Source organism: Veillonellales bacterium, assembly GCA_039680175.1.
Lineage (GTDB): Bacteria > Bacillota > Negativicutes > JAAYSF01 > JAAYSF01 > JBDKTO01.
In genome coordinates, this window is the sequence record JBDKTO010000086.1 from 1 (window position 1) to 51,255 (window position 51,255).

Annotated in this window: 43 protein-coding genes; 32 read left to right on the forward strand and 11 right to left on the reverse strand. The window is 48.7% G+C overall.

The window, feature by feature from the left end:
- The 6 genes from ABFC84_14385 to citG all read left to right on the forward strand — a co-directional run.
- The coding region (locus ABFC84_14385; protein MEN6413927.1) for a sodium ion-translocating decarboxylase subunit beta at positions 1–200 on the forward strand (200 nt) is incomplete at its 5' end.
- 87 nt (positions 201–287) lie between these two features.
- A complete protein-coding gene (locus ABFC84_14390) occupies positions 288–785 on the forward strand; it encodes a hypothetical protein (GenBank protein ID MEN6413928.1) in 498 nt (165 codons plus the stop codon).
- Between the two features lie 12 nt (positions 786–797).
- Positions 798–1,064 (forward strand): hypothetical protein, encoded by a 267-nt coding sequence (locus tag ABFC84_14395; protein ID MEN6413929.1) that lies wholly within the window; start codon positions 798–800, stop codon positions 1,062–1,064.
- A gap of 173 nt (positions 1,065–1,237) precedes the next feature.
- A complete protein-coding gene (locus ABFC84_14400) occupies positions 1,238–2,515 on the forward strand; it encodes an ArsB/NhaD family transporter (protein ID MEN6413930.1) in 1,278 nt (425 codons plus the stop codon).
- A gap of 154 nt (positions 2,516–2,669) precedes the next feature.
- A complete protein-coding gene (locus tag ABFC84_14405; protein MEN6413931.1) occupies positions 2,670–3,959 on the forward strand; it encodes an ArsB/NhaD family transporter in 1,290 nt (429 codons plus the stop codon).
- A 24-nt stretch (positions 3,960–3,983) separates the two neighbouring features.
- Positions 3,984–5,366, forward strand: a complete 1,383-nt coding sequence (gene citG, locus ABFC84_14410) for a triphosphoribosyl-dephospho-CoA synthase CitG (GenBank protein MEN6413932.1) — start codon at positions 3,984–3,986, stop codon at positions 5,364–5,366.
- 99 nt (positions 5,367–5,465) lie between these two features.
- Here citG and ABFC84_14415 read toward each other — a convergent pair whose 3' ends face one another.
- The gene (locus ABFC84_14415) at positions 5,466–5,957 is read right to left on the reverse strand and encodes a hypothetical protein (protein MEN6413933.1); all 492 of its coding nucleotides are present in this window, start codon (positions 5,955–5,957) and stop codon (positions 5,466–5,468) included.
- Between the two features lie 247 nt (positions 5,958–6,204).
- On the opposite strand from ABFC84_14415, the gene ABFC84_14420 reads away from it, so the two are divergent.
- A complete protein-coding gene (locus ABFC84_14420) occupies positions 6,205–7,599 on the forward strand; it encodes a tetratricopeptide repeat protein (GenBank protein ID MEN6413934.1) in 1,395 nt (464 codons plus the stop codon).
- Between the two features lie 114 nt (positions 7,600–7,713).
- Here ABFC84_14420 and ABFC84_14425 read toward each other — a convergent pair whose 3' ends face one another.
- Entirely contained in the window at positions 7,714–8,073 is a 360-nt protein-coding gene (locus ABFC84_14425; protein ID MEN6413935.1) for a hypothetical protein, read from the reverse strand.
- A 353-nt stretch (positions 8,074–8,426) separates the two neighbouring features.
- Between ABFC84_14425 and ABFC84_14430 the strand changes: the two genes are divergently transcribed.
- From ABFC84_14430 to ABFC84_14455, 6 genes are all read left to right on the forward strand, one after another.
- Positions 8,427–9,614, forward strand: a complete 1,188-nt coding sequence (locus ABFC84_14430; protein ID MEN6413936.1) for a multidrug efflux MFS transporter — start codon at positions 8,427–8,429, stop codon at positions 9,612–9,614.
- Positions 9,615–9,756: 142 nt separating this feature from the next.
- Positions 9,757–10,824, forward strand: coding sequence for an HD domain-containing protein (locus ABFC84_14435; protein ID MEN6413937.1), 1,068 nt, complete (start codon positions 9,757–9,759; stop codon positions 10,822–10,824).
- A gap of 135 nt (positions 10,825–10,959) precedes the next feature.
- Positions 10,960–12,024, forward strand: a complete 1,065-nt coding sequence (locus ABFC84_14440) for a hypothetical protein (protein MEN6413938.1) — start codon at positions 10,960–10,962, stop codon at positions 12,022–12,024.
- Between the two features lie 123 nt (positions 12,025–12,147).
- The gene (locus ABFC84_14445) at positions 12,148–13,479 is read left to right on the forward strand and encodes a response regulator (protein ID MEN6413939.1); all 1,332 of its coding nucleotides are present in this window, start codon (positions 12,148–12,150) and stop codon (positions 13,477–13,479) included.
- A 25-nt stretch (positions 13,480–13,504) separates the two neighbouring features.
- Positions 13,505–14,569 carry a response regulator gene (locus ABFC84_14450; protein ID MEN6413940.1) on the forward strand — a complete coding sequence of 355 codons (1,065 nt, stop codon included), beginning with the start codon at positions 13,505–13,507 and terminating at the stop codon, positions 14,567–14,569.
- 165 nt (positions 14,570–14,734) lie between these two features.
- Positions 14,735–15,550 (forward strand): nitroreductase family protein, encoded by an 816-nt coding sequence (locus ABFC84_14455; protein ID MEN6413941.1) that lies wholly within the window; start codon positions 14,735–14,737, stop codon positions 15,548–15,550.
- Positions 15,551–15,620: 70 nt separating this feature from the next.
- On the opposite strand, the gene pdxK is transcribed toward ABFC84_14455, so the two are convergent.
- The gene (gene pdxK, locus ABFC84_14460; protein ID MEN6413942.1) at positions 15,621–16,421 is read right to left on the reverse strand and encodes a pyridoxine/pyridoxal/pyridoxamine kinase; all 801 of its coding nucleotides are present in this window, start codon (positions 16,419–16,421) and stop codon (positions 15,621–15,623) included.
- A 165-nt stretch (positions 16,422–16,586) separates the two neighbouring features.
- Between pdxK and ABFC84_14465 the strand changes: the two genes are divergently transcribed.
- From ABFC84_14465 to ABFC84_14485, 5 genes are all read left to right on the forward strand, one after another.
- Positions 16,587–17,978 (forward strand): PLP-dependent aminotransferase family protein, encoded by a 1,392-nt coding sequence (locus tag ABFC84_14465; protein ID MEN6413943.1) that lies wholly within the window; start codon positions 16,587–16,589, stop codon positions 17,976–17,978.
- Between the two features lie 293 nt (positions 17,979–18,271).
- Positions 18,272–20,023 (forward strand): ABC transporter ATP-binding protein, encoded by a 1,752-nt coding sequence (locus tag ABFC84_14470; protein MEN6413944.1) that lies wholly within the window; start codon positions 18,272–18,274, stop codon positions 20,021–20,023.
- A gap of 100 nt (positions 20,024–20,123) precedes the next feature.
- Positions 20,124–21,527: a tetratricopeptide repeat-containing glycosyltransferase family protein gene (locus ABFC84_14475; protein MEN6413945.1), complete on the forward strand. Its 1,404-nt coding sequence runs from the start codon at positions 20,124–20,126 to the stop codon at positions 21,525–21,527.
- Complete coding sequence (locus tag ABFC84_14480; GenBank protein ID MEN6413946.1) at positions 21,524–23,581, forward strand: tetratricopeptide repeat protein; 2,058 nt, start codon at positions 21,524–21,526, stop codon at positions 23,579–23,581. The genes ABFC84_14475 and ABFC84_14480 overlap by 4 nt, the downstream gene beginning before the upstream one ends.
- A gap of 358 nt (positions 23,582–23,939) precedes the next feature.
- Positions 23,940–25,910 (forward strand): flagellin, encoded by a 1,971-nt coding sequence (locus ABFC84_14485; protein MEN6413947.1) that lies wholly within the window; start codon positions 23,940–23,942, stop codon positions 25,908–25,910.
- 187 nt (positions 25,911–26,097) lie between these two features.
- On the opposite strand, the gene ABFC84_14490 is transcribed toward ABFC84_14485, so the two are convergent.
- Together ABFC84_14490 and ABFC84_14495 are read right to left on the reverse strand one after the other, a co-directional pair.
- Complete coding sequence (locus ABFC84_14490) at positions 26,098–26,625, reverse strand: hypothetical protein (protein MEN6413948.1); 528 nt, start codon at positions 26,623–26,625, stop codon at positions 26,098–26,100.
- Positions 26,626–26,809: 184 nt separating this feature from the next.
- Positions 26,810–28,105, reverse strand: a complete 1,296-nt coding sequence (locus ABFC84_14495; protein ID MEN6413949.1) for an ATP-binding protein — start codon at positions 28,103–28,105, stop codon at positions 26,810–26,812.
- 352 nt (positions 28,106–28,457) lie between these two features.
- Between ABFC84_14495 and ABFC84_14500 the strand changes: the two genes are divergently transcribed.
- The 8 genes from ABFC84_14500 (at position 28,458) to ABFC84_14535 (ending at position 38,003) form a co-directional block, all read left to right on the forward strand.
- Complete coding sequence (locus ABFC84_14500) at positions 28,458–28,631, forward strand: carbon storage regulator (protein MEN6413950.1); 174 nt, start codon at positions 28,458–28,460, stop codon at positions 28,629–28,631.
- A gap of 194 nt (positions 28,632–28,825) precedes the next feature.
- Complete coding sequence (locus ABFC84_14505) at positions 28,826–29,281, forward strand: flagellar hook capping FlgD N-terminal domain-containing protein (protein ID MEN6413951.1); 456 nt, start codon at positions 28,826–28,828, stop codon at positions 29,279–29,281.
- A 101-nt stretch (positions 29,282–29,382) separates the two neighbouring features.
- Entirely contained in the window at positions 29,383–31,095 is a 1,713-nt protein-coding gene (locus tag ABFC84_14510) for a flagellar hook-basal body complex protein (GenBank protein MEN6413952.1), read from the forward strand.
- Between the two features lie 23 nt (positions 31,096–31,118).
- A complete protein-coding gene (gene flgK, locus ABFC84_14515; protein ID MEN6413953.1) occupies positions 31,119–32,594 on the forward strand; it encodes a flagellar hook-associated protein FlgK in 1,476 nt (491 codons plus the stop codon).
- Positions 32,595–32,621: 27 nt separating this feature from the next.
- A complete protein-coding gene (flgK, locus tag ABFC84_14520) occupies positions 32,622–34,127 on the forward strand; it encodes a flagellar hook-associated protein FlgK (protein MEN6413954.1) in 1,506 nt (501 codons plus the stop codon).
- 27 nt (positions 34,128–34,154) lie between these two features.
- Positions 34,155–35,549 (forward strand): flagellar hook-associated protein FlgL, encoded by a 1,395-nt coding sequence (flgL, locus tag ABFC84_14525; protein ID MEN6413955.1) that lies wholly within the window; start codon positions 34,155–34,157, stop codon positions 35,547–35,549.
- A gap of 41 nt (positions 35,550–35,590) precedes the next feature.
- Positions 35,591–37,564: a flagellar filament capping protein FliD gene (gene fliD / locus ABFC84_14530; protein ID MEN6413956.1), complete on the forward strand. Its 1,974-nt coding sequence runs from the start codon at positions 35,591–35,593 to the stop codon at positions 37,562–37,564.
- 16 nt (positions 37,565–37,580) lie between these two features.
- Positions 37,581–38,003 carry a hypothetical protein gene (locus ABFC84_14535; GenBank protein ID MEN6413957.1) on the forward strand — a complete coding sequence of 141 codons (423 nt, stop codon included), beginning with the start codon at positions 37,581–37,583 and terminating at the stop codon, positions 38,001–38,003.
- A 7-nt stretch (positions 38,004–38,010) separates the two neighbouring features.
- Here the strand turns inward: ABFC84_14535 and ABFC84_14540 are convergent, their stop codons facing one another.
- From ABFC84_14540 to ABFC84_14555, 4 genes are all read right to left on the reverse strand, one after another.
- Positions 38,011–38,682, reverse strand: a complete 672-nt coding sequence (locus ABFC84_14540) for a response regulator transcription factor (protein ID MEN6413958.1) — start codon at positions 38,680–38,682, stop codon at positions 38,011–38,013.
- 124 nt (positions 38,683–38,806) lie between these two features.
- Entirely contained in the window at positions 38,807–40,024 is a 1,218-nt protein-coding gene (locus ABFC84_14545; GenBank protein ID MEN6413959.1) for an ABC transporter permease, read from the reverse strand.
- A complete protein-coding gene (locus ABFC84_14550; GenBank protein MEN6413960.1) occupies positions 40,003–40,716 on the reverse strand; it encodes an ABC transporter ATP-binding protein in 714 nt (237 codons plus the stop codon). Before ABFC84_14550 ends, ABFC84_14545 begins: the two co-directional genes overlap by 22 nt.
- A gap of 18 nt (positions 40,717–40,734) precedes the next feature.
- Positions 40,735–41,823, reverse strand: a complete 1,089-nt coding sequence (locus tag ABFC84_14555) for an efflux RND transporter periplasmic adaptor subunit (protein ID MEN6413961.1) — start codon at positions 41,821–41,823, stop codon at positions 40,735–40,737.
- A gap of 173 nt (positions 41,824–41,996) precedes the next feature.
- Here ABFC84_14555 and ABFC84_14560 point away from each other — a divergent pair, with 173 nt between their 5' ends.
- From ABFC84_14560 to ABFC84_14570, 3 genes are read left to right on the forward strand one after another with little or no spacing between them, the layout of a single operon-like run.
- The gene (locus ABFC84_14560) at positions 41,997–42,662 is read left to right on the forward strand and encodes a response regulator transcription factor (protein MEN6413962.1); all 666 of its coding nucleotides are present in this window, start codon (positions 41,997–41,999) and stop codon (positions 42,660–42,662) included.
- Positions 42,659–44,185, forward strand: coding sequence for a HAMP domain-containing sensor histidine kinase (locus ABFC84_14565; protein MEN6413963.1), 1,527 nt, complete (start codon positions 42,659–42,661; stop codon positions 44,183–44,185). Before ABFC84_14560 ends, ABFC84_14565 begins: the two co-directional genes overlap by 4 nt.
- On the forward strand, positions 44,178–45,458 hold the full coding sequence (locus tag ABFC84_14570) for a metallophosphoesterase family protein (GenBank protein MEN6413964.1): 1,281 nt from the start codon (positions 44,178–44,180) through the stop codon (positions 45,456–45,458). The genes ABFC84_14565 and ABFC84_14570 overlap by 8 nt, the downstream gene beginning before the upstream one ends.
- Positions 45,459–45,533: 75 nt before the next feature.
- On the opposite strand, the gene ABFC84_14575 is transcribed toward ABFC84_14570, so the two are convergent.
- Positions 45,534–46,394, reverse strand: a complete 861-nt coding sequence (locus ABFC84_14575) for a LysR family transcriptional regulator (GenBank protein MEN6413965.1) — start codon at positions 46,392–46,394, stop codon at positions 45,534–45,536.
- Between the two features lie 176 nt (positions 46,395–46,570).
- A complete protein-coding gene (locus tag ABFC84_14580; GenBank protein MEN6413966.1) occupies positions 46,571–47,989 on the reverse strand; it encodes an anion permease in 1,419 nt (472 codons plus the stop codon).
- A gap of 587 nt (positions 47,990–48,576) precedes the next feature.
- Here ABFC84_14580 and ABFC84_14585 point away from each other — a divergent pair.
- From ABFC84_14585 to ABFC84_14595, 3 genes are all read left to right on the forward strand, one after another.
- Entirely contained in the window at positions 48,577–49,764 is a 1,188-nt protein-coding gene (locus ABFC84_14585) for a methyl-accepting chemotaxis protein (GenBank protein ID MEN6413967.1), read from the forward strand.
- A gap of 200 nt (positions 49,765–49,964) precedes the next feature.
- Positions 49,965–50,237 carry a citrate lyase acyl carrier protein gene (gene citD, locus ABFC84_14590; protein ID MEN6413968.1) on the forward strand — a complete coding sequence of 91 codons (273 nt, stop codon included), beginning with the start codon at positions 49,965–49,967 and terminating at the stop codon, positions 50,235–50,237.
- A 12-nt stretch (positions 50,238–50,249) separates the two neighbouring features.
- A complete protein-coding gene (locus ABFC84_14595; GenBank protein MEN6413969.1) occupies positions 50,250–51,164 on the forward strand; it encodes an aldolase/citrate lyase family protein in 915 nt (304 codons plus the stop codon).
- The last annotated feature ends 91 nt before the right edge of the window (positions 51,165–51,255 follow it).

Here is a 51,255-nt window from a genome sequence, read left to right on the forward strand (position 1 = left end):
ATTTCAGCGGCGGGAAGGTGAATCCGCTGATCGGCTCGGCAGGCGTGTCGGCAGTGCCGATGGCCGCCAGGGTCAGTCAGATCGTCGGGCAGAAAGCCAATCCCGGCAATTTCCTGCTGATGCATGCCATGGGACCGAACGTGGCCGGTGTTATCGGTACTGCTGTAGCCGCCGGCACGATGCTGGCAATGCTGAAATAACTGAGCATTATATTTTTAATAACGAGGCTATTCCGGGGGGCAGGTATGTTGCCCCTTTGGTTTAGTTACAGGCCGAACGGAGGAGAAATGGAAATATATCGCGAATGCTCACGCTATACTAACAGCAAATTACTGTGGTTATGGCTGGCGGTTGCTGTGCTCGCGGTGTGGCTGGGCGAAGAGGTCCATTCCGCGCTGGCCGGCCGGCCGAGCTTTATCGGGCTGGGGTATATTGTTTGCTTTATTGGCCTGTTAGTCTGGCGTTATGGGGTTCGTTACACCTACAGCGTGACAAAACGGCAATTGGTGATTATCAGTCATTTTCTCTGGATTTCCCGTACGTTTACGGTAGACTTGGATTCGGTGGAAAGTTACTCCGGTAAATATGTAAAAAAACTGTTTAAACGCAACGGGATAAAACGCTATGTGTATCGTTATTCCTCCGGCGACGGCAATCCCACCCGGATTATTGTTTTTCATTACCAGGGAGAGCGGCGAGCTGTCTTGGTTAAGGTGCAGGAGCGCTTCATGGATGAACTGAGCAGACTGCTGCCGGGGAAATACAGGGAAATAACAAATCAGTGAGGTGACGTGCTGATGAGCGAAGCGGAACAGGTAACGCGAATTGTTTTGTCCTTTTTCATTGCTTTAGCTATTGTCTTTTTCACTTCTAAACTCATTGGGAAAGAGCGGAAAGCCCGGTGGTTTAAAAAACGGCGGCACAATTCGTTTTTTACCAGACGGGGATTTTTAGGCGATTCCTGTTATTTTGGTGTTCCCTGCAAATGGCAGGGTATAGTCATAGCTTTGCTTATGGTTGGCGGTATCGGTATAATAAGTTATTTGTTATTGTTTGTACTGTGAATTAACTTTATTTGATTTAAATTGCATATCATCGCGCAATAGCGCCTTTCTATGTTGACCCGCGTAGGGAAGAGAGTCTATAATTTAAGAGAAGCAGTGTATTCTATTAAATTAAGGTGGCGGGGAGTCTGGCGGGCAGGCTTCCTTTTAGCTGGTTAAGGGGAGACGTAGCTTTGAATGATTTTGCGTTTTGGGGGTCTGTTATTGTTTTTCTTATCACCTATGCCATAATCATTTCGGAAAAAATTCCCCGAATGGTCATCGCTATGGCCGGCGGATTGGTTATGGTGCTGTTAGGCTTTTTAAGCCAGGAAACGGCGATTAAAGATAATATCGATTTTAATACCCTTGGCCTTTTAATCGGGATGATGATCCTGGTTGCTATCACCCGCCGGACAGGAATTTTTGAGGCCGTTGCCCTATGGTCCGCATCGCTCACCAGAGGCGATCCGCGGCGCCTGCTGGCATTACTGTCGCTGATAACGGCTGCTGCGTCGGCGTTTCTTGATAATGTGACGACCGTTTTGCTGATTGTGCCGGTAACGCTTACGCTGACGGATAAGCTGCAAGTCACGCCGGTTCCTTATTTGATTTCTGAAATTATCGCTTCCAATATTGGCGGTACGGCGACTTTGATTGGCGATCCGCCGAATATTATGATTGGCAGTGCGGCCAGACTTACTTTTAACGATTTTTTCATTCAGCTGGCGCCTGTCTGCTTACTTATCTTGTTTGTAACTATCGGGCTGCTGCTCCTGGTATACCGCAAAGATATGGGAGTTGATGAAAATCATCGCCAAGCTGTTCTGGAGCTGGATTTTAAAGATGAAATAAGGGACTGGTCCTTGCTGCGTAAATCGCTGTTGGTTCTTGGGTTGACAATTATGGGATTTGCACTGCATGGTGTTTTGCAGCTTGAATCCGCCACCATTGCTTTAGCGGGGGCTGTTTTGCTGCTGCTTCTCAGCGGTGAGGAACCGGAGGATATCCTGCTCCATATTGAATGGCCTACCATTTTTTTCTTTGTGGGATTATTTGTTCTTGTCGGCGGCTTGAAGGCAACGGGCGTGATTGGAATGCTGGCAGGCTGGATTTTAACGATAACCCAGGGAAATATAATGGCGACTTCATTGCTTATTTTATGGGTATCGGCCATTGCCTCTGCCTTTATTGATAATATTCCTTTTGTCGCCACGATGATTCCCATGCTGCAGGAAATGGGGCGAATATCCGGGTTGAATTTAGCGCCGGTTTGGTGGTCGCTGTCGCTGGGCGCGTGTCTCGGCGGCAACGGGACGCTAATAGGAGCTTCCGCTAACGTTGTTGTTGCCGGAATTGCCGATAAGCACGGGATCCCACTGACTTTTCGGCAATACACGAAGATTGCCTTTCCTTTAATGATCGTCTCCATCGTTATTTCCCATATTTATATTTATTGGCGTTATTTCTGATAGTAAACGATAAAAGTAAGGCTGTTGCAAAGAAAATGAATTTGACTAAACCATGGCAGAAAGGGTACAATATTAGACAATCAAACAAGTTTTGTTTTTAGGAGGAGCCTGTCACCAAGGGTTCCTTTTGCTTATTTTCCAACATTGGAAGGAGATGATTTTTTTGTACGATGCTGCTTTTTACGGTTCGATTATCATTTTTACTGCCACTTATATCATGATCATTTGGGAGAAAATCCACCGCATGGTCGCCGCCATGACCGGGGGAATCATTATGCTGCTGCTGGGATTCTTGAGTCAGGCAACAGCGATTAGGGATGATATTGATTTTAATACCCTGGGATTATTAATCGGTATGATGATTCTTGTGACGATTACCCGGCGTACCGGTGTTTTTGAGGCGGCGGCCATTTGGGCGGCTGCTGTGGCAAAAGGGTATCCTCTCCGGTTATTGGCGCTGCTGTCGGTGATTACGGCTTTTGCGTCAGCCTTATTGGATAATGTGACGACGGTTTTATTGATTGTACCGGTCACAATTACGTTGACAGACAAACTGCAGATCAATCCGGTGCCATTTTTGCTGGCTGAAATTATTGCCTCTAATATCGGCGGCACGGCCACGCTGATTGGCGATCCTCCCAATATTATGATTGGCAGTGCCGCCGGTCTGAGCTTCAATGCTTTTGCCGATAACCTGGCGCCGGTGAGTATTTTAATCTTATTGGTAACGATTGGTATTCTAGTTTTGCTCTACAGAAAGGACTTGCAGGTTGAGGAAATAAACCGCCAGAACATATTAAAACTGCGCTATCAGGACGAAATCAGCGACCGGCAGCTGCTGAAGAAGTCGTTGACCGTACTGGGGCTTACGGTCGCCGGGTTTGGACTGCACGGCGTATTCCATATTGAATCGGCGACAGTTGCGCTGGCCGGCGCCATGCTGCTGATGCTGATCAGCAGGGTAGAGCCGGAAGAAATATTGCTGCATATTGAATGGCCGACTATTTTCTTTTTTGCCGGTCTGTTTGTTCTGGTTGGCGGATTGAAAGCTACCGGAGTCATCAAGGCTCTGGCGCAATGGAGCCTGGCTATAACACAGGGGCAGGTAATGGAAACATCGCTGCTGGTTCTTTGGCTGTCCGCCATTGCCTCGGCTTTTATTGACAACATTCCCTTTGTAGCCACGATGATTCCCCTGCTGCAGGAAATGGGACAAATGTCCGGACTTAATCTGGAACCGGTATGGTGGTCTTTAGCATTAGGCGCTTGTCTTGGCGGGAATGGCACACTAATCGGCGCGTCAGCCAATGTTATTGTGGCCGGACTTGCAGAAAAAAATGGGATTTCCCTTACCTTTCGTCAGTTTTTTAAAGTGGCGTTTCCACTTATGCTGTTGTCAATTTTAATTTGCCACGGCTACGTGTATTTACGATATTTCCAATAGTTTAAGCCAGAAGGAGGAATATAATTGTCTGAACAAGGAATTACCCTGCAGGATATATTGGCGGCTAACGATCGGCGACAGCTGCGGCAGCAGACTATGCGGGAAAAATACGGCACTGCATTGGCCAGCATTACCCTTAATATACCGGGTCCGGTAAAAGACGGGCCCCGGCTTCGCCAACTGCTGAATTATGCAATCGGTCGGCTGCGGGCCGGTTTAAAAATACTGGCAGAAGACCGGATTTACCCGGCTACCGGGCCGGAAGCGCTGTTAGCAGTGGAAGACGACGCCGAAGCTGTTAAGCAAATAGCGCTGGCAACAGAGGAAAACCATTCTTTTGGCCGGCTATTGGATATTGATGTGTTTACGGCAGCAGGAGAATTATTGTCCCGCCGGCGGACGGGACAGGGACGAACCTGTCTGCTATGCGGTGAACCGGCAGTAAACTGTATGCGTGGCAGGCGTCATAGTTCCGTTGAACTGCAGCAGGCGGTTGGAAAGCTTTTGGCTGAATTTCAGGCGTATCAGTCACGGGAAGTTAGCCTGACTGCGGAAAAAATCGGCGGACTGGCGGTGGAAGCCATGTTGTATGAGGCAGCTTCCACACCGGCTCCGGGATTAGTCGACCGGGTGAACAGCGGTGCTCACCGGGATATGGATTTTTACAGCTTTATGGCCAGTTCGGCGGCTCTCAGTTTCACTATGGCCCGTACGGCTCAGGCCGGGTTCAGTCATAACGGGCTGCCGCTGCCGGCGCTGCTGCCGGTATTGCGGCTCATCGGCCGGGAGGGTGAAGCTGCCATGCTGGCTGCTACCGGTGGGGTAAATACCCAAAAAGGATTGCTGTTTTCTTTAGGAATTATCACGGCTGCAGCCGGCTGGCTGCGTGGCGGCGGTTTGCAGTGTACCGCAGCCTCAGTATTGGCTGCTGCGGCGGAAATTGTGAGCGGAATTGTTGAGCGGGAACTGGGTTCCGTTGCGGCAAAGGAAGAATCCCAGCTTACGGCGGGAGAGCGGCTGTACCGGGACTATGGCGTTACCGGTATCCGGGGGGAGCTGGCCGCCGGGCTGCCGGCTGTGGGCGATCAGGCACTGCCGGCACTGCGGAAAGCGTTAACGGCCGGATTTACGATTAATGACGCCTTAATTCATACATTGTTGGTTTTAATGACTTGTGTGGAAGATACGACGGTAATGAACCGGCATGATCCCGCTACAATGCGTCAGTGGGTTAGGGAAAAAGCGCAGGCGGTGCTTGACGCCGGAGGAATGGGAACAGTTAAAGGCAGGGAAAAGGCTGCCGCGCTGGATGATGAATTTATCGCCCGGAATGTGAGTCCGGGAGGAACGGCGGATCTGCTGGCGGTGACCTGGTTTCTGCACCGTCTGGAAGAGGTAAAAGAATAAATGATGCTGCGGGATGGAGCAATAGAGGGGCGATAAAACAGAAAGGCCGGCCTAAGTTGGGTTAGGCTGGCCTTTCCGCTGATTCGGCTGCCGGAAATTTTAGAATTTGAAGCTTGCACCGACGCCGACTCCGGTATTGTTGCGGCCCTGGTCAGGCATGAAGGAGTGATAGCCGAGGTTGAGGTCGACATTCCGGGCAAGATTGATATTGGTGCCCACTTCCACTTCTTTGAATTCGCTGCCGGTGATCAGGGAAGCATAGCCTGTGGCAGAGGACGACAGAGGAGTGTTTACGGCGATTCCTAAGTAAGTTTTTGCCGTGGAATCAAAATTTCTGCTGCCGATGATGCCTCGGAGATTATCGGTAAATTGGTATTGACCATAGATATCGTCCATTTTACCGTATTCATCTCGGTCGACATTCTGGTAGCCGAGCGTAAAATTGTCGGCAAGTTTATGTTCCACATAGAAGGTGCTGTTTCCGGCACCAATGGCAGTTTGGCCTGTTGCCAGGTCGTTGACAGGGGCCGCCAGGAGGGTGGCCGTATTGAGGGTGAGCAAGGCGGTGAGTGCAACTATAATTTTTTTCAATGGTAAAATCTCCTTTTCGAATGAATGTTGTCAGTAGCTGGAATCTATTGCGAAGCCGGCTGTGTACCGGGTTATTGTCAGGCAGTTTATAAATTATCGATAATTGCCAAAGCACCGGTACTGTGCCGACTTTATTTAAAGTAAAGATAACATAAGAATGTGACAAAAATATGACAATTTTTTTACTGTCAATAGTAGGATAGAAGTGCTGCCGGCGAGAATAACAGATACAGCGGCAGGAACAGCTATGAACCGGAAAGACGCGCTGCGGCTTTTCGGGAAAAGTGGGGGGACCATGGAGCAAATGACGGCGGCAAAGTATATCGGTGCCGGAGTGGCGCTGGCGGAAAAAGGCGAACTGCGGGAAGCCGCCTTATCCTTCTGCCAGGCGGTTAAGGTCGAGCCGGATCTGCCGGAGGCTTATCAGCGGCTGGGCGAGGCATTGATTTCCCTGGAGTATTGGGATAACGCCCAAAAGTGCTTCTGCCGGGTGATTGAATTAGATCCTAGCTATGCGGCAGCTTATAATTATTTAGGAGTGGTTTTAAAGCAAAAAAATCGTCTGGATGAAGCGGAAGAATGCTATCGCCAGGCGATCCGGCAGAAGCCCGATTATGCGGAGGCTTTTCATAATCTGGGGAATTGTCTGAAAGCGGAAGACCGCTTTGCCGAAGCGGAAACCGCTTATCGCCGGGCACTGGAACTGAAGCCGGATCTTTTTGACTCCCGCTTTTCGCTGGGAACGTTATATTTGCTGTTGGGGCAGTATGAGAAAGGTTGGAAATTATACGATTCGCGAATGGTCTGGCAAGACAAATTTCGCTTGGACATTCCGATTTGGCAGGGAGAAACGTTGACGGGGCGTAAGATACTGCTGTTTTATGAACAGGGGTTTGGCGATATGATTCAATTTGTCCGGTATGCCTATCCGGTCGCGGCGCTGGCGGAAACAACCGTATGGATTCAGCGGCCCTTGGAACGGCTGCTTTCCGGTACGCAAAATGTTTTTGCCGTTTGTCAGAGCCGCGGCGAAATCAAGCCGGAACAATTCGATTTTGCCTGCTCGCTGATGAGTCTGCCGGCTAAGCTGAATTCAGCGGCTGCAACGGTGCCGAATCATGTTCCGTATCTACGTGGGGCAAATGACATTGCGGCGAAATGGCGGGAAAGGATTGGCCGGGAGGCTGGCAATTGCAGGAAAGTGGGAGTGGTCTGGGCGGGAAATCCCGGTCATTCCGACGACAAGAACCGTTCGATCCCATTTGAATTATTTCGCCGGTTGTTTACTGTTGACGGCGTATTTTGGGTCAGTCTTCAGGTGGGGAAAAAGCAAGCGGCACTAACCGGTTCAGCCGGGAACCTGTTTGATTGCTCGGCAGAATTGGTGGATTTCGCGGAAACGGCAGGAGTCATCGCGAATCTGGATCTGGTCATTGCTGTTGATACCGCCGTGGCTCATTTGGCGGGAGCCATGGGAAAAGAAACCTGGGTGCTGCTGCCTTTCCGGCCGGATTGGCGCTGGGGGCTGGGAAGAGAAGACAGTACCTGGTATCCAACGATGCGCCTTTTTCGACAGTATGCGCCCGGTGATTGGCAAACGGTACTGGAAAGGGTAAAAGCCGCTTTGCGGAAGATTGTATGATAATAAATCGGCCTTTACTTGCCTGAATGCGGGGCTATTCCTAAAAATCCGATTCCCCGGTAAAAGCAGCGATACTTACGCTGTTTTTACCGGGGAATCGGATTCTAGGCACTGCTAGATTTTTTCATAGGCGGCTATGGCGTTCAGTGTCTGGTAGTTCGTATTGACCTGGCTGCTAGTGCCGGTTTGTGCTGCCGTATTGCCGACGGCAGTTGTCTTGCCGCATTGACCGCAATTCGTACAGGCGGTCTTACCCTGCGGACAGGAACTGGCGCCTGACGCACCCCCGCTTTGAGAAGCTGAATCGGCTGATGAGGCGCTGTCAGCAGAGGCAGTACTACCAGTGGTGGCACTGCTCAAATCTAAAGTGGCAGCTGCACCTATACTTGAAGTTGAAGTACTGCTTTGGAGTTGCTGAGCTTGCTGATTTTGAGAAAAAATACTAGAATTGTTGCTGATGGCTGTAATATTCATATGAAGCTCCTTTCATTGCTTTTGGGGAATAAACTATTTTATGTATTTATCGAAATTCAATCTTTGAATTTTCTTTTGATTTTTTTACTTTGTTATGAGAATGCGGGGATTTTTTAGCCGCAGAGGGGGTTGGTACGGGGTTTTTGAACCGCGAAGGCGCGAAGAGGGCAGAGAGAGGTTACGGATTTTTTATAATGCTCTGCGCTCCCTGCGGTTAGTGCCTTTTACGTTATGTAGCGCAATAGCGGCATGTGGGGTTATGGAATAAACTATGGCATTTTAAGGTTAACAGCGGTATGCTTAGTAGAGAAGTGAATTTGAATTTTAAAGTTGACAGAATAAGCAGGTGCATTATGGAATTTTGGCAAAAAAATTTAGTTGTTTGCTGGTTTGCTGTATTTATTGTATCATCGGGAATGAGCCAGATGGCTCCTATACTACCCTTGTATATCGAACATCTCGGTATTCATGATCCGGCGTCGATTGCAAAGTGGTCGGGTATTGTATTCGGCAGTAATTTTATCAGTCTGGCCATTTTTTCGCCGATCTGGGGTAAATTTGCCGACAAATATGGCCGAAAACCGATGGTGCTGCGGGCGAGCCTTTGGCTGTCGCTTATTGTGATCAGCATGGGGTTTGTTCACAATGTGTATCAATTAACCGGACTGCGGATTATGCAGGGGGCGCTCTCCGGTTTTCAAGCCGCGGTGGTTACGTTAATTGCGACCCAAACCCCCAAAGAGCGATCCGGCTGGGCATTGGGGGTTATCTTCAGCGGACAAGTGGGAGGCACATTGCTGGGGCCTTTGTTTGGCGGATACTTGGTAGAAATCATCGGATTTCGGGAAAATTTTATCGCTATGGGATCATTGTGCTTCGTAGCGTTTATTGCCTGCTGTTTATTTATTAAGGAACAGCCGGTGACCACCAGCCGGGAGAACCTCAATTTTCATGACGTGTGGCAGCGCCTCTCCCGGCCTGAGGTGACGGTATGCTTGTTTATTACCACCCTTGTCATGCAGCTGGCGCTTATGTCGATACAGCCGATTGTTACTGTCTATATTGCTCAGCTGTCGGCGGAAACGACTCATATTGCGCTTATTTCCGGCGCGGTTTTTGCTGCTTCCGGCCTTGCCAGCATACTTGCCGCCCCGCAGCTGGGAAGAATTTCGGATCGAATCGGACCGCAGAAGGTACTGCTGGCATCGCTGATAACAGCGGGATTTCTTTTTATTCCCCAGGCTTTTGTCCGGTATTCCTGGCAGCTGGGGGTGCTGCGGTTTTTGCTGGGAGGGGCGATAGCAGGATTGCTGCCTTCCATTAACAGCTTGATCAGGCAGAATACATCGGAGGAAATTACCGGCCGGATTTTTGGCTATAATCAGTCGGCTCAGTTTCTCGGCATGTTTTTAGGCTCGGTGCTTGGCGGACAAATGGCGGCTGCGTATAGTATTCAATCTGTATTTTTCTTTACCGGGGCATTATTAATGCTGAATGCATTTTGGGCTTACCATACGATATACAAAAAGACGGCTGAATGATGGATTTAGAAAAAATGAGTCGTAAGCCAATAGGACTTCTTTCCTATAAAGTTAGCCGCTTAGCTCCAAGGAAACTATTTCAAGTTTGTGATATAGTATAAATAGGTAGGGAAAAGGGTTTCAGGGTAAGGGGGATAGTAGTATGGCGGCAAAAATGATGGCAGTCAAAGATGTAACCCCGGGAAGCGTTCTTGCCGATTCGGTGCTTTCGATTAAAGGAAAAGTGCTGCTGGGGAAAAATATTATATTGACACCCAGACATATTTCTTTGTTGGAGGCCTGGGATGTTCAAAGCGTATTTATCCAGGGCGATGAAGAAGAATCACCGGCTGAACCGGCAGAAACAGCCGTTCCTGCCGAAGAATCCGGCGAATATGTTCAGTTCAGTCAGAAATATGATTCTATTGTCGCCAATACGGATCAGACCTTTACTATTATCCGCAAACGGAGGATTATTCCGGTCGTTCATCTGAAAAAAACGGCCGGAGACATTCGTTCTTCTATTGTCGCCAATAGTTTTAAAATCATGAATTATTTATTGGCTAATGATTGCCGATTAGCCGATTTTATTTCCCGTCATTCGGTAAGTGTGGCTTATTTTGCCGGAATCATTGCCCGTCAAATGAAATGGAAGGAAGAGGATGTGGAGGGAGTGGCTCTTGCCGGATTGCTCCACGATGTAGGAAATTTGACGGCGGCCGACGTTCATGATTTTCGGGCACAGGCCAATATTGCCGAAGCGGCCCGGCTGCTTCGCACGACGACGGGACTTTCCAGCGAAGTGATTTTAGGGATTATCCAACACCGTGAAAGTGTGAACAGCACCGGACGGGTTGCGGGAGAACATGGTTCTAAGATCCATCCCTATGCCAAAGTGATTGCAGTGGCCGATTATTTCCATAACATGGCGTACAAAGATACATGCGCCAATCCTTTTCCGGTTCTGGATTTGCTTGCCGCGAAAATGTTCAGCTCCCTGGATCCGGATGTTTGTCAGCTGTTTATCAGCCGGGTGCGGGACAGCTTGTTAAATAATAAAGTACTGCTTTCCGACGGACAGGAAGCGGAACTTATCTTTTTTAATCCCAATAAATATAGCCTGCCGGTAGTAAAAACTGCCGATAATCGGATTGTTGATTTGTCCCGGTGCAATGATTTGAAAATTCAGCAGCTTGCTTCCCCAAAAATAGAACGGGGAGCCGATAAATAAAAAACTCCGGCAATTTCTTTGCGAATTGAGTAGGAGTTTTTTGCTTTTATGGCAAATATATAAAAGAACCTATCTTTCGCCCTGCGGCGTAAGTCACGCTGTCAGGGCTTTTTGTTGCGTGGGAGGAGTTATACAATGAAATATCTAAAGAAGCTGGTATTGGCCGCGGTCATGATTTTGGCTCTGGCAGGTCAAGAATCGCCTGCCGGAGCTGCCGGCCTGCAAGGACTGGATGTAGAGAATCTTCCCGAGTGGGAGATGAATAATGTTTCTCAAGGGGGCACTCTTTTATTTTCCGACAGTCCTGAAATGGTGTCTGAGAATGGTATTTTATATCAGGATCAGGTGACGGGAAGTGCCCGTCTCTTTTTTTACCATGTTAATGCAGCAGCAAGAGCGAAGAAAGTGGATGTTATGCTGGAAAACAAAAATAAGGAAGCCGTCCGCGTATCTGTCAGTCAATATGGTCTGGGGGGGCCGGGGTATGACTGGATGGCGGTAGGTAAAAAGGCGATGACGTCCTATCTTGCCGGAAGCAAGGAATATTCGGTGAATGTTCCTCCCGGGGGAATGGTGCCGTTGGCGGCAGAGATCAGTGAAACGGCGGTGCTGCCTAATATGCTGATCAATGGTATTTTCGATTTTTCGGCCGATCATCCGATCAACGTTAAGGTGATGATGCTGCCGATACTGGAAAATAGTGATGCGTTTGCCAAGACAGCGAAGACTCTGCCGGCGGATCAGCCCCATCTGCGGGGTACTTTTAGCGGCGCGAACCGGCGGCTTTCACCGATTTTTGCTTACGATCCGGCCCAGGATGGAGCCGTAGCATTGACTTTGGCCGATAACGGAGTGGACCATTATTTAGAAGGAATTGACGCCACAGATGGCAGCAGAGTTGTTGATTACGGGAATTACGGGGTTGTCTATCATATTCTGTTTTCTTCGAAGAAAGGCGGTAAAGTTGCTTACTATTTTGTTCCTCTGGGAGGAGATTATGCAGGGGCCATTGGGATTCAGCATCCTGATGTATATTGGAGCCCTCAGGCTACGCCTATGGGCAGGACCAGCTTCGGCACAGATAAAGCAAAAGAGTTTACTTTTATGGGAACTTACGACAGCGGCGATCCAATTACTTTTATCTTTAGTCCGCCGGGAGCATCCAATTTGCCGGTGGAAATTGTGGTTTTGCCTCAGTGAGCAGGAATCAAATGCTCCTAACTTGTTTTATGGCAGGTTAGGAGCATTTGATTTGGTGCGCCCGGCAAGGAGAAAGCAGGAGCTTGTCGAAAAAATAGAATAAGAATAATCAGACAGCAACAAATGGTAAAATCTTCGATTGGTGGTGGTTCGGTGAAGATACTGATTGTCGATGATGAAAAGTTCAATCTTGTGATGGCCAGGGACATTATCGAAGCCCATGTGGAAAATCAGGAAATTTTATTATGCCAGTCACCGGAACAGGTGATGGAACTATTGGCGCAGCAGGATATCGGCATTGTGCTTTTGGACATTATGATGCCGAAAGTGAACGGAATTGAGATTCTTAAAGATATCAGGCGTAAGGATGAGTATAATGACATCCAGATTATTATGTTTACCGGAGTTGCAGACAAGGAAAGTTTCCGGCTCTGTTTTGAAAATGGGGCCAATGACTTTATCAGTAAACCAATTAATGTCATAGAATTTACGGCCAGGATGCGGGCAGCCGTAAAAGCAAGAAAGAATGTGCTGATGCTTAGGAACATGTTTAACAAGACGGCGGAACAATATAATGAACTGCAGCAGGCAAACCGGAGCATGAAAAGTATGCAGGAACAGCTGATTCAGCAGGAAAAACTGGCTTCGCTGGGGGAAATGGCAGCCGGAGTCGCCCATGAAATCAATAACCCGATTGGGTTTGTCAGCAGTAATCTGGAAACAATGGGGAAATACTTGGCTAAAATCAAAGAAATATTGGCTCTTTACAGAAATTTTTCCCTTATGGCCGGAGCGGAAACGGTCGGCCGCCAGGAACTGCTTCAGGCAAAACAACGGTTGGAGGAAACAGAGGAAAAGCAAAAAATGGATATGATTCTTGCGGACATCGGCCCAATCATTGAGGAATCGAAGGACGGAGTCAACCGGGTTACCAAGATTGTGCGCAGCTTGCGGAATTTCGCCCGGACCGGGCTGGAAGATGAGATGGCGATGAGTGATTTGAACCAGATCATTGAAGAAGCGCTGCTGATTGTGCGCAATGAAGTAAAGTATGCTGCCAATGTCGAAAAGAAGCTAGGCACAATACCAAATATCTTATGCGATAAAGGCCAGATCGGGCAGGTGCTGGTGAATATTTTCGTTAATGCGGCTCAGGCCATAAAAAGCCAGAAACGCAATGAATTAGGAACGATTTTCGTTGAAACCTGCACCGATGATATTTATGTCGTAGGCAAAATAACGGATGACGGACCCGGGATTCCGCCGGAATACTTAGGCCGGATTTTTGATCCCTTTTTTACGACAAAAGAGGTAGGCGGCGGAACGGGATTGGGTCTCAGTATTGCTTACGGCATTATAAAAAAACATGGCGGCGAACTTCTGGCGGAAAGTGAAGCCGGCAAAGGCGCCTCTTTTACGATAAAAATTCCATACAGGGATAAGGCATTGCAGTGAAAAAATGCAAACGGGGGTGGTAAAAGTGACGGAAAAGAAAAATGCGGTCTTATTTGTCGATGATGAACCACATATTCTCAGTTCGATTCGCCGGGCAGCGATGGATGAATCTTTTGAAGCTATGTTTGCCGGCAGCGGCCAGGAAGCACTGGAAATTTTTGAAAAGCGGGAGATCAGCGTTATTGTAACCGATATGCGGATGCCGGGAATGGACGGACTGACTCTTCTCAAAATAATAAAGGAAAAATATCCGCAAACGGTACGGATTGTCTTGTCCGGGTATACCCAGCTGTCTCAGGTATTGGCCACGGTGAACCAGGCGGATATATTTCAATTTATCCCGAAGCCCTGGAGTATGGAAGAAGAACTTTTGGCCGGGGTGCGCCGGGGGATTAAGCAGTTTAATCTTGCGGCAGAGCGGGACAGCCTGCGGGACCGGCTGGTGCAAAAAAATCAGGCTTACCGGAATATTTTTCGCGAGCTGGAACAGAGGTTTGCCGAGGAAAAGCAAGACCTGGCGAATTTAAAAAAAATTTATCACTGGATATTTGCGTTTTGGAAGAAAAATTTAGAACTGGGTTCAAAGTATCTTGAGGAAAATAAAACTGCTGTTTCCGGGTATACCGATGTTATTGAAGCAATTATGGACAACTATCTGGAGGTTCTGCCCACAGCCGTTGAAGCGAAAACGGTGGCAAAGGTTATTGAAGAGATTGTAACTGCTTCTGCGGGACAGATTAGTGTTCAACCGGGTTACAACGGCGACGAAAAAATTTCCGGCTACGCATCACTTCTGGTGATGGTATGTAAGAGCATCCTGACACTAATTGCTCCCAGTCCGGAAGGAAAAGTGGTCTGCGATGTAAAAATTGCCGCGGCGTCCGGTGAGTCCGGTTCACCGGTTATTATTGTCAGAACGCCGTTGCCGCCGGAATTGTCCCCTTTGCAGCAAAACAGACTTAAAATTGGCTGTTCGCTGTTAAACGAAATGGGAAAAGCTTATCGTATGGGGGTGAAGCTGGAGATTGCAGAGGAAGTCAAATCGATTCAAATTATTTGGCAGACAGAAGCCAGCAGGAGAGAAGCATAACCTCAGTGATTTTTCAACAGAAAAATTTATAATATCATTGAATCTTGAAGCAGTTTTCAGGAGCACGCCCTGAAGCGGGGCATGACATTATTGCTATTTTTTTACAAGGGTAGTAAAATAAAGCAATCAATATCAGTAAAGAATAGAGAATGAGGAGGGGAGCCCATGAGTTTACTGACAGTCAGCCAGGAGCTTTGTGTCAAATGCGGGATTTGTGTTGAGGTTTGCCCTAACGGTATCATCGGTATGACGGCAGAAGGTCCGCAGATTAAGTACGCACCGGCTTGCATTGCCTGCGGACATTGTACCGCGGTCTGTCCCCAAGGGGCATTGGATCATGTAAAAGCGCCTTTGGACAAACAGACAAAGCTGGTCCGCTACCCGGTGATTGATCCGGAAACGGCTGCCGCTTTTTTGCGGTCACGCCGTTCCATACGCGTTTATAAAAAGGAAAAAATTGCGAAAGAAAAAATCCTGCAGCTTCTTGATATTGCAAGATTTGCTCCTTCCGGCTGTAATTCACAGGGATTATCGTATATAGTAATTGAAAATTCCAACCGGCTTAAGGACATAACTGAAGCAACGATAAAATGGCTGGAAAAACAGTTGCAGGACGGTGCCGAATGGGCAAAAGCTTTTGCCGGTGTAGCCGATGTCTACCGAAAACAGAACGTTGATGTAATACTGCGGGGAGCACCTTCTTTAATCGTAGCCACCGCACCCCGGAATTTTCCCCTTGGTCATGACAATGCACGGTTTTCTCTTGAATATGTGGAACTGTATGCCACTGCCCTGGGGCTGGGAAGTTGCTGGGCAGGATTTGTGGAAATGGCGGCCGGAAATTTTTATCAACCGCTTTTGGCGGCTATGGGGATCAGGGAGGACTTTACGGTTGCCGGAGCTATGATGCTGGGGTATCCGAAGTATACGTATCCTCGTTTGGCAGATAGAAATCCTTTGCAGGTATCATGGCTTGAGTAGCCGATTCGGCATATTGGCCCGCACTAGCGCGGGCCAATATGCCGAATCGGGTTAATTATCATTGCTCTGCTTAAAGACGATGGGCTGCATGGCAAGTAGTGCCTACATAGGAATTCAGCGGAAAGCCGTGGCGGATGGCAGCGGTAATAAATTCTTTGGCCTGCTGCACCGCTTCCCGTACAGGTAGGCCCTTGGCGAGTCCGGCGGTAATCGCGGCCGAAGAAGTGCAGCCGGCGCCATGGGTATAAGAAGTATTGATTTTCGGGGACTCGAACGTTACAAAGTCTTTGCCGTCATAGAGGATGTCAATGGCGCTTGCCGTACCCAGTTTTGCCCCGCCCTTGATCCATACATTTTTGGCGCCGAGGGCATAAATTTTGCTCGCGGCTGCTTTCATATCCGCAACCGATTTGATGGGGATACCGCTTAACTGACTGGCTTCGAAGACATTGGGCGTAATGACGGCCGCCCGGGGCGCAAGTTGTTCGCGGATGCCGACGGCAGTCTCCGGATGCAGTACCTCAGAGGTGCCTTTACAAACCATTACAGGGTCGATCACTACATTTTTAATATTGTATTGATCAATTTTTTTTGCCACTAAGGAAATGATTTCGACGGTGCCCAGCATGCCTGTTTTTAAAGCGTTCACACCGATTCCGGCCAGGACGGTCTCCAATTGAGCTTCCAGCGCTTCTAGCGGCAGGGGATAAATATCATGGGACCAATTGTTATGGGGATTTTCTGCTACGATGACGGTGAGTGCCGTCATGCCGTATACGCCCAGTTCCTGGAAGGTTTTCAGGTCTGCCTGCATACCGGCGCCGCCGCTCGTATCCGAGCCGGCGATTGTAAGGGCTTTACAGATTGTCATTTTCGATTCCTCCTACAAATTGATAAGCTCAAAGGCTTTAAGAGCTAACAGAAAAGAATAAAATTGTGGTAAAAAACATAATTGTATTATAAAATAAATCTGATACTTTTAAAATACACAGAATAGATATTTTCAATAGGGACAGTTTGAAGGAGAGGGGATATGGTGACGGGATTGATTCTGCTTGATTCTTTCAGTAAGGAGCCCTTATATATGCAGCTTTACCGGCACTTTAAGTCTGAGATAGAGCAAAATAAATGTAACGCTGGCGACAAATTGCCATCAATTCGCTGGCTTGCCAATAATCTTTCCGTCAGTAAGATCACAGTTGAGAAAGCCTACCAGCAGCTTGTAAGTGAAGGGTATGTCAGCAGTCGCAGCCGGTCCCGCTATGTAGTTAATAAACTGGAGGAAGCGGCGATTAGACCGTACACGGCGCTCGTTTCCAAAGAGTATGAACCTTTTGGTCAACGGAACGTACGCTACGATTTTGCCAGCGGTGAGATGGATTCTGACGGTTTTGATTTTTCCTTATGGAAACGCTATATTAACAAGGCTTTTTTAGACAAAAATCGCCTTATGGGATATGGAAACAGTAAAGGCGAGGAGGAGCTGCGGCGGGAAATAGTGAACTATATCCGGTCAAGAGGCGTGTATTGTCACCGGGAACAAATCGTCGTTGGTCCGGGAGTACAAAATCTGCTGAATATACTGTGCAGTATCCTGCAGGTTGAGCATAACAGCATTGCTTTTGAAGAGCCGGGTTTCACGAACGGCCGTCGTGTTTGGGCGGACTGGGGGTTTACCATTGTCCCGGTACGAATGAGGCAGGATGGCATTGATACCGATGAACTCATCCGCAGTGGCGTAAAGCTAGTTTATTTAACTCCTTCCCACCAATTCCCCACCGGCTACGTTATGCCAATCGGCAAACGGACCCGGCTGCTGAAATGGGCACAGCAAACAGGCGCCGTTATCATTGAGGACGATTACGACAGTGAATTCCGCTATTTCGGCCGTCCGATCCCTGCGCTGAAGGGGCTCGATAATGAAGGCAGCGTAGTTTATTTAGGCTCATTTTCCAAGGTGATACCGCCTTCGATACGGTTGAGCTACATGGTGCTTCCCGATCAGCTGAGGGAACGCTATGAACAGAATTCCCCATTGTACAACCAGGCCGTTTCAACGATTGAGCAGCTTGCTCTTGCCCAGTATATGGCGGACGGACAGCTGGAACGGCAAATTCGGCGGCTCCGTAAACTATATTGTGAAAAGCAGCTGTTGTTTATGGAGACCATTAAACGTATTTTTGGCAGCCGTGCGGACGTCAAGGGAACAGGATCGGGGCTTCATATCGTTTTAACCGTAAAATCGGCGTTGTCGCCCCGGGAAATGTTTTTAAAGGCAATGGAACAGGGGTGCCGGATCGCTCCCATTCAAAATTATTATTTAGCAGCGGTTCCGGAAAATTTGCCCCAGGTAATCTTGTATTTTTCTAAAATACCTTCCGGCGAAATGGAGACAGCAATTAAGCTATTAAAGGATGCCTGGTTCTAAGAAGCGAACGGTTTTAGAGAGATTGCTTCGCGGGCGCCCGCAATGACAAATTTGCGGACGCCCGCGGTTTAGTGGTTTTGAAGGAGTAAGGCGGATAGGCTGAAGAGGGTGTAGTCAGGAGGAAAAAAATCGCTGCCGGCGAAAATTATTATAACCGGATATTTTTAAGGCAGGTTACTGCTGGAAAAATGCGGGGATTTTGAACCGCGAAGACGCGAAGTACGCAGAAGGGGTTACGGGTTTTATATTTTTATTCTGCGTTGTGCCGCGGTATATGATAAACGGAGGTTTGTATGTCCATTTTTACAAGGTTTATTCAATACTATAGACCCTACCGGTGGTTATTTTTTTCCGATTTGTTTTGTGCAGTCGTCGTTTCTCTGGTGGATCTGGCGTTTCCTCAGATCCTTTATTTTCTCACTCACGGCGTTTTTACCCATAGTGCGGCGGAAATTATTCGGACACTGGGGATCGTCGCTGCCGGGATGATCGCCATGTACGGTATTCGCTATGGATGCCAGTATTATATCACCACCTGGGGGCACATTATGGGGGCGCGGATGGAAAGCGACATGCGCCAGGATTTGTTTGATCACTACCAGCGGCTTTCCTTTTCCTATTATGATCGGAACAATACCGGGGAGATGATGTCGAAGCTGGTATCCGATTTATTTGATATTTCGGAGCTGGCGCATCACGGGCCGGAAAATATTTTTATCTGTACGCTGAAGATCATCGGCTCGTTTGCTTTGCTATTGTTTCTCAATGTGAAAATGACTTTGATTCTGTTTCTGGTCACCCTGGTCATGATTCTGTTCAGCATCCATCAGAACCGGAAAATGAAAGCCGTTTTTATGGACAACCGAAAAAAAATTGCCGGGGTGAATTCCCAGGTGCAGGACAGCCTTTCCGGCATTCGCGTGGTGAAGTCTTTTGCCAACGAAGATTTGGAACGGGAAAAATTCGGCAGCAGCAATCTGGAGTTTTTGGATTCGAAGGTGGGCAGTTACCGGATTATGGGGAGTTTCCAGGCGGGGAACGGTCTCTTTCAGGGACTGCTGTATGCGGCGGTCCTGGTCAGCGGCGGATATTTCATTGCCAACGGCAGTCTTGAAGTCTCCGATTTGGCCGTGTATGCTTTGTATATCGGGATTTTTATGAATCCCATTGATGTGCTGATCAATTTCACAGAGCAGTTTCAGAAAGGGTATTCCGGTTTTAAGCGTTTTCTGGAAGTCGTCAATACGACGCCGGAAATTTTGGAAAAAGCGGATGCCGTGCCGTTGACAAGAGTGAAAGGTCATATTGTTTATCAGGATGTTTCCTTCCGGTATGATCAACATTCGGGGGTGCTGGATGGGGTTAATATCTCAATTGATGCCGGGAAGACCGTGGCCTTGGTGGGCCCTTCCGGCGGCGGCAAGACCACCATATGCTCCCTGCTGCCCCGGTTTTATGATGTGACCGGGGGAACTGTCATGATTGACGGCAAAGATGTGCGCAGTCTTACCCTAAAATCCCTGCGCAGTGCCATCGGCATTGTGCAGCAGGACGTATATATGTTTGCCGGTACGGTGCGGGACAATATCGCCTACGGCAAGCCGGAAGCCACGGACGAAGAAATTATCGGGGCGGCGAAAAACGCGAATATCCATGATTTTATTATGAGCCTTGACGACGGCTATGACAGTTATGTGGGAGAACGGGGCACCCGCCTTTCCGGGGGACAAAAACAGCGGCTGGCTATTGCCCGCGTATTCCTGAAGAATCCTCAAATCCTGATTTTAGATGAAGCTACTTCCGCCTTGGATAATGAAAGCGAACGGTATATTCAGGTATCGCTGGAACGCCTTTCCCAAAACCGGACCACCATTGTGGTGGCTCACCGGCTCAGCACCATTCGCAATGCCGATGAAATTATCGTGATTAACCACAAGGGAATTCAGGAACAGGGGACTCACGAAGAACTCCTGTCCCGGAACGGACTTTACGCCAAATATTATAATATGCAGTTTGAAGGATTGGATGAACTGCAGAACGAATAAATAAGAAAAAGTCAAAGCAGGATGCAGCTTGAAATACATGGAGGTGATTTGAGCAGACTCACAGGCGCTGGCTATGTGAGTCTCAAAGGGAGACAGGAATATGGATGCGCATTTATTAAATAAGCAGGCGCTGGCCTCGGCGTCAGGAGAAGCTTTACAGCAGGCGGCACAGGTGCTGCTCCAGGTGGTTCAAGCCCGGCCGGATAATGCCAACGCCTGCAATAATCTGGGTCTGCTGCTGTTGAAAATGAAACAGCCGGCAAAGGCCGAGACTTATTTTTTTCAGGCGATTAAACATAAGCCGGATTCGCCTGAATTTCATAATAACCTGGGATCGTTATATGCCGCCGGCGGTAAATCCGGGGAAGCACGGGTCTGCTTTTGCCGGGCGATTACCCTGAATCCGGCTTACGCTGAAGCTTACCGGAATCTGGGCCTTTTACTGATGCGGCAAAATCTTATGCCGGAGGCTCAAGCCTGCTTTTGCCGGGCGGTGGAACTAAAGCCCGACTATTGGCAGGCGCATAGTGTTCTGGGAAGAATTTATTTAGCCCAGGGGCAATATGCCATGGGCTGGGAAAAGTATGAATGGCGGCTGAAGTCGCCTAAATGGCATTCCTTGCCTTTTCCCCAGTGGCAGGGAGAGGATTTGACGGGGAAAAGGATACTTCTGTATTACGAGCAGGGGTTTGGCGATACGCTGCAATTTGTCCGCTACGCCAAAGTGGTGGCGGAAATGGCCGCGGAAACTGTTTTATGGGTGCAGCCGGTATTGCAGCGGTTAATGAGCAGTTCTCCCGGCAGGTTTAGCTTACAGCGGGGGAAACGGCCCCCGGCGGGACAATTTGATTTTGCCTGTCCGCTCATGAGTCTGCCCCGGACTTTTAAAGCCATGATTCCGCAAAATGTGCCCTATCTTCGAGCTGATCCGGAGACTGCGGAAAAGTGGTCAGGTATTCTCGCCCAAACCGGCAGCGGCAGGAAGCTTCGCGTCGGAGTTGTCTGGGCCGGGAATCCCAGGCATCATAACGACAGGAACCGTTCCATTCCTTTTTCTGTTTTTCGCCAGTTATTTGTTGTGACCCAAATTCATTGGGTCAGTCTGCAGGCCGGACAGCGGGCGGGGGATGTGACAGGGGTCGGTCAGGTGAAGGATTATTCCCGGGAACTGATTGATTTTGCCGAAACAGCCGGGCTGATCGATAACCTTGATCTGGTTATCACCGTGGATTCGGCAGTGGCTCATTTAGCAGGGGGACTAGGCAAGGAGACGTGGCTCCTCCTGCCTTTTGCCGCCGACTGGCGCTGGCAGATGCAGCGGGAGGACAGTCCCTGGTATCCCACAGTGCGAATTTTTCGTCAGCAGACAGCGGGAGACTGGCGGGAAGTCCTGGAGCGGGTTGCTGCTGCTCTGGGTAATATTGTGAACCGTGATGCGCCGAAAAGTACCGCTTTGCCGCAGCAGGAAACCGGGAAGAATGAAATCGGGGAAGTGGAAGCGTGACGGTAGAACTTTTTGTAAAACAGGGAATATCCCAGGCGAACCAGGGAAACTTCAAGCGGGCCATCGCTTTGTTTCACCAGGCTGTCGAACTGCGGCCCGATCCCGATGTCTACTATAATCTTGGAGTGCTTCAAATGCTGGAAAAGCAGCCGGCGGAAGCGGAAACGGCCTTTCGCCGGGCTATTGAGCTGCGTTCCGGTTTTTCTGATGCCTATAATAATCTGGGGGCGGTTTTAAAAGGGGAAGACCGGCGGCAAGAAGCGGCGGACTGCTTTCGCCGGGCCATCGAATTCCAGCCTGATTTTCCCGAGGCTTATAACAATTTAGGGCTTATGCAGGCGCAGTCAAGCCGTCTGCTTGAGGCGGAAGCCTGTTTTAACCGAGCCATTGCTCTTAGAACGGACTATCCGGAGGCGTATAACAATCTGGGGCTGGTACAGCTGAAGCTGAAACAGCCGGAACTAGCGGAAGCATCTTTTCGTCAGGCGATTGAATTGCGACCGGACTATCCGGAAGCCTATAACAACCTGGGAACGGTCCTCAGAGAAAAAAATTGTCTGGCAGAGGCGGAAACCTGCCTTTGCCGGGCCGCTGCCCTGCGGCCGGACTACCCGGAAGCCTATTACAATCTGGGGTTTACACAGGCGAAGTCGGGTCGGATTGCAGCGGCGGAACAATCCTATGGCCGGGCGATTGCGCTGCGGCCCCGTTATTCGGAGGCTTATAACAACCTGGGCGTTCTATTTAGGATTACCGGCCGGGCAGAGAAGGCGGAGGAGTGTTTCCGCAAAACCATTCAAATTAATCCTGACATTGCTGAAGGGTATAATAATCTGGGAGCGGCTTTGAAAGATCAAAACCGCTTGACGGAAGCGGAACTGCAGCTTCGCCGGGCAATTGAGCTGTGTCCCTGTTATCCGGAAGCTTACAATAACCTGGGCAACGTGTTAAAGAAGAAAAATGATTACGCAGAAGCGGAAGACTGTTTTCGCCAAGCAATTCAATTTAAGGCGGATTTCCCGGAAGCGTACAACAACCTGGGGATGATTTTAACCGATGAAGGGCAGTTTGACGAGGCGGAAGAGTGCCTTAGCCGGGCCGTTGAATTGCGTCCGGACTTTCCCGAGGCCGAATATGCTTTTTCCACATTGTATCTGCTTCAGGGAAGGTTTGACAAAGGTTGGGGAAAATATGAATCCCGGTTTGCGGTGTTTGACAATTATCAGCCTGCTATTCGCCGCTGGCGGGGGGAAGACCTGACGGACCGGAAAATTCTGCTGTTCTGTGAGCAGGGACTGGGAGATACAATTCAATTTATCCGTTACGCTCCTCAGGTGGCGGCAATGGCCGGCGAAACCAACGTTTTGGTACAGAAATCACTGGTACGGCTGCTGGCCGACCAGAATCAGGCTTTTACCGTTCTTGACAGGGACAGGCTGGAACCGGAAGAATACGATTTTGCCTGTCCGCTGTTGAGTTTGCCGCTGGTCTTCGGCACCACCGGTGAGACCATTTCCGGTGAAACCCCTTATATAAAGCCTGCCGGGGAGATTAGCCGGAAATGGCGGGATATGCTGCAGCAAAAGGACGGCGGCGAAAAATTTCGGGTTGGCGTTGTCTGGGCCGGGAATCCGGAGCATCAAAACGACGGCAACCGTTCTATTCCCTTCGATAGTTTCGCCGGGTTATTTGATAATAGGAGTGTGAGCTGGTACAGTCTGCAGGCAGGCGAGAAGGCTGCCGACTTGGCGGGAGCATCCTGCCAGGCGGTTGATCTTTCACCGGAGTTGACTGATTTTGCCGAAACAGCAGGAGTTATCGAAAATCTGGATCTGGTCGTCACAGTCGATACAGCTGCAGCCCATCTGGCGGGAGCTATGGGGAAAGAGACTTGGCTGCTGCTGCCGTTTGCCCCGGAATGGCGCTGGCAGCTGGATCGGGAGGACAGCCCCTGGTATCCGGCAATGCGCTTGTTTCGCCAGCAGACCAGGGGCGATTGGCAGCAGGTTATCGGGAGAGTGAAAGAGGCATTAGAAAAAAAGATAAAAATTTAGCGAAAAAGACTTAAGTGTTTTGTTTTCTGTTACGATATATAAAGTGAAAAACCGAATGGACTATACAAGGACGATTCAACGGGAGCCAACGGTACCTTGCAGGATGCAGGGAAAAGTTGGGCTGTTGAGCCGTCCTTTTCGTTTTTTTACAGGGACGGAAAGTAGAATCGAATCATGCAGAAAGTTCAAGGACGATATTCTTTGTTGCCATCGGCAGGACGCCGGACAGGCAGCAAAGGGTGTCGTCCTTTTTGCTTCCATTCTTGATAATAAGCCGAGTGGCCATGAGGCTTGTTATAGATATGCAATCCTGTGAACACGGCAGTTCACAGTAACAAAAACAGGGAGGTTTTTTATTATGATTATCAATCACAATCTTGCATCACTGAACACCTTGAATGCTTTGAGCAAAAACGAAACTGCCACCCAGTCCTCGCTGGCGAAGCTGTCTTCCGGTCTCAGGATCAACAGTGCGTCCGACGATGCGGCCGGTCTGGCAATTTCGGAAAAAATGCGGGGCCAGATTCGCGGCCTCGATCAGGCCAAGAGTAATTCCCAGGACGGTATTTCCCTGGTACAGACGGCAGAAGGCGCCTTAAATGAAACCACCAGCATCCTCCAGCGGATGCGGGAACTGGCTGTCCAGGCTTCCAATGACACCGCCACCGACAGCGACCGTACCGCCTGCCAGAAGGAAGTCGCTCAGTTAAAAAGTGAAATCAACCGAATTTCCAGCACTACCCAGTTTAATACCAAGAATCTGCTGGACGGCAGTCTGGCGGCAGGCAGCAGTGTGGCTCTTGCCACGAAGCTGAATTCGTCCGCTTTAGAAACTTCCGCTACTCAGGGGACTGCGGTTGGTAGTGCTCTGACAGCTACTACTGCTTCACCGATTACCATTACGAGCGGCACAAATGATCAGATTAAATTAAATGTTGACGGCGCCGGCGATCAATCCATTACAATTGCGGCGGGAAGCTATACCAGCACATCCGATCTGGCAGCAGCAGTAAATACTGCTATCGGCAACAACACGGCTTTAGCCGGTAAAGTAACGGCGGAAGTGACCTCCAGCGGAGCATTATCTTTTGTATCCGCCAGTACCGGCACCAGCAGTTCGGTAGTTGTATCGGCAGGTACAAATGATGCAAGTGCAACACTGGGAATGTCATCTCCGACCTATGCAACCGGCAAAGCGGCTTCTGCAACTATTTCGGGAGATACTCATGGTACGGCTGCTGGGTCTGTTGCGCTTTCGAGTGCACTTACCGTTGCTAGTACCGCGAATACCCTTAACCTTACTTTGGATGGTGCCTCATCGGGGGTTGACATTTCAGTAGCAGCGGCTACTTATACTAGTTCAAGCAATCTAGTAAGTGCGATAAATACGGCAATAAATGGTTCTTCATTAAACGGAAAAGTTACAGCATCAGTCGACGGTAGTGATCATCTTGTATTTACCTCGACTTTAACGGGGACTTCTAGTTCTGTTAGTGTCACGGCTGGTACATCCAATAGCGGGTTGACAGCACTTGTGGGAACGGCCACAGCAGTTGCCGGTACCGGTGCCGGAGAAACTTTAGTTTCTTTGGCGGATTCCGACGGCAACAACTATGGCTTGAAATCAGGCAATCAGATCAACATCAGTGTACTGGTAGGCGGAGAACAAAAAACAGCTAAATTGGCCGTTACTTCGACGACTACATTGCAAAATCTGGCCGACTCGATCCAGGACGCCATCGGCGGTTCTTCCAGCGTTACCATTGAAGATAATAAGATCAAGATTACCGGACAGGCCGGTACGGCGAATACCGTTTCCGATCTTACCTTAACGGCGCAAACTTCAGCGACCGATACGACGGCAACGGCTGCTAATTTCGGCAGTGATCTGAGCGCTTACACGGAAACTCAGGCTGCTACCGATATTCGGGATGACGGGTCCCTCACCTTCCAAATCGGTGCCAACCAGAACCAGACCATGTCGGTAGATATTAATAAAATGAATGTTGAGTCTCTGGCTCTGTCTTCCGTCGATGTCAGCACTCAGGCCGGTGCGGAATCGGCTATCACAGTCATTGACAATGCAACCAGTGCAGTGTCTACCGAACGGGCAAAACTGGGCGCCTATGAAAACCGTCTGGATCATACCATTAATAACCTGACTACAACTTCTCAAAACATGACGACAGCCGAATCCCGGATTCGCGACGTGGATATGGCTTCCGAAATGGCCAACTATCAGAAGAACAGCGTTCTGCAGCAAGCGGCGCAGGCGATGCTGGCTCAGGCCAACCAACAGCCGCAGCAGGTTCTCTCGCTGCTGAAGTAATCCGGCTGACGGGATATAGAACGGTAGGGATAGAATAAACGCCGGAGACGTGTGTCTCCGGCGTTTGCTGTCGAATAAACGAGTAAAGGAATGTCCTGTGCACCAAGCAATGGTATATTATAGTTTTCCTTGGGGCGGCGCAAAGGCGCCCCGTAATAAAAAAATCCGGCGCAATGGCCGGATAAGTTTACTTTGCTACTTTTATATGTCGATTTAATTCCGCTTCATGGTTAAATAGCCGGGCATTGAGCAGATCAAACTTTGAATCCAGCAGAGCAATATCTTCTTTTGCAGCAGCTTTGCCGGTCAATACATCGAGGTTATGGCCTACGCTGTGGAGCTGGGCGTTGACTTCTTCCAGGTTGTGGCGCATAGCCTGAATCAATCGGCTGTTTTCATCCTGCTGGATTTTGCTGGCCATGTCCTGTTCGATTATAGCTAAGCGTTTGGTCATGTCTTGTTCGAATGCAGCTAAGCGTTTGGTCATGTCCTGCTCGAATGTAGCCAAGCGGGTGGTCATGTCTTGTTCGAATGTAGCTAAGCGGGTGGTGATGTCCTGTTCAAAAGCAGTTAAGCGGGTGGTCATGCCCTGTTCAAATGCAGCTAAGCGGGTGGTCATGTCTTGTTCAATTGTATCCAGGCGCTTGCTCATGTGCTGCTGGCCCTTCTCCATGCTGTCGAGCCGGGAAAGTATCTGTTGTAAAAGTTCTTCCATAGCCTTCACCGTCCTTTCCGTTAGGTCTATTTTATCATTGGAGGTGGTAGACGTGCAATATGAAAGTGCGGAGCCTTGCGCTGTTTTAGGATTGACTTCTTGGCGGATTTGTCCGGCAGCGCGATAGTGAAGGTGGCAGCAGCAGAGAGATTGCTTCGCTGGCGCTCGCAATGGCAAAATGCGGCTATTTGTCTGGCAGCGCTATAGTAAAATTGGTGCCTTTGCCGAGGGTACTGGCGACGGTGATGGTTCCGCCGTGGCTTTCGATGATCCATTTGGCGATGGACAGACCAAGGCCGGAGCCGCCCTTGGCACGGGACTGATCCACCTGGTAGAAGCGGTCGAAGATTTTGTCCAAACATTCTGCCGGGATCCCTTCGCCCGAGTCGGCTATAGTTATTATGTTTTGACTGCCTTTTTGCCGCAGAGAAATTTGGATGTGACCGCCGGAGGGGGTATGGCGGATGGCGTTGTCCAGTAATATGTTGATTACCTGCTTAATCCGGGCTGCATCACCGAAACTTTCCAAGGGAGAAGCGGCAAGCAGTTTCAGGGACACAGCTTTTGCCGCAGCCATTGCTTCAAAGGGAGCGGCGGCCTCGGCAATAGCCAGGTTCACTGATAATGGTTCCAGTATCAGCTTCTGCTGATGAGAATCGGCACGGGACAGGAAAAGCAGGGAATTAACCAGATTGCTCATACAGACGGTTTCTTCCTGAATGTTGTCAAGCCATTTGCGCTGATCGGCCACGGTTTCATCCGGACTTCCCCGGACGATGTCCAGGTTGGTTTGAATGACCGCCAGGGGGGTACGCAGTTCATGGGAAGCATCGGATAAGAAATCTTTTTGCTGCTGCCAGGCTTTTTGAATAGGAATCATGGCTCGGTTGGCCAGAAAGAAGCTGGCGCCAAAGGACAGCAGGGAACAGATTAGGCCGACGAGCAGCAAGGCGGCTGCCTGAAATTGCAGAATCGTTTTTTCCTGTGAATTATCATGAAACAGCAGCAGTGTACCCGGCTGATTTTTAAGGGGCGATTGATAAAAAGAATAGTTGATTTGATTGGATACAATCGAGCCTTTCGGGCTGTTCGTTTGTAAAGTTTCCCGGGTCAGCAATGATAGCTGCTCCGCCGGGAGGGAATGACCGGAGGAATGAAAAGTAATGGAACCGTCGGGGGAAGTTTCAACGAAAAAGAAGTTGGGTCCAGGGGGACGCTCGGGACGGGGAAGCGGCAGGGGCCCAGGCGGAGCAGGGGGAGGAGGAACGGGAGAGAGTCCGTCAGGGGGATTCTCTCGCTGGGGCAGGTCGGTGATCCGACCATCCTGAATGTCTTCCATAATTTTTTGCGCTAAAGAATCAGCATGATTTGCCATATTGATTTGCGAAAAGTAGTAGGTTCCCAGAATTAAAAGAAAAAAGAGAGCCAGCATGATAGACATATTGATGACTGTCAGTTTCAGTCGCAGTTTTTTGAACATTGCCAAACACCTTTCTGTTATTACTCCAAGAGAAATACCATTCCGTGAATTGCCCTATTTATTTATTGTAGCCGGTTATTCTTGGAAATTCCTTTGCTTTTTAAATAACCCCCTGGAAATGGCAAGCAAGAGCAAAGCGTCAAAATTTTTCATGATATTCTTTATTTTAATAAAAGTTTAATTAAAATTAAATAAATTTCAAAGAAATTCCCAAGAAATCAATGCGATAATAATATTGAAAGCAGCATAATGACAAGGATGATTCGATTGGTCGAACTAAACCTGCAGGACGCAAGGAAAGTTGGACAATAGAGTTGTCCTTTTTTATTTTTTATCAGGGAGGAGAGGTATTATGTTGGTATTAGGGAGAAAACCGGGAGAGTACATTATGATTGGAAAAGATATTATGGTGAAGGTTATTCGCAGTGATGCGGGAGATTTACGGCTGGCGATTGACGCGCCGAAAAACATCAATATTACCAGAGGAGAGATTTATGAGGATAAAGACAAGTATATCTCAATGTAAGAGTAACGAAGAGCAAATTGCAGTGAAGCAGCGATACCAAAGCTTCAAGGACGAATCCTTTTGCTGAACCAGGCAGGACGCCGGGACAGGCAGCAAAAGGGTTCGTCCTTTTTTTCGGCAGGAAGGAAAAGCGGTTAATAAGCCGCTGTTTAGGCGGTTTGTTATAAATAAAATGATTTAAGGGAGGAATATTTATGTCTACGAGTGCAGTGAGCAGCAGTTCCGATTATTGGATTACTCCGACGAGTACCGATACGGATACCAGCAGTACAAAAGGGAAAAGCGATTTGAGCGATTTTGCCAGTTTTATGAAAATTTTGTCCAGTGAACTGCAGAATCAGGACCCGACGGATCCGGTGAGCAATACGGAGTATGTAGCGCAGCTGGCTCAAGTGGAGTCCTTATCTCAGCTCCAATCTATGAACAACAGCATTGCGGCCAACAGCGCCTATAGTCTGCTTGGTAAAACGGTGACTTATGAGACCACCGATTCCAGTACCGGCGTTACCACAACAGCCAGCGGCACGGTATCGGCAGTAGTGCTAAAAGACAGTGTTCCTTATATAACGGTAAATGGTGAAACGGTAAAGGCCAGCACCGTTCAGCAGGTGGCTTCCGCCAGTTCCGGGACAAGCTCTGCTACGGCTTAAGAAACAATACTGCTGTAATTGAATTTAATCAGCCGGACCCCTTTGGGGAGGCTGTTCCTATTTCTGACCGAACGATGAAATAGAATCAGGGGGAAATGCATATGTCAACAGCAATGTATTCCGGTGTGTCCGGTCTAAAATCCCAACAGACGAAACTGGACGTAATCGGCAATAATATTTCCAATATCAGTACGGCCGGCTATAAAAGCCAACGGGTGACTTTCAGTGATATTCTCAGCCAAACGATTAATGCGGCTACCGGTCCCAGTACATCTTCCAACCGGGGCGGGACAAACCCCGAACAGATTGGTCTCGGCGTCAGCGTAAGCTCGGTTGATACCAATATGACGACCGGCAGTACCCAGTCGACAGGCGACACGATGGACGTATCCATCGGCGGCGACGGCTTTTTTATTGTCCAGAGCGGCACCGGCAGCGATTATGAATTTACCCGGGCGGGTAATTTCGGTGTGGACAAGAACGGCAATCTGACGGTTAACGGACGGAAAGTCTGCGGCTGGGAAAAATACAGCACGGATTCCAGCGGCTCGACTACCTATGACACGCAAACAACCGTTGAACCGCTTAATCTGTTTTCCGACAGCGTGAACGGCAATAAAAAGGTGATTGCGCCGGAAGCAACTACTACGGAAACTTTTTCCGGCAATTTGGACCCGACAAAAACCGCCGCCGGAACGGGTCTGAGTACAATCGGCACGGTTCCCACTACGGCGGATTCAACGACGACGATGACGGTATATGATTCCGAGGGCAACAGCCATGATATTCAGGTAAAAATGTATAAATGCTATACCGATGCCAGTACCGGCGGTACGGAAACCGGCAATGTGGCTCTTACGGGTACAGCCCTGACGGTTAGCAGTTCTGCCAATACGATTAAGCTTAAAGTGGATGGCGATACTACCGGTGTTGATATTTCCGTCGCGGCGAGCACGTACAGCAGCGCAAGCGATCTGGTGAAGGCGGTAAACAGTGCTATTAATGCCACAGCGTTAAGCGGAAAAGTAACGGCTGCCCTTGACAGCAACAACCATCTTGTCTTTACTTCAACATCAACCGGTACATCCAGTACGGTGACAGTTGAGTCAGGTGGAAGCAATGACGGTTTGGCGGCTTTGGTTGGCACTACCGGGACAAGTAACACCACCGGCACAACCGGAACCGGTAATACTTCCTGGTTCTGGCAGGCAGTACCTTCCTCTTCTGATTTGACGGTAGGCGTTCCTGCCTCTGGGTATATTGAATTTGACAGTAACGGCAAGCTGATTACTACTGATACGACGAACTATAATACAACTCCCAGTATCACTCTAAATCCGGCTGCTTCCGTTGGTTCCGGCTCGTTTTCTGTAAAACTGGATATGTCTTCACTTTCCACCTATACTACCAGCACCACCAGTTCGGTAACTGCCAGTGGCGACGGTTATGCCGCCGGTGAGTTGAGCGATGTGAGTATCGGCAGTGACGGCATTATTACCGGATCTTACAGCAATGGGAAAAAGCAGTCGCTGGCGATGATTGCACTGGCCGCTTTTACCAATCCAGCCGGTTTGGAAAAAGTAGGGAATAATTTATATAAAACGACGACCAACTCCGGTAATTTCACCGGCGGCGTAGAGGCCGGGTCCGGCGGCACCGGCACGTTAAGTTCGGGCACATTGGAAGGATCCAATGTGGACCTGGCGGAGCAGTTCAGCGACATGATGGTTACGGAGCGGGCCTATCAGGCCAACAGCAAGGTAATTACCACTTCGGATACTATGATGGAAACTCTAATTAACATGATACGGTAATAACAGATAAAGGAGTACCGGCTATGAGTTCGACGTTTAATACGTATAATATTGCAACCACCGGTATGTATGTCAGTCAGGCCAGTCTGTCGGTGGTCAGCAATAATCTTGCCAATATCAGTACGACCGGCTATTCCCGGCAGAAGGCCGTCAGCGAGGAGAAAACCGTTTCGACAGGGGTGGATACTTCTTATGGCACCGGTGTCGGTCTGGAAGAGATTTCCCGGGCAAGGGATGTTTTTCTCGATCAGACGTACCGGCAGGAAAAGGCACAAACGGAGTATTACAATACGAAAAACAATCTGCTGGAAGACGCGCAAAAACTGTTGAATGAATACGGCAGCAGTTCCAGCAGCACCAATTCGGAAAATGGATTGCAGCAGACGGTCACGGATTTTTTTGACGGCTGGGAGCAGTTAACGAAGGATCCCGGCAGTCAAAGTACCCGCAAATCGGTACTGGAATACGCCGACGCTTTGGTAACCACCTTCAATGAAGTGAATACGCAGCTGACAGAAATGCAGCAGGATGCCGGCAGCCGGGTCAAGGACGGTGTCGACAGTCTGAATAAGCTGGCGAAGCAGGTGGTTGCGCTGAATCAGAAAATCAGCCGAGCAGAAGCCAACGGCAACGAAGACTGCAACTTGCGGGATCAACGGGATGAACTGCTGGATCAGATGTCATCTCTGGCCAATATTACCGTCAACGAGCAGTCCGACGGCAGTCTGAATGTCAGTATCGGCGGGGTGTCTTTGGTTCAGGGAAACAGCACCCACACCCTGGGAACGGTGGAAGACGGATCGACAATACAGGTAGTATGGTCGGATTTAGGCAGCACTGCCGCTATTTCCAGCGGCAGCATCAAGGCCAACATGGAGGAAGCGGACCAAAGCGCTTTTACGGCAATTTCCGGTTCTGCGTCCTATGACTTTACTGCCGATGGAAACAGCTCCCTGGCTTCATTACGCCAGGGACTGAATGATTTGGTTACTACCATTGCTAATAAGGTGAATACCCTATTGGCATCCGGTAAGGATCTGGATGGCAATACCGGCGCGGCTTTGTTTGTTGCGGCGGATGATAATAAACCTTTGGAATTAGGAAATATTGAGGTCAATTCCGTCATAACCGCCGATGTGGACAAACTGGCGGCAGGGACAACCGGTGAAACGGATGATGCTACGATCGCCACCGAAATCAACGCCTTGAAGACCAATAAAATTTTTAGCAGCGATGGTCTGTCAATGAACGTGACGAGTTTTTATCAGGCGGTTGTTTCCTGGATTTCAACGGCGGGGAATACGGCCAGCAGCAATTATGATACCCAGAATACATTGTTGCAGCAGGCGGAAAGCCAGAGACAGTCGATCTCGTCTGTTTCGCAGGATGAAGAGATGTCGAACATGATTGTCTATCAAAATGCTTATAACGCCAGCGCGCGGCTGTTAAGCACGATTGATTATTTATTAGGTGATCTCATTGACAAACTGGGCAGTTAAGCCAGTTTTTGGCTTGGAGGGAGAGAAATGAATTCAACGTTTACCGGCATTAATATCGCCAGCCGGGGATTATACGCCAGTCAGGTGGCGATGTCGGTTACTACGAATAACATGAGCAATGCGAATACGACCGGCTATTCCCGGCAGGAGGTCAATCAGACTCCCCTGGGAGTAGCGGCAGTTTACGCCGGCCAGTCCATTCTCGGCAACGGCACGGAAGTTACTTCCGTAGACCAGCTGCGGGATACCCGGCTGGATCAGCGGTATTGGCAGGAAAATACTCGGCTGGGGAACTGGGAGACAAAATCTTCTGCCTTAACGGAAATTGAATCGGTGCTGAATCCCACTTCAACAAGCAGCGGGTTCAGTACAGTTTTTAACAATTTTTATTCCGCTCTGGAAAGTTTGGACAAAACGCCGGGCGACAGTTCCACCCGTAATACTGTGCAGGAAGACGGCAAGGCGGTGTGCCAGTATTTGAACGAGGCATCTCAGGAATTGACGGCAATCAGAGAAGACGAGAATTGTGCAGTCAAGACGACAGTGGATCAGATTAATTCCTATGCCGGGCAGATCGCTGATTTAAACAGCCGGATCAGTCAGGCGGTTGCTGCCAATGCCAGCACCAATGAACTGAAAGATCAGCGGAATCTGCTGCTGGACAAGCTGTCTAATCTGACGGATATAACGGTAACGGAAGACGCAAGCGATAATAACCAGATGACGATTCGCGTTGACGGCACCACCTTAGTGAATGGCGGTGAGGCGAATGAGCTGGAAATTACGGAGGATAGTACCAATGACGGGATGTACAGCGTGAAATGGGGAAAAACGGGGGACAGTTTTACAACAACCGGCGGCCAGCTGAAAGCCGAACTGGATTTGCGCGATGGGGACGGAACCGATTCCTCCTATCAAGGAATTCCCTATTATATCAATCAGTTGAACAAGTTTGCCCAGACCTTTGCTCAAGCTTTCAATGAGGGCACAGCTTCTTATTCCGGTCATGCCGACGGTTATCTGTCGGATGGCACTACAACCGGCATTCGCTTTTTTTCCTATGATGATACCTCATCGGCTGATTTCACTGCGGAGATTACCAGCGAAGGAGCGGCTGCGGCTTATCAAAAGATTACCGCCGCCAATATTTCTTTATCCAAGGACATTGAGGATAATGTATCCAATATTGCGGCAGCCGACAGTAGCGGTGGGACGGATAACGCGAATAATGTAGATCAGCTGATTAAGCTGGTTAAAGACAGCAGTATGTTCAATAAAGGCACGCCGGAGGATTTTTACAATTCCATTGTTTCCACGTTAGCCACCGACAGTTCAACGGCTCAGCGTTCTTCCACCAATGCCACCAGCTTGGTCAAAACCATTAACGACCGCCGGACTTCGGTATCCGGCGTGGATACCAATGAGGAAACAGCCACGATGACAAAGTATCAGCAGGCCTATGAAGCATCTTCTAAGATGGTAAGCGTATGGGATGAACTGTACGCTAAAACCATTGCCATGGTGAATGATTAATTTCGACAAGAGGAGAGGCGGCTTTTCATGCGGGTAACGAACAGCATGCTGATTTCAAACAGCATTTATAATATCGGCAATAATACGAAACGGCTGGAAAAGGCACAGCAACAGCAGTCGACCCAGTCGAAGATCGAGCTGCCGTCGGATGATCCGGAGGTGGCGACACAGGCGGTCAAATACCGCAATTATGTGTCGACAGTGGAGCAGTACAAGAAAAATGTCAATGACGCAACTTCCTGGATGAAGGTGACGGAAGGGGCGCTCAGTGATCTGCATGATGTGGTACAGCAGGTCCGCGACTTGACGGTACAGGCTTCCAACACAGGGATTCTGAGCGAATCCAATCTTACGGATATTAAGCAGGAGGTAGCGCAGTTACAGAAAACGGTAATTCAGACGCTGAATACTTCTTATGCCGGCCGGTATGTTTTTGCCGGCTACGATACCGATACGGAGCCTTATGAAACAACGACCGTCACAGCCGGAACTTCTACGGTGGATAAAGTCACTTTTAAAGGCAAAATAGTGGACTTGAACGGAGCGGTAGCCAGCGATGTGGATTCTACGGCTTATGCTGCCGCTTACGCCGGTGAAACTGCTTCCGGCAGCGCCTACCAGGATAGCGGCGTAGATCAGTCGATGAAATATAATATCGGCTTCGGCAATCAGATCACAGTCAATGTGGAAGGCCAGGACGTTGTCGGCACCGACTCGGGCAGCAATTTATTTGCCACTTTTGATAAATTACTGATTGGTTTGAGCGGCGGAACAAGCTATCAGAGTATTTCCGGGGGCACGGCAACGGGCAGTGCGGCCCTTTCGTCCGGTGGTTATACGGTTACTGCGGGTACTAATGATACGCTGAATCTAGCTGTGGATGGGGGCGCGGCAGCGACGATCACGATTCCCGCCGGTACCTATTCTTCTGCCAGCGCCTTTGTGGCGGCTGTCAACAAAGGCATTAGCGCCAGTTCCTTAACCGGCAAAGTAACTGCCTCTCTCAACAGCAGCAGCAACCTGGTTTTTACAACCACTGCTACAACGACTTCCAGTACGGTAGCCGTTACCGAAGGAAACGGCGCCATGGGGACGTATGTCGGGACGGCGGCGACAGCGGCCGGCGGTACTTCCCAAACGACTTCTTTTACCCTCAGTGATGTTTTAGGCGATTTGGATACGGATCTTGACCGGATATCCGCCGTTACTTCGAATTTGGGCGCGAGAGAAAAAACAGCCACGATTGCTGCTAATCGCTTGAGTGATGAAAATACGGTTTATACGAAGTTAATGTCCACCAATGAGGATGTGGATACGGCCGAATCGACAACGAATGTGGCGACTGCCGAAACAGTGTATGAGGCATCTTTGTCCGCTGCCGCCAAGGCTATTTCCAAGACATTGCTGGATTATATCAGTTAAATTGAAAATGGCAAATTAAATGACCAAAGGAGGGAGAGTCTATGTCCAGTTCTTCAAGCAGTTCGATCAGTGCGACAACGGTTAACGGTGTTACCCGGTTCAGCGGTTTGTCTTCCGGCATTGATGTGGATTCCCTGGTGCAGAAACTCATCAGCGCTGATTCCGGCACCCTGAATAAACTGAAACAGGAAAAGCAGATTGACGAATGGAAACAGGAGCAGTACCGGACGATCGTCAGCGATGTTCAGACATTTACCAATAAGTATTTGAATTTGACTTCGTCCGACAGTATCCTGAATCAAAGCAATTTTCAGCAATTTTCGGTTAGCAGCGATAACAGCGCGGTTTCGGCCACAGCCACCAGCTCGGCAGTGAAAGGAAGCCATACGATTACTGTCAGCCAGTTGGCTACCGCCGCCACTCAGTCCAGTGTCAGCGGCATGACGAAAGATGTGGAAGGCTCTGCTGCAGCTACTTATGCTACTCTCAAGGGAACCAGCTTTACGATTACCGTAGACGGGACTGCCCGGACGGTAAATTTTGATTCTGCCTACGATTCTTCTTCCCAAACCGGGATGGAATATGTGCAGGCGGCGATTAATAAAGCCATCGGCACGACGACCACAAGCGACGGCACCACTACTACCACGACGATTAATAAGGTAACGGTCGGTACCGACAGCAGCGGGTATCTGACATTTACCCCTACTGCTGACAGCGGTGTGGGCAGTATTACTATCAGTGACGCTTCTTCCAAAGGGTCATTTTCGGCCTTAGGGTTTAGCAGCAGTTCCAATCTGACCAACCGGCTGAGCACATCGGATACCCTGGCAACCATTGCCGGCAAGCTGAAGTCGGATTATGCTTTTGCCTTTGATTCATCGTCGGGAGAAATAGCATTTACAATCAATGGTGAGAAGTTTTCTTTTGATAAGACCGATACCCTGAGTGATATGATCAGTACAGTCAATAAAGACACGACTGCCGGTGTAACCATGAAATACGATACGAATACGGATCAGCTGGTGGTTACCGCCAACAATACCGGCGCCGGCAACACCATTGCGCTGGAAGATACGACGGGAACGTTTGTGTCCAAGCTGTTAACTACCTCTACCGAAGGCAAGGATTCCCAGACGGTGCTGGACGGACAGAAGCTGACCCGCAGTTCTAATTCCATTACTCAGGACGGCGTGACGTATACTTTGAATGCAGTTACCACCAGTACGGATAACGTCAGCGTAACTCAGGATGTGGACGGGATTTATGATAAAATCAATAATTTCGTTACGGCGTATAATAGCCTGCTTGACGAAATAAACGGCAAGCTGTCGGAGAGTTATGACAGTGATTATGCGCCGCTGACCGACGCCCAGGAAAGTTCCATGTCGGATACGGAAATTACCAATTGGAACAAAAAAGCCGAAACCGGCTTGCTGGAGAATGATTCGGTATTGCAAAATATGGTGTATAATATGCGCAACGCGCTGATGAGCTCTGTTTCCGGGCAGTCGGAGTCGCTGACGAAAATTGGAATTACCACCAGTACCTATACGGAAAAGGGGAAACTGCATGTGGCTGAGGATACGCTGAAAGCGGCGATTTCTACTGACCCGGAAGGGGTAATGAACCTTTTTACGCAGCAGTCCGCATCCTATGGGGGAACGACTACCGTCCGTACGCTGAACAGCAGTGAGCGAAAAACCCGGACTAAGGAAGAGGGACTGGCGTACAAGCTATATGATGTTCTTCAGGACAATGTCGGGACAGTGCGGGATTCCAGCGGCAATAAGGGTCTGTTGATTCAAAAAGCCGGGGTTACAGACGATGCCTCGGAAACAGACAATGTTTTATCAAAAGACCTGGACAGCCTGGCGGATAAAATCAGTGATGAGGAAGACCGGCTCAGCAATGAGGAAGACCGCTATTATACCCAGTTTACCAATATGGAAACGGCTATAGAACAATTATCCACCCAGTCGTCGATTATTTCTTCCTTCAGTTCCAGTTCTTGATGAGGTGAAACAGCCAATGGAAGAAGCAGGAACAGCCTTATATGAGCAAATGATGGAAAAATTGGCTATCCTTGATAAAATAAGTATCAATACTAAGATTCAAATCCGGTTTATCCATCAGCGTAAAATGAAGGGGTTATTGCGCTTATTACGGGAGCGGGCTCAATATCTCCGGGAACTGCAAGAAATAGAGGAAAAGAAGTTACCGGAGAATCATTTTATAACCGAAAATGGAGCAGTAAAAAAAATGCTCCTGCTGATTCGCGGGAAACAGCAGGAGATTATCCGGGACAACAAGGAGGCGCTGGCAGCCGCTGTTAGCGAGAAAACCAGGATCATGGCTGATTTGCAGCGGCTGCGGTCACGGGAAAAAATGAATAATTCCTACAATATCCGCTGGCGGCATGTTGCCGGCAGGCGGATTAACCAAAAAGGATAGAGCCCTGTTAAAGGGCTTTTTCTTCTTGGAAAAAATAGCCCACGCCCCGCACTGTTTTGATACTGGAAATATTCAGCTTTTTGCGCAGGTAATAGATGTAAAGATCCACATTGGCCATGGCGCTTTCAGAATTATAGCCCCAAACGTGTTCCAGGATATATTCCTTGGTCATTACCTGCCCCATATTGCGCATTAACAATTCTAACAATAAGGATTCTTTCAGGGTTAAGTGGATGACCGTATCGCCCTTTCTTACTTCACTGCGTAAGGGATCAAGCGTCAGCCCGGCAGCCGATAAGGTATTGTTTACTAAATTCTTGTTTTTCCGGCGGGTTAAGGCTCTTATTCTGGCCAGAAGTTCCTCCGTAAAAAACGGTTTGACCAGATAATCGTCGGCGCCGGCATCCAAACCTGCCACCCGGTCTTTAGGCGCATCTTTCGCGGTTAAAAAAATCACCGGAGTATCAAATTTCAGGCTGCGGAATTCTTTTAATAAGTCGATGCCGCTTTTTTGGGGCAGCATATAATCCAAAATGAGTAGATCGTATGTGCCGGTAGCCGCCATTTCAATTCCTGTTTCCCCATCCAGCGCAGTGTCGATCGCGTAGCCGTTTTTTTTCAGCAGATAGGCCAGCGCCTCGACTAATTTGCGTTCGTCTTCCACTAATAGTAGCTTCATTTATAAAAAACCCCTACATGGTAAACAGCCGTGTTCAAATTTTCCATCCGTGGATTATCTTTCTATATTATAGATATAAATTCTTTGAATCTCATTGGAATTTTAAAAATTTTCTTATTCCACGCTACTCATATCTTAGGGCTTCGATCGGATCAAGGAGCGCCGCCTTCCGGGCAGGATAGATACCGAAAAATAAGCCGATCATGACGGTGACACTGAAAGATCCCACAATTGCCGCCGGAGAGATGACTGTATTCCAGCCGGCGAATTGGGTAATGGCATAGGCGCCGGCTACTCCCAGACAAATACCGATGAGTCCGCCGGTGACGCTGATCACAATGGCTTCGATTAGAAATTGCAGCAGGATATTGCCGTAAGTAGCGCCAATGGCTTTGCGGATGCCGATTTCCCGGGTTCGCTCCGTGACGGAAACCAGCATAATATTCATAATGCCGATACCGCCGACCAGCAGGGAGATAGCGGCAATGGCGCCCAGAAACAGAGTAATGGTCTGAGTGGTTTCTTTTACCGTACTCATCAGAGCCGTCAGGTTGCGAACGGTAAAGTCGTCGTCAGCATTAGCCGCGATATGATGGCGGCTTCGCAGCAGGCTGGTTACGTCTTCCTGGACCTGATCGATTACTTTATCATTTTCCACCTGTATGCTGATATTGTGCAGATAGGTAATGCCCAGGACACGGTCTTGAGCGGTGGCGAGAGGAATAATAACCGTGTCGTCCTGATCCTGCCCCATAGAGGACTGACCCTTGCTTTCCAGGACGCCGATAACCCGGAAAGGCGCATTATTAATGCGGATGGTCTTGCCTACCGGAGTGGTATTGGGAAATAGATTATCGGCAACTGTCTGCCCCAGTACGGCTACCCGGGAGCGGGAATTTTCCTCGCTGGTACTGAAAAACGTACCGGAGGACACCTGAAAATTTCGGACTGCCAGGAAGTCCGGCGTCGTCCCCTGAACATTGGTTTTCCAATTCTGATTGCCGTAGATGATCTGAAACTGGCTGCTGACAGCCGGCGCTACGTATTTTACACCGGCGATTTCTTTCCCGATGGCCGTGGCATCCTGCCTGGTCAGAGTGATATTGGAGCCTGCTGCCAGACGCACCCCGCCGGAAGGGGAATTAGACCCCGGCATGACGATCAGCAGGTTGCTTCCCAGGCCGGCGATAGAGCTTTGCACTTTCTGCTGCACTCCCAACCCCAGGGATACCATGGCAATGACGGCGCCGACGCCGATGATGATTCCCAGCATAGTCAGAAAGGAGCGGAGTTTATTTGCTTTTAATCCTTCAAAGGCAATCAGGATACTTTCCCAGAACAATCCGCCACCTCCTGCCTGATTTCATCGTGAATGATTTCTCCGTCCCGGACTTGGATGACCCGTTTGGCGTAAGCGGCAATATCTGGTTCATGGGTGACCATGATTACAGTCCGGCCCTGCTCATTCAGCCGGCAAAAAATGTCCATAATCTCGTTGCTGGACTTGGTATCCAGATTTCCGGTAGGCTCGTCGGCAATCAATATGGGCGGGTCGTTGATAAGCGCCCGGGCGATGGCCACCCGCTGCCGCTGACCGCCGGAAAGTTCATTGGAACGGTGATGCTGTCGGTCTGCCAGCCCTACTTTCGCCAAATTTTCCCCGGCTTTCGCCAACCGAGTCTGCTTATTTATCCCGGCATAGACCAGGGGCAGAGCGACATTCTGCAAGGCTGACATCCGCGGCAGCAGATTGAAGTTTTGAAAGACAAACCCGATTCGCTGATTGCGTACCACAGCCAGCTGGGATTCGGCCAAAGCGGCCACTTCGCTGCCGTCTAAGCGATAGGAACCGGCGGTGGGCCGGTCCAGACAGCCCAGAATATTCATCAGAGTGGACTTCCCGGATCCGGACGGACCGGTGATGGCGGCAAATTCACCCTGTTGGATAGAGAGGGTGACACCGGCCAGGGCGTGGACCAGAGTATCGCCCATGGAATAAGTTTTTGTTATATCGGTAAGCTCAATGATAGCCATTCTTAGTTCCTCCTTGCGCTAAATCGGAGGGTGCGACGGTCCCTGATTGCTGCTGTTCTTTTTTGTCGCTGTCCCGGTCCCTGCTTTTGCTGTGGACAGGACAATCTCGTCGCCTTCCTGCAGGCCGCTGAGAATTTCAACCTTTTCCTGATCGTATAAGCCGGTTTGGACTGGCATGCTTTGTGCAATGCCATTTACCATCACAGTTACATATTTTTGTCCCTGTTCTTCTTTGACGGCGGTTAAAGGTACTGTCAGCACATTATTCCTCTGTGCCACGTACAAGGTCACTCTGGCCGTCATTGTCGGGTACAGAAGGCCTTCCGGTGAATCCACATCCACGTAAACGGGATAGTAAACAACGTTGGAAGAAGTGGTGGCGCTGCGGGAGATGCTGCTGACTCTGCCGGTAAAGGTTTTATCCGGATACGCGTCTACGGTAAAGGAAACCTGCTGACCGGCGTTGACTTTGCCGATATCCGATTCATCCACCTGGACTTTAATCTGCATTTTGGACATATCGGCAATATTCATAACGACCTGGGGAGTGGAAATACCCTGGGAGATCGTCTGCCCGGCCGGAGTAGGCTTGCCGACGACCGTGCCGGAGATCGGTGCCCGGATTACATAATAGTCCAGCTGGGAAGCAATATTGTCATAGTTCGATTTTGCCACCAAATAATTGGTCCGGTCGGTATCCAGCTGCTGAACCGCTTCCGCGCCCACGGCGGCCAGCCTTTTGCTGCGCTCATAGTTGGCGGCGCAATTGTCGACCTGAGCCTGATATTGGGCTAATTGGGCTCTGAGGGTGGAGTCGTCCAGGACGAACAGAATCTGGCCGGCGGCTACCTGATCGTTTTCTTTTACCCGGACTTCGGTAATCAGGCCGGTTACCCGGGAGCCGACTTCTACCGTGTTGACGGCGGAAATCGTTCCGGTAGCGGAAACGGTGGACTGAATGCTGCTTCGTATTACGGTGGTTGTGTTTTGCGCTGTGGCAGGAGTACTGCCTTTTTTAGCATAATAGGCAGCTGCGCCGGCGGCAGCTGCCGCCATAAGCAATATAAAAACAATCCATCCTTTGTATTTCTTCCAAAATTTTTGCATAAATCAGCCTCGCTTGTTATTTAAGATAGTAACATTCTTTATTATGCAGGATAATTGTTACAGTTTTGTTACAAGGATTGGAACTTGATTGGATTTTTTCAGGATTGACGGACCAACCGTCCCGGGCTATTCTATAAGTAGAGTAAAATTATGGTTGTAAGGAGCACTGTTCCGTGAATAAAACAGTTTTGATCGTGGATGATGAATTGCGGATGCGAAAGCTGATTGCCGATTTTCTCCTGCGGGAAGGCTATTCCATTATCGAGGCCGATAACGGGCAGGCGGCACTGGAGAAGATATTTCAGGCAAAGGTTGATCTTGTGATCTTAGATGTGATGATGCCCAGGTACGACGGCTGGACAGTATGCCGGGAAATTCGCAAGACTTCCACTATCCCGGTGATTCTGCTGACTGCCAAAGGGGAAGAAGTGGATCAGCTTTTCGGCTTTGAAATCGGGGCGGACGACTATATTACCAAGCCCTTCAGTCCCAGAGTACTGATTGCCCGGGTCAATGCCTTGTTTCGCCGCTTGGAAAGCCAGCAGAGCCTGTCCTGCGATGGTCTCAATATTGACGCGGCGGCTCATTTTGTCTCTATCGACGGCCACCGGCTGGATCTCAGCCCCAAAGAATATGACCTGCTGATCTATTTGGCGGAAAATAAAGGCCGGGCGTTAAGCCGGGAGCAAATTCTGAACCATGTCTGGAATTATGATTATCTGGGGGATCTGCGAACCGTTGATACCCATATTACCCGGCTTCGAACCAAACTGGGGGCCAAGAACAGCCTGATTCAAACAATACGGGGATTTGGCTACCGGTTTGAGGTGGAAAAATGAATTCCATCCGGACCAAGCTCTTTTTGAATATCAGTCTGCTGGTCATTCTTTTTGTGCTGATTTCCTGGGGCTTGAGCGCCTTATTTTTAGAAGATTTTTATATGACCAATAAAAAACACAGTGTGATCGAGAGCAGTCAAATCATTGACGAGCGCTATCGTTCCGGCGCTCAGGACATTTCCCTCGAATTGGAACGAATGGCCAATAATCTGGGAGCCGGGATTGTGATTATGAGCCGGGATGGCAATATTGAGTACAGTTCGTTTGAACGGATTCATCCCCAGAAGGCATTTAACCGTCACTCTGTGATTTCCGACAATGGCGACGCTGCTCCGGAGGCAGCCGAAGGTCCGCCCCGGCTGCCTCCGGCCTTTGTCATCAAGTCACGGGAAGAGGTTGACGGCAATTCCACCATTGAGATTGAGCAGGATCAGGCACTGAATATTCAATTCATGGTGTTAAGACGCCGTTTAGTGAACGAAGACATGTTAGAGATTAAAATACCCCTGGCCGCCGTTGCCGAAAGCGCCGCCTACGCCAGCAGGTTTATCGCCATTGTCGGACTGCTTACCATTGCAGCCGGCGGTATCTGGGCATTTTTCTTTGCCAAACGGTTTACGGTTCCGTTATTGGAAGTCAGCCATGTGGCCCAGGGCATCTCCCGGTTTGATTTTTCTCGCAAATGCACTATTCACAGCGAGGATGAAGTGGGCCGGCTGGGGAAAAGCATTAACAATCTGTCCTATCAGCTGAATAAAGCAATCAGCGAACTGAATCAGAAGAATCAGCAGCTGACCGCCGATGTGGAAAAAGAACGGCGGCTGGATAAATTGCGCAAAAATTTTATTTCCAGTGTTTCCCATGAATTAAAAACACCCATCTCCCTCATTCTTGGCTACGCCGAAGGGCTGAAAGAGAATGTCGCCGCCGACGAGGACAGCAAAAACTACTACTGTTCCGTCGTTATGGATGAAGCAGAGAAAATGGACAAACTGATCCAGGATTTACTGAATCTATCCCAGATGGAATCCGGCTATTTCCATCTGGAAAGGACCAATTTTGATTTATCTTTACTGCTGGATGCGGTTCTGTTAAAATATCAAGGGATTTTCAGCGAAAAACGCATTACCGTGGAAATGGAAAAAGAGCCGGGGTTATGGGTGAACGGGGATATACTGCGGATTGAGCAGGTTCTCGTCAATTTTTTCAATAATGCCATTGATTATGTGGAAGACAAGCGGGTCATACGGGTCAGTGCGGCAGAGCGGGAGGATACATACCGGGTCTGCGTCTATAACAGCGGCAAGCAGGTTCCCGCGGACAGCCTGAAGGAATTATGGCTCAGCTTTTATAAAGTGGATCAGGCACGGACCAGAAGCTTAGGAGGATACGGCCTGGGGTTGTCCGTCGTCCGGGCGATCCAGGAGCTTCACGGCAATGCTTACGGGGTGGAGAATACGGCGGATGGGGTTATGTTCTGGTTTGAGATCAGTAAGATAAAGCGGGGGGAAAAGTATGTTTAGTATGCTGCGGGAAAGAACGGCTGCTTCTATTTGTTTTCTGGTTGCTGCACTGGTTTGTTTATTGGCGGGGTATTTTCCAGCCGTGCTTTTGGCCGAACCATTGGGTACAGCTGCGCCGGATCATATTACTTTGACCTGGGAAGGAGATCCCCGGACGACCGAGACGATCAGCTGGCGAACCGATGCTGACACAGTGGCGGGACAGGTGGAATTTGTGCCGTTGACAGCCGCCGGCTTTCATTCTGCCGCTGTCAGGAGGATAGAGGCAGGCGTTGAATCATTCTCAACCAATCTGGGGGATATGGAGCTTCATTCTGTTACTTTAACCGGCCTCAAACCCGCTGCGGGCTATTTGTACCGGGTGGGCAGCGGCGAAATATGGAGTGAACCCCATAGCTTTACGACGGCCGCTGTTGCTGCTTCCCAATTTAAGTTTCTTATTTTCGGTGATTCCCAAAGCGGCGATTATGGTATCTGGCAGACTACGATTCATCAGGCTTATCAGGCAAATCAGGCTGCGGCTTTTTTTATCAACATGGGGGACTTGGTGGACGTGGGTCAGGATTACAGTCAGTGGAACGGCTGGTTTGACGCCGCTCAGGGTGTGATTGACACCATTCCCGCCATGCCTCTGACGGGAAATCATGAAATGTATACGCCGGAACATCAATTTTCTCTGCCCCTTTATTTTACGGCTCAGTTCAAACTCCCTTTAAACGGTCCGGCGGAGCTGAAGCGGCAGGTATATTCTTTTGATTACGGCAATGTTCATTTTGTGATGCTCGACAGTCAGGCGGGGGAAGAAAGAGAGTTCTTGCCGGATATGCTGGATAGTCAAAAAGCCTGGCTGGAACAGGACCTGGCGGCGACGGACAAGCCGTGGAAATTGGTTTTCCTGCACCGTCCTCCCTACAGCAATAAGGAAACCGGCGACAATGCCGACATTCGTGAAGCTTTTGTACCCGTTCTGGATCAATATCATGCAGATATAGTCTTTAGCGGGCACGATCATGTCTATGCCCGAACCTTTCCTCTCCGCGGCGGCGAGGTGGTGGACAGCACAGCCCAGGGAACTATATACGCAGCCACCGGCCGCAGCGGTACCAAGACGTACAAAAAGCGATTTGCCCAGGATCGGAACGAGTTTTTTTACAACCCTCTGGAAGAGCCAAACTATCTGACGGTGGAAGTACAGGGCGACACCCTGAACGTACAAGCCTTCAGCCAAAGCGGGGAGTTGATTGACTCCTGGACGGTCCGTCATGGACAATAGAACCGTAGCGCAGTCCCCATCCCAGTTCCAAATTCCAAGTGCCATGCGCCATGAGCCAAATTCAAATCCATCCGCCTAAAGCGTCAGATTTTTAACAAAATCCACAAAGATTCTGACTAAATTGATCGCTGCGGATTCCTGGTTATAAATCATCCAGGTTTTTCGTGTCAGCTCGTTTCCGGTTTTATCGGTGAGGTTGATTTTTTGAATCCCCTGTACGTCATCGCAAATCCGGGAAGGCATGATGGCGTAGCCTAAGCCAAAGCGAACCATTTCTTTGCAGGTAGCTACTTTGTCGACCTGCATGCTGACGGAAGGGGGATGGGAAAAGTTTTCCCGCCACCATTTGTCAATTTGAGCTTTTAACAAATGATCGGTTTGATAATCAATTCGGGGTAAGAAGGGGAGTTCTTCCAGATTCACCTGGTTGACGGAGGCAATACAAATCGGCTCCTCATATAATAAATGTTTTTCGTTGAATCCGCCGTAGTCAATGCTGACGAAGCCGACATGGACGTTTTGGTTGTAGGCAAGACTGAATACATCTTTACTCCAGGTGGTGGTCACTTTAAACTCCACATTGGGATGCTGCTGTTTAAAAAGCCGCAGCAGGTAAGGCAAAGTATAGGTGGTCAGGTAGTTTGACGCGCCGATGGTTAACGTACCGGCAACAGCACTGGACAAATTCATCACTTCATTTTTGATATCGCGCATTTCAGCCAATATTTTGGCTGCCGATTTTGCTAGAAAATCCCCTTCCGGGGTAAACTGGACGCCTTTCGTCGTTCGCTGTACGATTTTAACGCCGAATTCGGTTTCAATATGCCGTAAACGGGCGGTCATAGCCGGCTGGGAAATAAACAAAGCCTGGGCCGTCTTTGTAATGTTTTTTTGCTGATGGAGAGTGCGCACAATAAGCCAGTCACGGTCTTCCAAATAGTATCCCCCCCAAAAATGTCTGGCGATAGAATTTTACTTACTGAATGAATAAATTCTCCATAGATATCCATTATCCTGTTAATCCATTGTATGATCAATAAAAAGGCAGCTCACCCAAAAAAATTGTGAACTGCCTTTTTATTATGATCCTTTTGCTTTGCTAGCAGCGGTGCTTACCAATAGCCGAGAACTTTCCACCAGGCACCGCCGATACCGACCCAGATTACAATATGCATAAGCGATACGATAAAGCCCAGTTTCCACCAGGTTTTTTGGTCAACATAACCGGCGCCAAAATAAACAGGTGCCGGACCTGTGCCAAAATGAGTTAAACAGCCGCAGACATTAGCGGCAATAGCAACGACAAAGGCCGAAATAAAGCCCGGTGCGCCGGCGGCAACACCCAGAGTAATCAAAGCAGCGTACATGGCTGTTACGTGAGCCGACATGCTGGCAAAGAAGTAATGGCTGTATAAGTAAATCACGAAGGACAGGACAACTGCGGCTATCATGCTTACGCCAACCATTTGATTCTCCAGTATTTTGGCAAACCAGCCGATGAAGCCAAGTTTATTGAGGTAATCCGACAAGAGAATCACACTGCCGACCCAAATCAGAGTATCCCAGGCCTTGGTTTCTTTAATCACGTTATCCCAGGTGAGAACTTTTGTCGCCAGCAGGATGCACAATCCCATAAAAGCAATCAATGTACCATCTAGTTTGGTGAACTGGGTTGTTGCCCATAATCCCAGCAGCATAATGAATACGACCAATAAAACTTTTTCGCCTTTGGACATGGGACCCATTTTCTTTAATACATCATCGGCCATTTTTTTGGCTTCGGGCGTATTTTTAATTTCCGGCGGATAAATTTTATATAAAACATAAGGAATGGTAATGAGGGCGATGACACCGGGGACGACTGCCGCTACAAACCAGCTGATCCAGGTGATATCGACATCCAAAACTTTTTTGGCTATTGCGGCAGCCATCGGATTGCCTACCATGGCAGTCATAAACATGGCGGAAACAACTAAGTCAAGGTGAAATACCGAGGTGATAAGATACGCGCCAATCCGCCGGGCTGATGCTCCCGGATGAGAGTCAAAGGCCTCGCTCAGGCTGGCGACAATCGGGTAAACGAGTCCGCCGGCCCGGGCCGAATTAGAGGGAATGGCCGGACCGATAATTACATCGCTGATAGCCAGGGAATAAACTAATTTCAGACTGCTGTCGCCGAATGCACGCATGACCAGATAGGATATGCGCTTGCCCAGCCCGGTAATAATAAATGCCCGGGCTAAAATAAACGCGGAAACGATCAGCCACACTGTACCGCCGCTGAACGCCGTCAATACTTGACTGAATTTTAGAGTACCGGTCAGCGCCGTCAATACAATAGCGATCAAAGCGACCGAACCGGCAGCTAAAGGCTGCAAAATAAAACCGACCACAGTACCCATAAAAATAGCAAACAGATGCCAGGCCTGGGGTGTAAGCCCCTGGGGCACCGGTACGAACCATAGCACCACAACGATGCCGACTGTTAGTAAGGCGGCAAATGATTTGCCGGAGAAGAATTTTTTTCCCATAAAAAAATACTCCTTTCTAATTATAGTGTTGTTAGGTGAAATATATTGAGAAAGCAATATTACCCTATAAATTAATTATCTATTTTGAATAGTGTGATAAATACCGCTGTAAGAATCAGGCTAACCCGCAGCATTGACTGACGGTAACGTTAATCCATCGACATCTTGAGTATAAATATTTTTATGGGAAATGTGAAATCTGAATTGCTGATATCTGGGTATCAAATATATCTATTAATAACGCTGTCTCTGCCGTTATTCAAATATGTTATCGCTGACCATCATAGATAGCTATTTTTGCAATTTTTTGCTAACGATTATAATGATTATATAGCAAGCTAATTTTTATATATTTTATATCGCAGGCACTCAAACAGGAGCATTTATATCCCCCAAAACCTGGCCTGAATGATACAGCGTTTGACCAGCCAACTGAAGACGGGGATAAAGAAGCCAGCAGCGGTATGATGTTGGCTTCTTTCAATGTTCCAATAAGGCGCCGCTTACCAGTTGGTAAAGTGAATTGTACCGGGGAACCGCTGTAGAGAAGGCCGGAAAAGCAAAATGGTAAATTGGGAGGATGAAAAATGGATTCGGATATTACCCTATGTGCTGTTGGCGGCACGAAAGATATTGCCAGGGAGTTTCTGCAGGCGGCACAACACGTATTAGGAAAGGCAGTTAATGGGATTGCTCTTACTCCCCAAGAAGTAAATGAACAGAAAGCCGACTTATTTTTTACAATGCCCACTCGGGTCGAAGAGTTAAGCAGCATTATTCCTAAGGATAAAATTATTGGCTTTGAGGTGATGCCATCCTGTAATTTTTTTGTCCGGATTGCAAAAATTCCCGAAGGCTCCACTGTGTATGTCTTTCATAATAATAAACGGGGTGGGGAAACTTTTATAAAAAACTGCCTGAAATATGGGATTGATCATCTGAATTTTAAGTATATTCCGTTTAAGGAAATACAGGAACAGGAAATAATCCAACGACTACAAGACGCTAGATATATTATAGGGACTGGTACTTTAGTTGGTAGAGAAGGCATTTTATATAATAAATATGGAAAGTACTTACATGCCGAGGTACAAGTCATCGGCGCTGAACGCATTCCAACAATTGAATCAGCATCCTACATAATGCAGCGGATAACTTCGTATAAGCATAAAAAACTATCAAGGCAGGTTGTGATCATTGTTCAGAACTTGTCCCAGAAGTTACAGCAGATAACCGCCTCTACTGGAATTGCATCAAGTTCAATTGAAACTGGATCAGCTGCTTTGCAGAAACTACAGAAAGAAGTAGACATGGAAGTGGTTCGCATTCAGGAGGTGCTCACTATTTCTCAATCTTTGTCGGAGGCGGCTAAGAACATTGGCTCTATTGCTGAGACCATAAAAATGATATCGAATCAAACAAACTTGCTTGCACTGAATGCTACGATTGAAGCTGCTAGAGTAGGAGAACAGGGACGAGGTTTTGCCGTTGTAGCGAAAGAGGTGGGGAAGCTGGCTAACGAGAGCAAGCAATCAATAGAAATAATTCGTAAGGCTGTACTCGAGGTGCAAGTAGCCGTCAACCAAATTGTTCCGGCTCAGCAAAAGATCGCTTCTGCTATGTCGAAATACCAAGCTGAGTTCGACAAATTCGTAGAGGCGTCAGTCGGTGAGCGGGATGCTCTCAAAGAAATATGCAGCGCTCAAGAAAATATTAGCAGCATTAGCAACGAACTATTAAATGCGGCTGAAATATTAGCTGATTCCCAGCAATGAACTGCTGGGGATAATAAATATAACTAGTAATAACGCTGCCGCTGCCGTTATTCAAATATGTTATCGCTGACCATCATAGATAGCTATTTTTGCAATTTTTTGATAGTGGTTATAATGAGTGCAGAGCGAGCTTGGCTTTTTTATGGGGAAATTTTTGTTAGACTAACGAAAAGCAATATAAGCTATGGGGGGATTTAGGGATGAGTAAGCTGTGCAAACAGGCGCAAGCGGGGACGTTGGAATCATCGGATATTTTAATCATGCTGGCTCCGGCCGAACCGGGCACGGGAATCGCGATTGAACTGATAAGCCCGGCTATTAATCAATATGGTGAGCATATTGAAAAATTAATTGCTGCCATCATAAAAGACCATGGTATTCAGGATGTTATCATTCAAGCCAATGACAAAGGCGCTTTGGATTGTACTATTGATGCTCGCGTTAAAACGGCTATTGCCAGAGCTTTAGCCTAAGGGGGAGAGAAAATGGAAAAAGAAAAACTGCGCCGGGCCATGCTGTTTGCGCCGGGCAACAATCCGGCCGTATTGCAGAGCGCGGGAATTTACGGTGCTGACAGCTTAATATTTGATCTGGAAGATGCGGTTGCCGTTACCGAAAAAGACAGCGCCCGGCAGCTGGTTCATAATGCTATCAAATATTTGAAATATCCCTGTGAAGTAGGTGTTCGCATCAACCATATCAGTACGCCCTGGGGATATGACGATTTAGCATGCATTTTGGCGGCCAAACCGGATTTTATCCGTTTGCCGAAAGCGGAAACTGCCGAAGAAATCAAGGAAATTGACGAAATTATTACTAAGGCGGAAGAAAAGTACGGCTTTCCCTCCGGTTCTATTCAAATGATGGGCGCGGTTGAAAGCCCGAAAGGCCTTCGCAATACCTATGATATGGCGGTGGCAAGTCCGAGAATGATGGCGGTGGCTATTGGCGGAGAGGATTTTGTTACTTCCCTTAAAACCAGTAAGACCAAAGGCGGCAAAGAACTTTTCGTTGCCAGAAGTATGCTGGTGCTGGCCGCCCGGGAAGCAGGCATACAGGTTATTGACTCGGTATTTTCCGATATCAAGGATGACGCAGGGTTTATGGAAGAGTGCCGGATGATCAAAGAGTTGGGATTTGACGGTAAATCCTGTATTTATCCGAAACAAATCGATATGGTTTACAAAGTATTTACTCCTTCGGCCAAGGAAATCGAAAAGGCGCAGCGGGTTCTGCAAGCTTATCAGGAGGCATTGGCAAAAAAAGCGGGCGTCATTTCTTTAAACGGAAAAATGATTGACGCACCGATGATTACCCGGGCTGAACGGGTACTGGCCAATGCAATGGCTGCAGGGGTGTATGAGAAGCAATCTGGTAATATGTCAAGCCCGAAAAAATAAAGAATTGTAAACGAATTCTGAAAAGAGCGTACACTTAATAAGCCTTTTCCATAGCCGAAAAGAAAAGGTAATATATGGGAATGTTAAGCTT

Coding starts and splice junctions, on each gene's coding strand:
- ABFC84_14470 (MEN6413944.1), top strand. CDS start 18,272: ATGTCCATTTTTACAAGGTTTATTCAATACTATAGACCCTACCGGTGG.
- ABFC84_14390 (MEN6413928.1), top strand. CDS start 288: ATGGAAATATATCGCGAATGCTCACGCTATACTAACAGCAAATTACTG.
- flgK (MEN6413953.1), top strand. CDS start 31,119: ATGAGTTCGACGTTTAATACGTATAATATTGCAACCACCGGTATGTAT.
- ABFC84_14405 (MEN6413931.1), top strand. CDS start 2,670: ATGATTTTTTTGTACGATGCTGCTTTTTACGGTTCGATTATCATTTTT.
- ABFC84_14535 (MEN6413957.1), top strand. CDS start 37,581: ATGGAAGAAGCAGGAACAGCCTTATATGAGCAAATGATGGAAAAATTG.
- ABFC84_14505 (MEN6413951.1), top strand. CDS start 28,826: ATGTCTACGAGTGCAGTGAGCAGCAGTTCCGATTATTGGATTACTCCG.
- ABFC84_14555 (MEN6413961.1), bottom strand. CDS start 41,823: ATGCAAAAATTTTGGAAGAAATACAAAGGATGGATTGTTTTTATATTG.
- flgK (MEN6413954.1), top strand. CDS start 32,622: ATGAATTCAACGTTTACCGGCATTAATATCGCCAGCCGGGGATTATAC.
- ABFC84_14455 (MEN6413941.1), top strand. CDS start 14,735: ATGAGTTTACTGACAGTCAGCCAGGAGCTTTGTGTCAAATGCGGGATT.
- ABFC84_14395 (MEN6413929.1), top strand. CDS start 798: ATGAGCGAAGCGGAACAGGTAACGCGAATTGTTTTGTCCTTTTTCATT.
- ABFC84_14440 (MEN6413938.1), top strand. CDS start 10,960: ATGAAATATCTAAAGAAGCTGGTATTGGCCGCGGTCATGATTTTGGCT.
- ABFC84_14435 (MEN6413937.1), top strand. CDS start 9,757: ATGGCGGCAAAAATGATGGCAGTCAAAGATGTAACCCCGGGAAGCGTT.
- ABFC84_14420 (MEN6413934.1), top strand. CDS start 6,205: ATGAACCGGAAAGACGCGCTGCGGCTTTTCGGGAAAAGTGGGGGGACC.
- ABFC84_14580 (MEN6413966.1), bottom strand. CDS start 47,989: ATGGGAAAAAAATTCTTCTCCGGCAAATCATTTGCCGCCTTACTAACA.
- citD (MEN6413968.1), top strand. CDS start 49,965: ATGAGTAAGCTGTGCAAACAGGCGCAAGCGGGGACGTTGGAATCATCG.
- ABFC84_14595 (MEN6413969.1), top strand. CDS start 50,250: ATGGAAAAAGAAAAACTGCGCCGGGCCATGCTGTTTGCGCCGGGCAAC.
- ABFC84_14570 (MEN6413964.1), top strand. CDS start 44,178: ATGTTTAGTATGCTGCGGGAAAGAACGGCTGCTTCTATTTGTTTTCTG.
- flgL (MEN6413955.1), top strand. CDS start 34,155: ATGCGGGTAACGAACAGCATGCTGATTTCAAACAGCATTTATAATATC.
- ABFC84_14540 (MEN6413958.1), bottom strand. CDS start 38,682: ATGAAGCTACTATTAGTGGAAGACGAACGCAAATTAGTCGAGGCGCTG.
- ABFC84_14490 (MEN6413948.1), bottom strand. CDS start 26,625: ATGGAAGAACTTTTACAACAGATACTTTCCCGGCTCGACAGCATGGAG.
- pdxK (MEN6413942.1), bottom strand. CDS start 16,421: ATGACAATCTGTAAAGCCCTTACAATCGCCGGCTCGGATACGAGCGGC.
- ABFC84_14425 (MEN6413935.1), bottom strand. CDS start 8,073: ATGAATATTACAGCCATCAGCAACAATTCTAGTATTTTTTCTCAAAAT.
- ABFC84_14475 (MEN6413945.1), top strand. CDS start 20,124: ATGGATGCGCATTTATTAAATAAGCAGGCGCTGGCCTCGGCGTCAGGA.
- ABFC84_14445 (MEN6413939.1), top strand. CDS start 12,148: ATGGTAAAATCTTCGATTGGTGGTGGTTCGGTGAAGATACTGATTGTC.
- fliD (MEN6413956.1), top strand. CDS start 35,591: ATGTCCAGTTCTTCAAGCAGTTCGATCAGTGCGACAACGGTTAACGGT.
- ABFC84_14565 (MEN6413963.1), top strand. CDS start 42,659: ATGAATTCCATCCGGACCAAGCTCTTTTTGAATATCAGTCTGCTGGTC.
- ABFC84_14550 (MEN6413960.1), bottom strand. CDS start 40,716: ATGGCTATCATTGAGCTTACCGATATAACAAAAACTTATTCCATGGGC.
- ABFC84_14430 (MEN6413936.1), top strand. CDS start 8,427: ATGGAATTTTGGCAAAAAAATTTAGTTGTTTGCTGGTTTGCTGTATTT.
- ABFC84_14585 (MEN6413967.1), top strand. CDS start 48,577: ATGGATTCGGATATTACCCTATGTGCTGTTGGCGGCACGAAAGATATT.
- ABFC84_14485 (MEN6413947.1), top strand. CDS start 23,940: ATGATTATCAATCACAATCTTGCATCACTGAACACCTTGAATGCTTTG.
- ABFC84_14510 (MEN6413952.1), top strand. CDS start 29,383: ATGTCAACAGCAATGTATTCCGGTGTGTCCGGTCTAAAATCCCAACAG.
- ABFC84_14495 (MEN6413949.1), bottom strand. CDS start 28,105: ATGTTCAAAAAACTGCGACTGAAACTGACAGTCATCAATATGTCTATC.
- ABFC84_14500 (MEN6413950.1), top strand. CDS start 28,458: ATGTTGGTATTAGGGAGAAAACCGGGAGAGTACATTATGATTGGAAAA.